The sequence below is a fragment of the Ignavibacteriales bacterium genome, from assembly GCA_026390815.1.
Taxonomy (GTDB): Bacteria; Bacteroidota; Ignavibacteria; order Ignavibacteriales; family SURF-24; genus JAPLFH01.
The window spans coordinates 1-57671 of the sequence record JAPLFH010000003.1 but is presented as its reverse complement, the minus strand read 5'-3'; the positions used below and the strand labels follow the sequence as shown (position 1 = coordinate 57671).

Below are 57671 nucleotides of genomic sequence, written 5' to 3'. Positions count from 1 at the left end.
TCATTAATTGATGATTTCGAAAAAGAAATTCAAAAAGAATTAACAATCATAGTTGTGAAAGATTGGGAAAGTAGTACATTTATTCAAAATAATAAAAACAGGCAAGTTTTATATGGTCGTGATTTATTGCGTACATTTGCAATAGAGATATATATTAATTCTATGGATCGAATAACTAAAATAAAACTTTTATAATAAAGTGTCGCTTTTCAAGCTTTGAAAGTGTTTATTTTGATTCTATAAAATAAATAAGAACAATAATTCTTAATTTATAATATTTAAAAGAGCTTTATTTCTTGTGATAATTTAGGTGGAATTAAATATTTGGTAACAATAAATAATTTAGGAAAAATTTTGAATAAAATACTATTGACGAAAAAAATTACATAATGATTTACAAAATTATCATTTGAGATTGATATCATCTCTTTTTCTATTTCCTTTCTTTCTAAATTCCTTTAAGTTTTATCCAGCTTTTTATTTCAATTAGATCAGATGAAAAGAATTTACCATTATATTATTTAGCATTTTTTTCAAGGCACGAACAAGGATATAATTTTTGGAAGAAAGTAAAGAAAAGGAATACTGAACCAGAATTTGAATTTTAAATATGGCACAAAAATCTTCTATAGAATGGACTGAATCAACCTGGAATCCAATAACAGGCTGCAATAAAATTAGTTCCGGCTGCAAGTTTTGTTATGCTGAGCGCATGGCAAAACGCTTGAAAGCTATGGGCTCTCCTAATTACGAAAAGGGATTTAAGTTAACTTTACAAGAACAGGTTTTAGAACTACCCTTATCCTGGAAAAAACCACAGACTATTTTTGTTAACTCAATGAGTGATCTTTTTCATAAAAATGTGCCAGTTGAATTTATACAAAAAATGTTTGATGTAATGAATAAAGCTTATTGGCATCGCTTCCAGATTCTAACAAAACGTTCCGATAGATTATGGGAATTAAATAAAAAATTAACCTGGGCAGAAAATATATGGATGGGAGTAAGTGTAGAAAACCAGGATTATACTTTTAGAATTGATGATTTAAGAAAGACAGAAGCACAAACGAAGTTTTTATCAATTGAACCATTGATTGGACCAATTACAAAATTAAATTTAAAAAATATCGATTGGGTAATTGTTGGAGGGGAATCAGGTCCCAGTGCGAGACCGATGGAAGAGGAATGGGTAGTAACTATAAAAGATAAATGCAATAGAGCCAATGTGCCTTTCTTCTTCAAGCAATGGGGCGGTGTAAATAAAAAGAAGAATGGACGATTGCTTGAAGGAAGAACCTGGGATGAAATGCCGGGAATAAAAAAAGCCGCTTAATAATTTCCTGCTGATCACTTGCTGGGAAGAAAAAATAGTTAATAGGTAACACATGATAAGAACTTGCATAGCAGTTTTTTAAATATTTTTAAATGATTGAATAGGAAGTTTTATATCAGTATTTTTGCTCTATGAGAGACGGGAATGATGTAACACCAATTTGGAAATCCATGCCTTCGGCAAAAGATGAAACACCTACAACTTATGCTGATAGATTAGGTTTATTATATACTTCACAGGTTACCTCAACTCATAAAAAAAATCTAGGACAGTTTTTTACTCCAGTTGAAATTGCCAATTATATGGCAAATCTTTTATTTAATCAAAAAGCAAAAAGTAAAATCTCAGATCCGGGGAGTAGTATCGGAGTAATAGCTTGTTCATTAATTGAAAATCTTGCTAAAACAAATAAATCAAAAGACATATTATTAATTAATTTATTAAACTGAGGATAATATGAAAGTTGGGATTGTTATTGATTTTAAAAAACGATTTATTAAAAAAGCGAAAAAGATTTTTCTACTGGATAAATCAATTAATGCATTTTGTAGGGAAGACACAATTTATATTATCTTTGCACAAAGTAAAAATGGAATTGTATCTGAAGAGCAGAAGGATAGAATTTTATCCTATTTAAAAAATTGGAAAGGTAAAGTTGTTTTTTTTACACTATTCAATGATAGGAATGAATTATCAAAAATTTCACAAAAAATATCTTGGGGAAGTTATATCTGGTTAAGAAATGATCCTGATCATACAATTCATTTTAATGGCGATAAATTTTTAGGGTAATAAAAAGTTATATAAAATAACCGGTTATGTGAATTAAAAAATTTTAGAATGATAAACTGTTAAAACAGTTAACGATCTAGTCTTTTCTTTAGCCAACCCACGAATTAATTCGTAGGTTACTTAATAAACCACGCAAATAAAAACCGTTTTAACGCCTGCCAGCCGGTAGGCGGGGTTTACAATTTAATTCACACAACTGGTATAGAATAATATGAATCAATCTGAGTTGCATTACTTCAAACCATTCCTTCACGTAATTTATCAATCTGTGTAGTGCTAACACAACGATAATAAAAAGGGTAATGTAAGCATACCAATGCGTGGAAGAATAAATTTAAATGATTGTAGTTCCTTTTTCGTAACTACAACTGTAGTTAGCTTTCTTAATATTAATGGGCAGCCGGTTAGCGGCAACATCGTTATACGCAATAAAAATATTAAGGTTTTCTGTTGATTAAGGTTAGCATTTAGGCTAACTTTACAAATGCGAGAAGTAAATTTTTATCAACTGGAATCTGGAAAATATCCAGCAAAAGAATTTCTTAATTCTCTTACGGGAAAACAAGCTAAAAAAGTTACTTGGATTTTAGAACTTTTTGAGGAAACTTCTTTAGTTCCTAAACAATACTTTGAGAAGTTAAGGAACACAGATGATATTTGGGCAATCAGAATAATTTATTCTGGGGATATTTTTAGGTTATTAGGTTTTTTTAAGCCAGATGGAAATTTTATGGTAACAAATGGATTTGCGAAGAAAACACAAAAAACACCGTTGAGTGAAATTAAGGTTGCAGAAGAAAGAAAAAGAAACTATTATAAAAGGAAGAAAAGAAATGAGTGATTTGAAAAAATATGTTGCACAAAGAAAAAAAGAAGATGCAGAGTTTGCAGAAAATTATGATATAGGTTATCAGAATTTTAAAATAGGTATATTACTTAAACAGTTGCGTGTAAAATCCGGATTAACTCAAGAAGAATTAGCAAAAAAGTTAAAAACAAAAAAGTCTGTCATATCAAGAATAGAAAATCATTCAGAGGATATTAAGCTTTCTACCCTTGGGCGTTACGCAAGAACATTAGGAAGAAGAGTCAGAATAGAAGTAGTTTAACACTAAAATGTGTATAACCAGCAACTACTAATGGACCTGTTTATAAAATGCATTTTTGTTCAAAAAACGAATTAGTTCATTTTATAAGTTAATTTTGATAAATGCAAAATTGTGGACTAAAATCGGCTACTTTAAACTGTTCGGCATTATACAGATACCAACTCGTCACAGATCATCCCATGCAGTGTTAACAACGATAAAAAAAAGGGTAATGTAAGCATACCAATGCGGGGAAGAAAAAAATAATTGCTTGTAGTGCCTTTCTCGGTCGGCAATGTCTAAACCTTGCCTTAGAAAACTAAAATTAACAACAATATCGCTGGATTTAAGAAATAGAATAAAATATAACTTAGCCATGAACGGATTTTCTAATGTTACTTCAGCAACAAAGATAGATGGAAATATTTATATACAATGGATATTGGGGTTAATACTAAAAACATGAAATTGAGAATTAAGAAATATCATTTTGCTAAAGCAACTAATGATAAGATCCAGGAATTTGCCAGGAGTATATTTGAATTAGATGCAGTACTTTGTTTTGATCTTGAAGATATTGTTAGAGACTTACCAGGTAAAAAAGCAGAAAAAAAAATGCACAGAGCAAAAGTGAAAAGTTCTATTGAATCTATAGTTAAATATTTTGTTAAACCAAAAGTTGGTATAAGGATAAATGTTTTTGGATCTAAAGAATTTTATAATGACATTGAAACACTGGAAAGCATTAAAAGTGGAATATCGCTGGATTGTATATTCCTTCCGAAAATTGAAAGCGGAGAAGAAATACAAAAATGTTCAGAAATATTAAAGAACAGAAAAATTGAATTTTTAGAAATAATACCAATTATAGAAAGCAAAAAAGCTTTTAATGATCTTGAAAAGATTATTATTTCATCAAAAAATTTTACAAATAAATTAGCTTTTGGTCATTGTGATTACAATTATAACAATGGATACTTTCCATTTTATCACCAGGATTCTGAGAAGTATTGGGAGTGGATCAATTTTATTATGAGTGTAAGTGAGGTTTACAATATCCTATTTATCAATTCCCCTTATTTGCGTCTGAATAATGATAGCAGTTTTTTATATATGTTAAACAGGTTAGGACAAAGAACAAATGGAATTTTTGGTCAAATTACACTATCATTAAATCAGGTTAGGTTATGCTCACTTCATGAATGTAATTCACTTATGAACACAACTTTTATTAATAAAAATGAATTCAAAATTATAAAAAAAGATATTGCAAAAAAGATAATTAAAGAATATGAAGCCAATATAACTAAGGATAGAAGCTTTGCTATGAATAAGGAGAATAGAATTATTATTTCACCACAAGAATATCTTGCAGCCGAAAAGTATTTAATAGAAACAAGCGCTTTAGATGCTTCAAAAAATTAAGCTGCTAATCGTTGGGGGATGCTTTCCAGTACAGGATAATATTGAACCAAGTAAATTATACCATCAACAGTTAAAAAATAAATTACAAGAATCTAATATTAATTTGGACATAAGAATAATTAGATATGAAAGTATCTCAAAAAGTTTTGAAAATATTAAAGAAGTTATTGATAAAGAGAAACCGGATTGTCTATTGTTCCATTTAAGGGTTGAACCAATTCTTCTTTCTTCTAAATTCTATTCCAAATATTATGATAAAGATGGGAACTTAATAAAGCATATTAATTTAGCCGTATTTAATTTGAACTATAGAAAAATAAAGAAGCGTACTTCGGAGAAAGTTATTAATAACGAATTGAGCAAAAAATCAAAATTTAGTACGAGTGTTCAGAATATATTTAGAGAAATAAACTATTTCTTTGGTTATATAATGGGTGATTGGTCTGCTGCTTTTTCTAAATATTTATCTTTATTGATTAAAATAATTGAACTATGTAAAACATACGGTATTACACTTGTAATTACTGGACCTGTTTCAAGACCTTACTCTAATCTTGAGAATCATCTATCAAAAAAATTACACAAATATATGAGTCAATATTCGTTTCTACATAATCAAATTTATGCAAACCTTTTTGGTGCAAAGGATGAACATGGTAATTTCCTTTTCTGTGCTGATTTAAAAAGGGTAAATGAAATCGGTCATAAAAGAATTTCCGAAATTATTTATAAGATATTTCGTACATCACTTAGCGGTTCGTGAAAGACAAATAAAATTTATAACATAATATTAAAAGTTATTTTTACTGCCTCAGACTATTCCGTGATGCGTTAACACATGGATACTAAAAAGAGAAATGCAAACATCGCAACGCGGGGAAGAAAAAATTCTAATAGATTGTTGTTTCTTATTCCTAACTACAACTGTAGTTAACAAATTATAGTGTTGCAAACAGGTTAATGTAATATTATTTTAAATGTAGAAAGATTAATTCCAATTGAATGAAATCCTGAACGATAAGTGAAATTGTAATTAAGGTGTAAAATTATTTTAAGTGGAGAAATAGTATGTCTATCTCTGAATTAAAGGAAAATTTGCATTCATTAGTTAATGATGTAAATGATCCTGGAATGCTTGAATTTGTTTATAAAATATTTAATGTTCTAAAACAACAAACAATTGTGGCGGATAATTATTGGAATGTAATAAGTGAATTGCAGAGGGCAGAAATACTTCAATCCTTTGAAGAAAGTGAAGACAATGCTAATCTTGATGAACATGAAACTGTAATGGCAAAATATAAAAATGTTAACTAAACTATACTGGACAAAATCTGCTCAACAAGACCTTGAAAAAATTCTTGATTATCTAAAAGTGGAATGGACTGAAACAACCGCATTTGATTTTTTAACTAAACTTGAAAACCAACTTAAAATTCTTAATCAATTTCCATTCATTGGTAAAATTATTTTCAAACCAAAACTAATAAGAGCATTTGTATTTTCGAAACAGGTTACCATTATTTATCGCTTAATCGACAATAAAATTGTTATACTAAAATTATTCGATAACAGACAATCACCTAAAAAACTTTTAATTTCTGAAAGGATTGAGGCTTATGGTGTCTGAAGGTTGTAATGCATTTAGGACGTAAAATATTTTTTATAAAATAGGTTCCCGTGAAAGTGGGAATGACATTAATGAAGTTAGACTTTTTAGATTAAACTTACAGATTATAACCCAAATATCGTTATACAGCTTTTAGCAAAATCCACAACCGGGGTAAAGTAAACTCCAAATACTACCACTGGTGCAAGCAAAATTAAAATAACAATAACGTTATATGCAGAAACTTTAAACGGGGCAACTTTGGTGGATGGTTTTGAAAGGAACATTTCTTTTAAAACTCTTATATAATAAAACAATGAAACTACTGTATTCAAAATTGCAATTACAGCAAGAACAATCATATTGGAATCGATCAATGCAACAAAGAGATATAGCTTTCCAATAAATCCTGCCGAAGGTGGAAGACCAATTAAAGAAACTAAGAACATTCCCAGCGTTACTCCAAGAAATGGGGTGGAGTAACCAAGTCCTTTATAATCTTCAATATCCTCGCTCCCTGTTTTGTTCGCAATCAACATTACAATAAAGAATGCTCCAAGATTCATAAAAGCATAAAAGGCAAAATAAATTAATATTGCAATCAATCCCTGGTTTGATAATACAACCAAGCCAAGCATTAAATATCCGGCGTGTGCAATGCTGGAATAGGCAAGCATTCTTTTAAGATTATTCTGCCAGAGTGCCGAGAAGTTTCCAAGCGTCATCGTTAAAATGGAAATTACTGTAAGCAATTCCTTCCAGGGGAAAACAGGAATCATCTGCCAGTGACCTGATGGATTTATGGATGATAGGAAAGTAGTTTTAACAAATCTTATCAACAAAGCAAAGCCAGCCGCTTTACTTGCAACGGATAGAAACGCTGTAATAGTTATCGGTGCACCTTCGTAAACATCAGGAGTCCAAAAGTGAAATGGAGCAGCAGAAATTTTATAACCAATTCCAACAAAAATTAATATGGAAGCCATTGCAAGCGTAAAAGTATTTATACTTGGTGCCTGCATTAAAGAATTTATAACATAAAGGTTAGTACTTCCGGTCATTCCAAAGAAAAGTGAAATACCAAAAAGCATTAATCCCGAAGAAACTGCGCCATAGATAATGTATTTAAGCGCGGCTTCACTGTTCCTGTCTCTTAACTTTGTAAATCCTGCCAACACGTAAGAAGATAAAGAAAGCAATTCGAGAGAAAGATAGATGAGGATTAAATCAGAAGCAGAAATCATCAGGAACATTCCGAGAACCATTCCAAATATCAAAGTATAATATTCGCCTGCTCTATCCAGGCTTTTATTTATTTCATCAGAAGAAAATGAAAACAGAATTACCAGTGTAGTAGCAACAAGCACAATCACCTTGAAAAATACGCCAAAGGAATCTACTGTAATCATTCCAAGAGTATCTGTTGTGTGCCATACTTTTCCAAACGCAAATCCGCTGAATGTAAGCTGGTTAAGAACAAAGAAAAACGTAACTGCAATTCCTGTTAATGCAATGTAAGGAATGATTTTTTTGTTCTTTCCAAAAATAAGATCGGTTAATAAAACCAGGATCAAAAAGAATGATATCGATACTTCTGGAAGCACGTAAGAGATACTGTTATATATTTTAGCAAATTCCATATTCATTTTTTTTTATTTAGTTGTAATATTTTTTTGATACTGGATACAATTATTAAATCCAGCAACCAGTATCTAAAATCAAGATCTATAATCCTCCAAGAGACATAAAACTGGCTGATGATTTTGCCATAAAACTTACTAACGAATTAACTGATGTATTCATTATGTTCAGCATCCCAGATGGATAAACACCAAGGAAAATTATAATGATTGTTAACGGAACAAACATAATATATTCCCGTGCATCAAGGTCTTTAAGTTGATTCCATTTTTCATTTAACTTTCCTAAGTAAACTCGCTGCATTGTCCAGAGCATATAACCAGCACCTAAAAGAATTCCAAGTGTAGAAACAATAGTAAGTGTTCTGATTCCTACTACACTAAAAGCACCAAGGAATACAAAAGATTCGGAAATAAATCCGCTTAAACTTGGTAATCCGATTGCTGCAAAGAATGCGACAGAAACAAATCCTGTATAAGCCGGCATTTGCAAAGCAATCCCACCAAAATCATCAAGACCTCTTGTATGTGTGCGATCGTAAAGAACTCCAACAATCAAGAAGAGCATTGCTGTAATCGTTCCGTGATTGAACATTTGGAATATTGCACCATTTATTCCGGTTGAAGTTAATGAAGCCATCCCTAACAGGACGTAACCCATATGAGAAATTGAAGAGTAGGCAATCAACTTTTTAAAATCCTTTTGCGCCATTGCCACAAGCGCGCCATAAACAATGTTGATCATTCCAAAGAGAGCAATATACCACATCAATTGCCGCGTTATTTCTGGAAAAATTGGAAAGCTGATTCTTAAAATTCCATACGTGCCCATTTTTAAAAGAACACCTGCAAGAATAACACTTATTGGTGTCGGCGCTTCTACGTGTGCGTCTGGCAGCCATGTATGGAAAGGGAACATAGGAATTTTAATAGCAAATCCTACGAATAGAGCAATGTATGCGATCAATCTTAAATTATTTGGATTAAGCGGAGAAAGAATTCCATTCGGTGTGAAATTCTTCATATCCATCATCGCAAGCATATTGAAAGTAAATACTTTTGAACCATCAGCTAAAAGTTCAGTAGAGCTGAAATATAATCCGATCATAACGAGCAGCATAAATACACTGCCGAACAAAGTATAAATGAAAAACTTAATTGCTGCATATTCTTTTCTTGGACCACCCCAAATACCGATAAGGAAGTACATCGGTAAAAGCATCAATTCCCAGAACACGTAGAACAAAAAGAAATCGAGTGAAACGAAAACGCCCATCATACCAGCATCAAGTAAAAGGAACATAGCAAAGTAGCCTTTAACTGATTTGGTAATTGTCCAGGATGAAATTGCCGCTATGAAAGAAACAAGTGCAGTTAATAAAATCATCGGAGCGCTTATTCCATCGATGCCGAGGAAATAATCGATCTTTACAGTTCCTATCCAGGATACACCGGTGATTTCAATCCATCTGAATTTTTCTATGAATTGAAATGAATTTTGATCGAATACACCGCCGAGAGAATAATTGTAACCAGCAAGTATAATTCCTGCAAGTACAACTTGCAACGCAGTTACACCAATGGAAAACCATTTTATAAATTTTTCCTGTTTGCCGGGGATAAAAAGAATGAGAAGCATTCCTAATATTGGCAAAAAGGTAATGAATGTTAAAATCGGAAATTGCACGTTTCAGCCTCTTAAATATTTTACTTTAACTTTTATCAGCCACTAAACTTAAAATGGTCTGAAAATAAACAACAAAATTATTACTGAAAAAACTACAAAGACAATATAAGTTTGCACTTTGCCGGTTTGCAGCTTTCTAAATGCGATTCCAAAGAATCCTGTTAGATAAGCAGTAAAGTTTACAAAACCATCTATCACAACATTATCAAAAACACCATTCGCTTTAGAGAACCATTTAGTAACAAAAGCAGTACCGTTTACTATTCCATCAACAATATAATTATCGAACCAGGCGAGAACCTTACTTATGCCAATTGTTCCCGCAATAAAAGTTGCATGGTAAAACTCATCGATATACCATTTGTTTAATGAGAAATTGTAAAGCGGTTTTATTTTTTCTGCGAGTTTGTCTGCATTAATTTTTTTCCATTGGTACATTGAAAATGCTAACAGAATTCCAAGTCCGCCAACAAGTAACGAAAGACCCATAGCTGGATAGTGTGCCTGGTGCATTGCATGCATATAAGATTCTGAATGAGAAACATATTCAGCCGATTCAACTTTTGGTACTTCAGCATTTACTTCAGTTTTCATAAAATCAAATCTTTGATTTTGCGGAACGACAGTTGCCGGCGTGTGAACCCATTTCTGTAAGAACCAACCGCTTCCACCATCAATTGGATTATAGCTGTACCAGAAGAAAACGGACAAAGCGCTCAAAACAACTAAAGGCATTACCATAACAAAAGGTGATTCTTTAGCGTGCTCGAATTTATGTTGATCTCTCGGTTCGCCATGAAATGTAAGGATTACCAGACGGAACATATAAAATGCAGTCATCAATGCAACAACAAATGCAACAACAGGAATTATCCAGTGACCTGTTAAACTTCCGAAAGCTATTGTTCCTGCCAGCAAGCCATCCTTGCTTAAAAATCCGGAGGTAAACGGAACTCCTGATATAGCCAATGTTGAAATGAGAAAAGTATAATAGGTAAGAGGAAGCTTTTTCCTCAATCCGCCCATATTTCTAATGTCCTGTTCGTGGTGCATCCCGTGAATTACAGATCCAGAACCAAGAAACAAGCAAGCTTTAAAAAATGCGTGAGTTACAAGATGGAAAAAAGCGTAAGCGTAAGCACCTACTCCAAGTGCCATTATCATATATCCAAGTTGACTAACAGTTGAGTAAGCGAGAACTTTCTTAATATCATTTTGAGTTAATGCAATTGTAGCCGCCACAAACGAAGTAACCATTCCAACTATAGCGATGGTTAGCATTGCATCCGCTGTTAGCATAACAAAAATTCTTGCAACCAAATAAACACCGGCGGCAACCATTGTTGCTGCATGGATTAACGCGCTAACCGGAGTCGGACCTTCCATTGCATCTGGCAGCCAAACGTGAAGAGGGAATTGAGCCGATTTACCAACAGCCCCCATAAAAAGTAAAATTCCTGTTGCAGTTAAAGTTGCGGGACTATTAAATGGAATATTACCTGCTGATATTTGAGCAAATATTGTATCAAGTGTGAATGTGCGGTAATGAGTGAACAAAATCATTATACCGATAAAGAAACCAATATCACCAATTCTGTTTACTAAAAATGCTTTTTTGCCTGCATCCGCAGCAGATTTTTTTTCGAACCAGTGACCAATCAGCAAGTAAGAAGAAATGCCGACCAGCTCCCAGAAAATGTACATCATCAGCAAATTGTGAGTTAATACAATTCCCAACATAGAAAAAGTGAATAAGCCAAGGTAAGCAAAGTATCTTCTGTATCTTATATCTCCATCCATATAAGCGATGGAGAAAGTATGAACCAGAAAACTGATAAGATTAACCACAACAAGCATTATTGCTGTAATGTTATCAATCTTAATTCCCAGATAGATATCAATGCTTCCAATCATCGGAACATTCCACAGGTAAATCCATCTTGTTTCAGCAATCAGATTTGTATTCAGGTAGAATGCTAACTTTCCAACAACAACAAAAACTGAGAGGGCAAGCGTTACGAACATAATGAACGTTTCCACAAGGTGAGCTTTTGGAATATGCTTATTAAATAATATTAGTAAAGCGAATCCAAACAGAGGCAAAAATAAAATTGCTATCGATGTATTAAGTAGTAATGCTTCAGACATAATTTATTCTTTTAGTTTATCTATTTCATCAACGTTTACAGTTGAAAATGTTTTGTAAATATTTAGTACAATTGCCAGCGCAATAGCGGCTTCGGCAGCAGCCAGTACAATTACGAATAGTGCCATAATCTGTCCACTGAATCCAAAATTGCCGAACTTGGCAAAAGCTATAAAGTTTATATTTGCAGAGTTAAGTACCAATTCAATTCCCATTAAAACCATTACAGCATTTTTTCTTGTTACAATTCCAAATATTCCAAGCGAGAATAGAATTGCACTAACAAATAAAAAATGATTTAAACCAACGTGAGCCAAGTGAAACTCCTTTAAAAAATATTAAAGTATTGAAAAACTGTATTCAATTAACTTTCCTTTCTTGCAATTGTTGCAGCACCAATAAGAGCCACTAAAAGTAAAATACCAAGTAGTTCAAAGATTAAAACGTAATCCGTTATAAGATATTTCCCTAAATCAAAAATGGTTGTGTTTAATGGAATTTCTGAATCTGAAAGTTTCCATTCTGTGTTTAGTAAAACGTTGGTTAATATTCCGGCAAACAAACCAACACCAACAATAGCAGGTACGATTTGAAGTGTACCGGTTTTAATCTGAACATTGGTAATTTTACTTGTAAGCATTACACCGAATAGCATCAAAATTAAAATTCCGCCAACATAAACCATTATCTGAACAACTGCGATAAAATCAGCACCAAGCAAAATGTAAAGACCTGCAACTCCCAAAAAAGTGAATAGCAGAGAGAAAGCTGAATAAACAATATTCCTGGTAGTAACAACTGCGAATCCGGAAATAAGTGTTATTGCAGCAAAAAAATAAAAAGTTACATCGTATAAAGTCATTTATTTAAATCACCAAATTTATTTTTAATTTGTTCCAGGTTCAGGCTTTGAATTATCTGCCTGAGCAGGAGGTTTTGGTTTTGCCGCTGCTGCAGCTTTCTGAGCCGCTTTTTCAGCTTCAAGCTTTGCATAATTTTGTTTTTTAATATCAGCTTCTTCTTTAGTTAAAGTAGAAAAATGATATATAAAATTATCTCTTTCGTATTCAGAAAATTCGTAAACATCCGTCATATAAATACAATCTGTTGGACAAGGATAAACACATAAAGCACAATAACAGCATTTTGCAATATCAATATCAAATTGTGTTACCCAAAGAGCCTTCTTTTTACCGTTAGAAGTTATACCAAGATCATCTCCGGGAACACTCTTTACAGTTTCGATGGTAATGCAATCAACCGGGCAAGCGCGGGAGCATTGATCGCAGCCAATACAATCATCCATATTAACATAAAGCCGATTGCGTGCTCGTTCCGGCATTTGAACTTTAACATCAGGATACTGGATTGTAACAGCAGGAACGAAGAGATGCTTGAAGGTTATCTTCATTCCAACAAATGCAGTCCAAAGCCCGAACCATGTATTTTTGAAATATTCTTTCATAATTAAATCAGTGTAATAAATCCTACAATTATCAAATTAACAAACGAATAAGGAATTAAATATTTCCAGCACATATTCATAAGTTGGTCTACACGTAATCTTGGAAGCGTCCATCTTAACCACATCTGAACGAACACAAATGATACTCCTTTAATTGTAAACCAAAAGAACTGTTCCCATGGAACCAGCCAGGTAATACCTAATGAGTTGCCTATATAACCAAAAGGTGATTGGTATCCACCAAGAAAAATTGCAGAAATGATTGCTGAAACAGCAAACATATTTCCGTATTCAGTTAGCATAAACATTGCCCATTTCATACCTGAATATTCCGTATGGAAACCTGCAACCAATTCAGATTCCGCTTCAGGAATATCAAACGGAGTACGATTTGTTTCTGCTAACGTACTTAAGAAGAAAATTATAAATCCAACAAACATAAAAGGAATTAAAAGCACCTTTGATAAGTTGAAAACTGGTCCCCCAAAAAGATTCCAATTCCAAAAGTATGAAGTCTGCATTTCGCTCATTGTTTTTAAATTAAGAGTTCCTAAAAGCATAACCATTGTTAGAACAACTAATGCCGAAGGAATTTCATAACTGATTACCTGGGCGGCAGACCTTATTGCACCGAGTAAAGAATATTTATTGTTCGAAGCCCAGCCAGCCATCAAAATTCCAACAACAACTAAACTAGTGATAGCGAGAATGTAAAATATTCCCATATCTATTCCAGAGCCAATGTAACCACTTGAAAACGGAATTGCTGCAAACGCTGCATAGCTGCCGGTAAAAACAATTACAGGAGCAAGATTGAAAAGTTTTTTATCTGTAAGCGTTGCAGTTATATCTTCTTTTTGCAGTAATTTAAAAATATCAGCAACAGTTTGGAAGATTCCGTGTGGTCCAACACGCATAGGTCCAAGTCTATCCTGCATATGTGCAGAAACTTTTCTTTCCATTAAAACGCCCAGCAAGGCAAATGTTAAAATGAAAGGAATTGGTAACAGGGCGCCAACTACCGCTGCAATATATTCATTTCCGATAAGGTTATTTAGAAACTGATACATTTAATTTCTCTGTTTTCTACAACTTTTAATTGAAATTAGAATTTGCTTTAATTCAATTTTCGTAATTCGTTATTCGAAATTTGTAATATTTTTTTACCTGTCAACTTCGCCAAGTACAATATCAATGCTTCCAAGTATAGCTATAACGTCTGCAACAAGATGTCCTTTGCACAATTCGCCAAGAACTTCCAGATTAACGAAAGATGGACCACGTAATTTAATTCTATATGGATTTACACTTCCATCACTGATGACAAAGAATCCAAGTTCGCCTTTAGGATTTTCTACTCTACAGTACATTGAACCAATCGGTGGTTTAATTCTTTTTGGAAGTGCTGCTTTTACATCACCTTCTGGAATTACATCAATCGCTTGTTCAACAATTTTTAAACTTTCTTCCATTTCGCGAACTCTTAAATAATATCTATCCCAGCAGTCGCCAACGGTTCCAACTTTTCCAGTACCAACCGGAATTTCAAAATCAAATCTATCGTAAATTGAATAAGGATCATCTCTTCTTAAATCGAATTTCAATCCGCTTGCACGAAGGCAGGGTCCTGTAATTCCGTAATTGACCGCAGTATCAAGCGGAAGTACGCCAACGTTTGCTGTTCTTTCTATAAAAATCTTATTGTAAGATAAAAGATTATTCAGCTCAACAATTTTCGGTTTGAAGTAAGTGATGAATTCTTTTGTCATCCTAATGAAGTCCGGATGCAGATCGTGCGAGAGTCCGCCAACCCACATATAATTATAAAGCATGCGTGCGCCGCAGGTCATTTCAAACAGAGTAAGAATTTTCTCTCGATCTCTGAAGCAATAAAGAAATGGAGTCATAGCACCGATATCATTTCCATAGGTTCCAAGAGCTACAAGATGAGAAGCAATTCTTTGCAGCTCTGCCATAATTACTCTTATGTATTCAACTCTTTCCGGCACCTGGATGCCAAGGAATCTTTCCATTGTAACAACGTAACCAAAATTATTAGACATCGCGGCAAGATAATCTAATCTATCAGTGTAAGGAATAACCTGGGGATAAGTCATTGCTTCACAATGTTTTTCGAAGCAGCGGTGAAGGTAACCAATGTGCGGTCTAAGGTTTACAATCAGTTCACCTTCAAGTTCAAGTTCAAGCCGCAGCACACCGTGTGTTGACGGGTGCTGAGGTCCCAGATTCAAAACCATTTCTTCAGTTTTTAAAGCCATAAAAATCTACTAATTATTTTACAACCAACATCTTTTTTGTTGTATAAAATTATTTGTTTTTAGTTGATAGAAATATATTCCGCTTGAAAGATTGCTTGCATCAAATTCCACTTCATATGTTCCTTCATCTTTTCTTTCATTCACTAATATTGGTACTTCTTTTCCAAATGGATCAAATACTTGTAACTGCACTAAAGTAGGTTCTGGAAGTGAGTATTTGATTTGTGTTATTGGATTAAAAGGATTGGGATAGTTTTGTGTTAAAAAATTTACTTTTTCATTGCTCTTTTCACGGTCTGAATTTATTTTATATACACCACCTTGAACATTGACAATGTTTGTGGGTGATGAATATGTATTTTGTCTATTTTTAAATCCTTTTATATAATAATATTGATAATAACTTTCGATCTCGTTACTAATTAAAACATCAAAATCAGTATAATGAAGTATATTTGATTCAACAGTAGCGATTAAAGAATAATTAAGATTTATGGGATTACCAACTTGGCCGTTTGATTCTGCCCTATATATTTTAAAATGAGTAGCACTAAACGATGGATTAGGTCCCCAAATTAATGCAGGATGATTATTCTGATTTACTAAGACTAAGCAATTTGCCCAATAATTTAAATTAGCCATACAATCGGTATTATAAGTACCAAAATTATTCAACAAACCAATTCTAAAGATTTGTCCAAGACTAATGGTGGAAAAACCACAGGTTGTAGGTGATTGCCCATTACTTGGAATACTTGTATTTAACATTGCTGAAATAAAATAGCCCCAATTATCATCATACCTTATTGTTATATCATTCCAATTATTGCCATAACCACAATCCCGATAATCAATATAAAAATAAAATGACGTTTCACCTTTTGATATTGTTATTTTATTTACTGTTAGCCAAAATTTAGGATAACCACTAGTGCTATAGCAAACATCAAAACCATAGTCAATCCACTCATTTTGTGGGTTAAGATGTGGTTGTAAATAATTACCAATTATTGTTGTATCACAACTATTTGCTCCATTAACATACCATTGTGAACCACTTATACAATATGCAACTGTATTTTGTGGTTCAATTGTGAAAGTAATACTTTCTAAATCAAAATTTTGCGTTTGAGGCAAAATCTCCATATCGTAAGGAACGAGTAAATTTTGAGGAGATATAATTTTGAATAAAACAATTACTAGTAATAATATTTTTTTCATAATTATCTTCTATTTTATCGAAAAAACTTTAGCGGATTTAAAAGTTGGAATATAAATATTTTTATTTGTTCCGATTGCCGGTGAATATCCACCGAATTGATTACCTAGCTCGGTTGTCCACATTAAATTACCTTTGTTATCCACCTTATAATATTTTAACGGATAAGAGAAATCTACTGTAAAATAAATATCTCCTTCAAAATCATTTATTAAAAAACCAATATAATAACCCCCTATGTTTAATTTCCAATTAATATTTCCATTAAAGTTAAATGAGTATACTGTGTCTAAAGCAAAATAATAATTCCCATTTTTATCTATTGTTCCTTCTGAAATAAAATGAAATGGAACCGCTGTGAATGCAAGTTTATAAGACCATTTTATTTTACCATCAGGCTTTATGCAAAAGACAGAAGCATTTCCGGAATTAACTGAATCTAATTTACTTACTAAATAAATATTACCATAGGAATCCACAATTGGTGTGGTTTGATATCTTGAATTACCAAAGCTCCATTTTAATTGATGTGTTTCTAAATCAATAGCAAAAATAGATGGTCCAATTCCCGGGACATAGATAGTATTACCGTCCGGGGAAATTGCCGTACCGGAAGAAGAACCATAATCAATATTTGGATTTTCAAAATACCAATCTATTTTTCCAGTTGGTTTAATGGCAACTAATTTTGCAATTGATGTAGGATCCCCATTTAATAAATAAATTGTTCCGTCTTTTCCTATATTTAATCCAACATGGTAAATAAATCCAAGTGTTTTTAATTCCCATTTTATTTTACCATCTGGACTAATCGCATAAAGTTTACCATTAAGACCACCTCCAATATAAATGGTACCATCACTTGCTATTAAGGGGGTTGTATATACCCATCCATTTTCTACAACATCTTTCAGTATCCATTTAATTTTTCCATCAGGTCTTACCGCAAATAATCCTTTTCTTTCAATAGATACAAAATAAATTGTAGAGTCGGGTCCGACAGAAACACCGGATCTCATATATATACTGTCAATCTCCCAATTAATTAATCCTAATTTTGGTCCGGCAAATTTACTTCTACCTGTCGATTGTGGATCGTGATGATTCATGGGCCAGGGAGAATCTGCCAGGCTGGGCCAGGGAATATCCTGCTGGTAACCTGGAGGTAATTCCTCCTTTGGATTTGTAGATTTGTCCTTACATCCAATTAAACCAAACAAAACAATTAAAAATATATTAAAGAATTTTTTCATTTATTTCTTATTCATTTCTATTGTTAAATTGTTTTCAAGAAAAAACAATTTATCAATTTGACAATGCAGCAATTTAATACGGTACTTTCATTCCCTGGTAAAACTCAGGATTCTTATAATCTTTTCTTAAAGGATAACCAGCTTCCCAATCATCTGGAATAAGTATTCTTCTTAAATCGGGATGATTGAGAAATTTAATTCCAAACATATCAAAGGCTTCGCGCTCGTGCCAGTCGGCAGTTCTCCAAACGCTCTCAACCGATTCTACTTCCGGTTCTTCGCGTGGAGTTGATACTTTAAGAGTTACTTTATGGTTTTTCAATATTGAATGAAGATGATAATAAACGCTCAACGTTCCGCCAATAATAGTAGTTGAACCATCTTCGTCAGTTTTCTTTTCACCGTTTGCATCATCAACTCCGGAAAGGCACATCATCGAATCGAAATCTAATTCAGCTTCATCCCGCAAGAATAAACCAATCTCTTTAATTGATTTAGGGTCTACAATAATATGCGGTTCAAATTGTACATTCTTGAATTCAATTACTTTATCCTGGAATTTTTCTTTAATTATTGTGTAAATTTCTTCTGGAGTTTTCATACAAAATTTTTAACCAAATGATTCGTTTCTTATTTTTTCCTGTAATTTTAATAAGCCTTCAAGCAGCGCTTCCGGACGTGGAGGGCAGCCTGGAACATATACATCAACCGGAATTACTCTATCAACACCCTTTAGAACATGATATCCGTGTTCCCAATACGGTCCGCCACAGTTTGCACAGCTTCCCATGGAAATAATATATTTTGGCTCAGGCATTTGCTCGAATAATCTTTTAGTTCGTAACGCCATCTTTAAAGTCAGCGTTCCGGAAATTATAATTACATCTGCCTGCCGGGGGGAAGCACGCGGTATAACACCAAACCTATCAAAATCGTAATGTGAAGCAGAGGTAGCCATCATTTCGATAGCACAGCAGGCTAATCCAAATCCTAACTGCCAGATTGAATTTAGTCTTGCCCAATTGAATAAATCTTCAGCGGTTGTTATTACTATATTACCATCTGAAAATTCTGTATCTAATAAACTTTTCATTTTTTCTTTCAGTGAACTGTGTTTGGAATTTCGTTCCCTTCAACTGCTTTAGCATTCGGGATTTTGTTTAAAGATTTGGTTTCGTATTTATTAACACTTTTATTTTGAATAACGGGAGGTTTAATTACAGGGCGCGACCATTCAAGATCTCCTTTGCGCCATTCGTAAGCCATACCTAAACCAAGTACCACAAGGAATATCAATCCAACTAAAAATCCAGCTAAACCATAATCTTTGTAAGCAACTGCCCACGGAAATAATAGAACAACTTCAACATCAAATATTAAAAATATTAAGGCTACAACGTAAAAGCGGATGTTAAACTTTACCCAAGGTGATCCTAATGCATCTTCACCACACTCATAGGTAAGAAGTTTTTCTCTGGTGGGACGTGCGGGGCGGAGTAATTTTGCAACAAATAGAGCAACCGGGACAAATATTGCCGCTAATAAAATAAATATTAGAACTTTACCGAATTCTGTTATCATAATTTTATGAAAAATTTTCACCAAAAATAGTATAAGGTGCAACTAATGTCAAGGAATGAGATTGACTAATTTATTCGCTGTATTAACTCAATGGAAATGTCAGTATATAAGAGTCAGTTATTATAACCTATTGATTAAGTGTTTTCATAAATGTATCTTGCATTTGAGATCTCAAAGAGGGTTTCATAGGAATTGTAATAGATCTTAAACAACGCTTATCGTTGATATCCAGACACTTGATTTCGATGGTGAAACTATTGAAGAAATTATTTAGCCAAAATATTTTTTAATGAGTTTGGTAGAATGTCAGCAATGAAAAATTCTATCCTAAAAGAACGACGAACCAAATTTATCTTTCTCCTTTTATTCATCTTCCTCTCTGCCGGAATTGTTACTACCGGTAAACTCTTTTACAAAAATTTTAAACAGAACTACCGACTTCGCTCTGGATGAGTGATTAACAAGTTATGCAACAGCCTGCATTGTTAGATAGGTTGATATTATGAAAACAAATGAACAAAACGAAAAACGAATCACTTTTTATTCTTATTTTTTTTTAGGATAGTTTATGAAAAAAAAATCTAAACAGAGGGTAATTAAAAAATGGCACTTTGTTGTTTTAGTAAGCGCCATAAGCACACTGCTTATATTCGGCGGTATTCTCTATTATTCATCTGAAGAAAATTCCATCAGCAAAGCAAAGCACCAAGAAATTAAAGCAATTGCTGAATTAAAAATTAGTCAGATTACACAATGGCGAAAAGAAAGATTTGGCGATGCAGCCAGTGCAACGCAAGCACCGCCCTTTATTAGAGAAATTGAACAATGGTTTGGCAATAGAAAAGATCTTTCGATTAAAAAAAATATATTAAAACAATTCGCTCGATTTCAATTACATTTTGGTTATGAAGATATTTTTCTTGCATCACCACAAGGAGAATTTCTGCTTTCTCTCAATCCTAAAGAGAAAATCTTTAATAAGGTTACATCATCCAAAATTCGGGAAGCAATTAAAAAACAGCAAATAACATTTACAGATTTTTATTATTGCACTATACACAAAAAAATTCACTTTGATATTATTGCACCGATTATTGATAATAAAAATATTTCAATTGGAGCAATGCTGTTCCGTATTGACCCGAATGATTATTTATACCCTTTAATACAAAAATGGCCCATTCCAAGCAAAACAGCCGAAACATTACTACTTCGCAGAGAAGGGGACAGCGTTTTCTATCTTAATGAATTACGGCACCAGAAAAATACTGCACTAAAACTCCGGATTCCTTTAACCAAAAAAGAAATCCCCGCAGTGCAAGCTGTTTTAGGTTATAAAGGAATTTGGGAAGGGAAAGACTACCGGGGCGTACGGGTGCTATCGGATATTCAAGCAATCCCCGGCACACCTTGGTTTATGGTTGCCAAAATTGATAAAAGTGAAATCTACTCTGAACTTACTTTTAGATCAATCTTAATAAGCGTATTTACATTAGTTTTAATTCTTTTATCAGGTACCGGTTTGGCTTGGATTTATTATTCACGTCAAAGAAATATTTACAGAGAACTTTTTGTTAAAGAAAAAGAATTGCGTGAAGCGCATGAAGAATTTAAAACAACATTATTCAGCATTGGCGATGGCGTAATGACTTCCGATAACAATGGTGTTGTTAAACATATGAATCGAACCGCAGAAGAGTTAACCGGCTGGAGTGAAGCCGATGCTAAAGGCAAACTACTTGAAGATATTTTTCAAATTGTAAATGAAGAAACGCGGAATAAAGTTGAAAATCCCGCAGGAAGAGTTATAAGAGAAGGAATGATTGTAGGGCTTGCAAATCATACACTCTTGATTTCCAAAGACGGAAAAGAAATACCCATTGCCGATAGCGGTGCGCCTATCCGCAATGAGCAAGGTAAAATTGATGGTGTCGTTTTAGTTTTCCGTGATAAAACAGAAGAACGCAAAGCAGAAAAACTTATCCGCTATAGCGAAGCAAACTTAAAAAGAGCTGAGTCTGTTTCTAAAACCGGTAACTGGGAATTGCATCTCGATTCCAAAATTATAATTGCTTCAGAAGGCGCCTCCAAAATCTATGGACTTCATGGAGTCCAATTTGACTATTCTGCAATTAAAGAAATGCCACTGCCGGAATATCGCCTAATTCTCGAAAATGCTTTACGCAAATTAATTGAAAACGGCGAGCCGTATAATCTTGAATTCAAACTTAAAAACGACGCGGGCGAAATAATTGATATCCATTCCATTGCCGAATTTGATAAAGAGAACAATATTATCTTCGGCGTTATCCAGGATATTACCGAGCGCAAGCAGATGGAGGAGGCGCTGCGGGAAAGTGAGGAACACTATCGGGAGGTCGTTAATGTATCACCAGATACTATTGCTATCCATTGTGAAGGTAAAATTGTTTTTGTAAATCCCGCAGCGGTAAAGTTACTTTGCACATCTAGCCCAAAAGACTTGATTGGTAAAGCAGCCATGGAATTTGTTCATCCCGATGACCGTGAAGTGGCAAGAAGCCGAATTGCTGAAATGTTTAAAAGTGGAAAACCTGCTTCATTAATCGAAGAACGATTTATAAAAATGGATGGCACTGTTATTTATGTTGAAGTAGCTGGTGTACTTACTACTTACCAGGGCAAAATAGCTTCACAAGTTATTCTACGCGACGTAACTGACCGCAAACGCGCGGCAGAAGCGTTGCAGAAGAGCGAAGAAAAATTTCGATGTATCGCTTCTAATACCCCCGATCATATCATTATGCAAGATAACAATCTTCGGTATACGTTAGTTATTAATCCTCAGCTTGGTTTAACAGAAGCGGATATGATTGGGAAAACAGATTTAGACTTACTCCAAAAAGAAGAAGCAGAAAATCTCATAGTCTTAAAAAGAAAAGTTTTGGAAAAAGGCGAATCTATTCATTTGGAAACATCAATCCTGAACTTGAAAAATGAACCGGAGTTTTTCGAAGGAACTTATATTCCTAAATTTGATTCAACCGGCAAGGTTAACGGATTAATTGGATATTTCAGAAATGTAACCGAGCGCAAGAAATCAGAAGAAGCATTGCACGAGAGTGAAGAAAAATATCGTGCATTATTTGAAACAGCAGCCGATGCCGTCCTTTTAGTTAATCAATTGACAGGAAATATTTTAGATGTCAATTCAGCAACTACCATCCTATATGGTTATACACATGATGAGATATGTAAAATGAATGTTATGGATCTTTCAACTCAACCAAATGTTACGTTAAAAGCTGTCCAAACAGGAGAGGCACAAATACCTATTCGTTATCATAAGAATAAGAATGGTTCAATATTCCCTGTAGAAATTAGAAACAGTTTATTTTCTTATAATAATCAAAAAATTAATGTTGGTTTCATTCGTGATATTACCGGACGCAAGCAGGCAGAGGAATCGCTGCGCGAAAGTGAGAAACGTTATCGTGAACTTTTCGACAATATAAGCAGCGGAGTTGCCATTTATGAAGTAACAGGCAACGGCAACGATTTTATCTTCAAGGATTGCAATCGGGCTGGCGAGCGGATAGATGGTAACCGGAAAGAGGATATCATCGGAAAGAGCATCTATCAAGTCCGGAAGGGCATCACTGAATTTGGAATATTGGAAGTGTTCAAGCGGGTTTTTGAGACCGGTATTTCCGAGCATTACCCAGCCAAGTTTTACATGGATGAAAAATTGCATGGTTGGTACAGCAACTTTGTATATCGACTTCCCTCCGGCGAGATCGTTGCCGTATATGATGAAATATCCGAGCGCAAGCGGGCTGAAGAAAAAATTACAATGCTTGCTTATGCTCTCAAAAGTATTAATGAATGTGTGAGTATTACTGACCTGGAAGATAAACTTATTTTTGTTAACCAATCCTTTTTGGAGACTTATGGTTATTCTGAAGAAGAATTAATCGGAAAGGATATACATATTGTACGGTCATCAAACAATCCACCGGAAATCGTACGGGAAATTCTTCCTGCTACAATACGTGGAGGATGGAATGGTGAATTGTGGAATAAAAGAAAGGATGGAAGTGAATTTCCTATTTATCTTTCTACAACAACTATTAATGATAATGATGGTAAACCTTTAGGACTAATTGGAGTTGCGATCGACATTACCGAACGCAAACGTGCTGAAGAAATATTGAATGTTTCGGAAACCAGGTACCGCCGCCTCTTTGAAGCGGCAAGAGATGGAATTGTTATCCTCGATGCAGAAACGGGAAAGATCGTAGATATAAATCCATTTATGATTGAGAAGTTGGGCTATTCAAAAGAACAATTTATCGAAAAATCAATCTGGGAAATAGGATTCTTTAAAGATGTAATTGATAATGAAGATAAATTTTTTGAATTACAGCAGAAGCATTATGTTCGTTATGAAAATTTAGCTCTTAAAGCTTCAGATGGAAAGAAACTTTATGTTGAGTTTGTAAGCAATGTTTATTTCGTTGATCATAAGAAAGTGATCCAGTGTAATATTCGTGATATCACAGAACGCAAAAAGGCAGAAGAAATGCTGCGCCACAGTGAAGAAAATATGCGATATATTATCAAACACGATCCCAATGCCATGGCTGTGTACGACCGCGAACTTTATTACATCGCAGTAAGTGATCGTTACCTTCAGGATTATAATGTTAAGGAAGAGGACATAATTGGAAAACATCATTACGAAGTGTTTCCGGAGATGCCGCAAAGATGGAAAGAAGTGCATCAGCGATGTCTATCCGGTGCGATTGAACGAAATGATGACGATTATTTCGAACGGTCCGATGGTTCAATTACTTATAATCGTTGGGAATGCCGTCCATGGTACAATTCCGATGGTTCTATCGGGGGAATGATAACGTACACCGAAGTCACCACCGAAAGAAAGCGTGCGGAAATGGAAATAAAAAAATCACATGAACAATTAGAGCAACTTTATAAAAATTTAAACGATATTAGAGAAAATGAACGCGCCGAAATATCCCGCGAAATACATGATGAGCTGGGTCAATCTCTAACTGCTCTTAAAATGGATTTGAATTGGACAAAAGAAAATACTACGGACAAAATGCTCATCGATAAGAAAATAAACGGTATGGTAGATATTGTGAACGAGACTATAACAAAAGTACAAAAAATTTCATCATCCTTGCGTCCCGGTATGTTAGATGATTTGGGTTTGATACCCACCTTAGAATGGTACTGTCAGGAATTTGAAGAACGCACCGGCTTACCATGCCATTTAGAATTGAAAGAAATTCCTGATCTTGACCCAAAAATAATTCTAACTTTGTTCAGGATATTTCAAGGAGGGATGACCAATATTATCAGACATGCAAAAGCAAAGGGTGTAGTAATAAAACTATATCCATCATCAGGCAATATTTATTTAAATATTAGCGATGATGGAGTTGGCATCAGCAAAGAGAAAATAAATTCTAAAGATTCATTTGGTCTTATTGGAATGAAAGAGAGGCTTAAACAATTTAATGGAAGCTTAAAAATAATTTCTTCTAAAAATAAAGGCACAAGTCTTACCATTCGTATCCCTAATATTCAATAAGGAACTGATATGAAAGTATTAATTGCAGACGACCACACCATAGTTAGAGAAGGACTGAAACAAATTGTTATGAGTATGGATGAAAAATATTCAGTTGAAGAAGCAGGAGATGGACACGAAACATTAACTAAAATAGAGAAGAACAGATATGATTTAATAATACTCGATATATCAATGCCCGGTTTGAGTGGACTGGATATTCTTAAGATGATGAAGGATAGAAAAGAAAAGGCGCACATATTAATTCTTAGCATGCATCCACAGGAACAATATGCAATACGTGCATTAAGATTAGGTGCTTCAGGATATTTATGTAAAAACAGTATATATGAAGAACTTACGTTGGCAGTAAAAAAAATTGCTGCAGGCGGCAAATATATTTCCGCAGCTTTGGCAGAAAAAATTATCTTCGAAAAAGAAGATGAGCTTAATAAATTGCCTCACGAGAAACTTTCTGAACGTGAATTCCAAATAATGTATATGATTGCTAATGGAAGATCGCTTAAAGAAATTGCATGCGAGCTTTTTATCAGCGATAAAACTGTTAGTACATATAGGATGCGTATTCTTGAAAAAATGGGTTTGAATAAAAATGCTGAGCTTACCCAATATGCCATCAGGAATAATTTGATAGAATAAATAGGCAAATGTAAGTCGAGATTTATCTCGACAAAAGCATACATCACGACATAAATGTCATAGTACAAATTCTCGAATTGGCAATTCGAGCTACAAGCTGTAAATCGAGATTTATCTCGATAAACATAAAGTGTTCTAAATGTTAGTATCTTCACGTCATAAATGTCGAGTTACAAAATGTAAATCGAGATTTATCTCGATAAACATAAAGTGTTACCAATGTTATTCTTTTGACAACATAAAGAGTCAGTGTGAAAATACTAATTGTAAAGCGAGATTCATCTCGATTATTGCGAAGAACTAATATTCTCAAGGTTTTTATGAGCGAAATAAATTTCACTCTACAATTATCACACAGCTTCTAAATGTCGTGGTACAAATACTCGAATTGGCAATTCGAGCTACAAGCTGTAAATCGAGATTTATCTCGATAAACATAAAGTGTTCTAAATGTTAGTATCTTCACGACATAAATGTCGAGTTACAAACTGTAAATCGAGATTTATCTCGATAAACATAAAGTGTTACCAATGTTAGTATTTTCACAACATACAAAAATTGTAATGCAAATTGCAAAAGTGTATTGAATATGAAACAACAAGAAAATAAAACATACTATAAACGGAATTTACCACATTATCAGCCTGCAGGATATACTTTTTTCGTTACATTTAGATTAGTTGGATCATTACCGATAGCAGTAATTAAAAAGCTTAAAGAAGATAGAGAGAAGGAATTAAAAATAATATCCGGTATTATTGAACAAAAACAAAAAACAGAAAAATATTATGAATATCAGCGAAAATATTTTGGAATATTTGACAGCATATTGGATAAAAACAAGAGTGGACCAATGTGGCTAAAAGAAGAAAAAGTTGCAGAACTAGTAAAAGAAGCGATTCATTACAGAGATGAAAAAGAATACGAATTAATTGCATATACAATTATGTCAAACCATGTACATTTAGCTTTCACACCAATACCTATCGGCATAAATGTCGATTTACAAACTGTAAGTCGAGATTTATCTCGACAAAATAAAAACACAAAAGAAGACCTAATAAACAACGACATGAATGTCGTTCTACAAAAACAAAATTATATTGTAACTGAAATATTAAGGAAACTCAAAGGATCGACTTCGAGGGAATGTAATAAAATTCTAAATCGCCAAGGTGCATTTTGGCAGCATGAGAGTTACGACCATGTTGTTAGAAGTATTGATGAATTGAGAAGAATAGTAAACTACGTTTTGCAGAATCCCGTAAAAGCTGGTTTGGTTGATGAATGGGGGAAATGGATTTGGAGTTATTATAACCCAAAATATTTGATTTAAATACAAGATAGTTTTGTAAGTCGAGATTCATCTCGATAAACATAAAGTGTTCTAAATGTTAGTACCTTCACGACATAAATGTCGTGTTACAAACTGTAAGTCCAGATTCATCTCGATAAACATAAAGTGTTCTAAATGTTAGTACCTTCACGACATAAATGTCGTGTTACAAACTGTAAGTCGAGATTCATCTCGATAAACATAAAGTGTTCTAAATGTTAGTACCTTCACAACATAAATGTCGTGTTACAAACTGTAAGTCGAGATTTATCTCGACAACCCAATAAAGCATCAACTAATAAAACCGGTAACGACATAAATATCGCTCTACGAACCTGTCAGGTAATCCCTACACAAGAATCAGTATAGCGCTGATACCAATTACACATTCCCTTATTTAACTTACAATCAAAAACAATAAAAAGAACAAAGGTAATAAAATGAAGATAGTGATTGCTGATGATTCAGTACTGCTGCGCGATAGAATAAAAGAATCTCTGAAAGATACAAAAAACATAGAAATTGTAGGTGAAGCAGGTAATGGAATTGAAGCCATTGAGATCATCAAAGAGAAAAATCCTGATTTTGTCTTACTCGATATTAGAATGCCTGAGTTGAACGGTATTGGTGTTCTAAAAAAGATGAAAGAGATAGGAAGTAAAGCTAAAGTATGCATCTTTACAAACTATCCATATTCTCAATATAAAGAGAAGTGCAAAGAAGAAGGTGCAGATTACATCTTTGATAAAAATAAAGATTTCAAAGAAGTAACTGACCTGATAGTACAACTTGCACAGAAGTGAGCAGGTTGAACAATTATTATTTTTGATTTAAGGAAAATTAGAGTATGAAAAAACATGACAAAAAAGTAAATGAAGTTTTAAATAATAATTCTTCCACTGCAAAAAACAAATTGAAGGCGGCAGATGAAGTAAATGAACTCGCCGAAAACGAAATGTTTGTTCAAATCGGCAAAGCGCTTGATTTTCAAAAAGAAGAGGAGAAGAAGCGGGCAGATGAGTTAATCATTGCTGACAAAGAGCTTGCTTTTCAAAAAGAAGAGAAAGGAAAGCGAGCCGCAGAATTAGTCATTGCTAATAAAGAAAAAGAAAAACGTGCAAATGAGTTGATCATTGCTGACAAAGAGCTTGCTTTTCAAAAAGAAGAGAAAGGAAAGCGAGCCGCAGAATTAATTGTTGCTAATAAAGAAAAAGGAAAGCGGGCAGATGAGTTGATCATTGCTGACAAAGAACTTGCTTTTCAAAAAGAAGAGAAAGGAAAGCGAGCAGATGAGTTAATCATTGCTGACAAAGAGCTTGCCTTTCAAAAAGAAGAAAAAGGAAAGCGGGCAACAGAATTAATTGTTGCTAATAAAGAAAAAGGAAAGCGGGCAGATGAGTTGATCATTGCTGACAAAGAGCTTGCTTTTCAAAAAGAAGAGAAAGAAAAACGAGCCACAGAATTAATCATTGCAAACGACGAAAGACGGGAGACGAACGAGTATCTGGAAAATTTACTTGATTACGCGAATGCTCCGATCATTGTCTGGAATACGCAATATGAAATCACACGATTTAACAAAGCCTTCGAAACACTAACCGGAAAAACTGAAAAAGATGTAATGGGCAAATCTCTAAAAATTCTGTTTCCGCCTACCGAGAGAGATAGTTCGATGGAACTTATCAGAAAAACCCTTGAGGGTGAACGGATGGAAGTTGTAGAAATTAATATCCTTCAAATCAATGGTTTTGTACGGACACTTTTGTGGAATTCAGCAAATATTTTTGATAAAGAAAGGAAAAATATTATTGCAACAATTGCACAAGGATATGATATCACCGAACGCAAACGGGCGGAAGATGCATTGCGGGAAATTGAGAAAAAATACCGCACCATCGTTGACAGAGCAAGTGATGGCTTTATGATCGGTCAGGATGGAACCATGAAGTTTTCGAATGCCGGCTTTGCGGCTATGTTGGGTTACGAGGTGAATGAAGTGGAAGGAGCCGAATTCAGCAAGACGATTCCGCCGGAGAATTTAGAATTTTTGCAGGAACGACATCAGAGAAGACTGGCCGGTGAGCAAGTCCCTGCATTATATGAAACTACGTTGCTTCATAAAAATGGAGAGAGGATACTCGTTGAGATTAATGCCAGCGTTGTCCAGTATGAAGGAAAACCAGCCGACCTGGTGATCGTGCGTAACATCACTGAGCGCAAGCGTGTTGAAGAAGTAATTAGAGATAATGAAAAACGCTTTAGAGAACTGATTGAATCGTTACCTCAACTATTTTGGACTTGCCGGGTAGATGGACCATGCGATTATTTAAGCAAACAATGGGTGGAATTTACCGGAATACCGGAAGTAGAACAATTGGGTTACGGCTGGCTTGAACAGCTTCATCCCGATGATAAGGACAGAACGGTTTCTGAGTGGATGGAAAAAGTAAAAACCGGATTTAGCTTTGATATTGAATTCAGGATAAGAAGAGCCGACGGTATCTATCGATGGTTCAAAACAAGAGCCGTACCGATGCGGGACACAAATAATAATATTATTAAGTGGTTCGGTTCCAATACTGAGTTTGATGACCTGAAAAGAAGTTTGGAAACGCAGGAAAGATTAGTATCAACTATTGAATCATCAACAGATATGATTTCTTATGCCGACTTAAATGCCAACATTATTTATATGAATTTAGCGGGCAAAAAAATGCTCGGGCTAAATGCTGATGATGATATTACAAAGTACAAAATAGAAAATTTCATAAGCGATGACGCAAAGCATGATATGTTCAATATAACCCTGCCGGCAATATTTAGGGTTGGCAGTTGGATTGGAGACAGTGTATTTAAGGATATTATCGGGAAGAAAATTCCGGCAGCATTATCATGCACACTACTAAAAAATAAAAATGGCGAACCTGAATTTATGGCTGTAAATGCCAGAGACATTACTGAACGCAAACATGCGGAGGAAGAACTCGGACGGTTTTATGAAGTTTCGGTAGATATGATGAGTATTATCGGTTTCGACGGATGTTTCAAGCGGCTTAATCCTGCCTGGGAAAAAACCCTCGGTTTTTCATTAAACAAAATGTTGTTTGAGCCATTCATAAATTTTGTGCATCCTGAAGATAAGGATGCAACATTAGCTGAAGCCGCAAAACTTGCTGCAGGCACCAGAACAATTAGCTTTGAAAATCGTTATCGTTGTACTGATGGGTCTTACCGGTGGTTATCCTGGTCTGTGATTCCTGCTGTCAATGAGGAACTCCTCTATTGTGTAGCCCGTGATGTAACTGAACACAAGTTGGCGGAGGAAACCTCCATCCGTCTGGCGGCGTTAGTCGAAGCATCAGATGATGCTATCATCGGAAAAGATTTTAACGGTATCATCACCAGTTGGAACTCAGGTGCGGAAAAGCTCTTTGGATATTCCGCAAATGAATCGGTGGGGCGCTCAATAATGCAAATAGTGCCGCAAGACCGCTGGAACGAGGAAGAGCAATTATTAGTTAATATACGGCGCACCGGACACGCTCACCGTTTTGAGACCGTTCGACTAACAAGAGACGGACAACTGATTGATGTTGCAGTGACCTCTTCACCAATCAAGGATGCTGCTGGCAATCTCTTTGGTGTCTCCAAGGTAGTGCGCGATATAACCGAACGCAAGAGGGCAGAGGAAGAAATACGTCAACTCAACGCCGACCTTGAACATCGCGTGGTAATGCGAACAGCTCAGTTGGAAGCCTCTAATAAGGAACTCGAAGCGTTCACTTATTCAGTGTCTCACGATCTGCGCGCTCCGTTACGGCATATTAGCGGATACGTGCAGTTGCTCATCAGCCGGTTCCATCCCGCTTTGTCAGATAAAGGTCAGCACTATTTAGACTCTATTGCAGATTCCGTGCATCAGATGGGATTGCTCATAGACAATCTGCTGCAATTCTCCAGAACAGGGCGGGCGGAGATGCGTAGAATTGATTCTGATATGAATGGAATCATTAATGAAGTAATAGAATCACTTGACAAAGATAATCCTGATCGCTCTATAAAATGGAAGGTAGCCAAATTACCATCAGTTTTTTGTGATAGTGCAATGATGCGGCTCGTGTGGATGAATCTCCTGAGTAATGCGGTTAAATTCACGCGAACAAGGGAGAAAGCTTTGATTGAGATCGGAGCGAAGGTTGAAAAGAATGAAGTAATCTTTTTTGTCCGGGACAATGGAGTAGGGTTTGATATGCAATATGCACAAAAGCTCTTTGGAGTTTTCCAACGCTTGCATCCAACGGAAGAATTTGAAGGAACCGGGATCGGTCTGGCAAATGTGCAGCGGATAATAATGCGTCACGGCGGGCGTACGTGGGCAGAAGCTGAACTAGATAACCTGCCTGCCGGCAAGGCAGGAGGAGCGACATTTTATTTTTCTATACAACATAATTAAGGAGAAAATATTATGGTAGAACTAAGGACGATACTTTTAGCAGAAGACAATCCCAAGGATGTTGAATTGACTCTTGAGGCTCTGTCTGAACATAACCTTGCCAACCACGTTACTGTCGTTAAAGATGGAGTGGAAGCAATGGAATTTCTGCGATGCGAAGGCAAGTATAAATTACGCAAATCAGGACTTCCCGCAGTATTGCTTCTGGATATTAAAATGCCCCGCATGGATGGAATTGAAGTTCTTCGAACTGTACGAAGCGATCCGGCACTGAAGCTATTACCTGTGGTGGTACTTACATCCTCCCGTGAAGAGAAGGATTTGATAAATAGTTATGAACTTGGAGTTAATGCTTATGTTGTAAAGCCGGTAGATTTCAAAGATTTTATACAAGCAGTGAAAGAGATTGGTGTCTTCTGGGCTATAATTAATGAAGTACCGCCAGAGAGTAAGCTATCCGCATAAACCAAAAGCTAATAGGAGTTACTATGTTAAGAGTACTCATACTGGAGGATTCGCCTCAAGATGTTGAGATCATCCGCGAGTTATTGATAGACGCGGGATTTGACCTGGATATGGATTGTACTGCGTTAGAAAAGGAATTCGTCTCTTTGCTCCGCAGCAATACTTATGATGTTATTCTCGCTGATTTCAAACTACCCGGATTCGATGGGTTCAGCGCGCTTAGATGGGCTAAAGAAATTTGCCCGAATGTTCCTTTCATCTGCGTCTCAGGAGCGATAGGCGAGGAAACCGCAGTAGAATTTTTAAAGCTGGGAGCTGTCGATTATGTCTTAAAGGATAGACCAAAAAGACTTCCCTTTGCTATTAAACGGGCGCTTGTTGAAGCTAAGGAAAAAGAAACTAAACGGCAAGCGGAACAGCAAGTAAAAAAATTAAATCGCGTCTATTCAGTACTTAGTAATATCAATCAAGCTATTGTCCGAATTCATGATACAAATCAATTGATTAAAGATGCTTGCATGATTACTGTTGATGAAGGAAAATTTCAAAGTGCTTGGATTGGTATCGTAAATAACGAAACAAAGAAAATTGAGACCTCTGCAACTGCCGGATTAGCAAACAATTTAATAGAAGTGAGTCCAAAACAAAATCCGATTGTAAATGCATTAAAATCTGGAAAACATTTTGTTTCAAATAACATTAATGGCGATGAAAACATAACCGATATTTGGAAACAGAATTCTGTGTCTTTGGGATTTAGATCTTTCACAGTATTTCCACTTATAGTTCTTGGAAAAGTAATTGGTGTTTTTTGTATCTATTCAAATGAGATTGATTTTTTCGATTCTCAAGAAATTAGTTTGCTTGATGAAATGGCAACCGATATTTCTTTTGCATTTGAATTCATTCAGAAGGAGGCAGACCGTAAACGTGTGGAAGAAGCTTTGATTGAGAAAGAAGAACGTTACCAAAGCTTGATCCAAACATCCCTTGATGGTTTTTGGGTTGCTGATGCCCAAGGACATCTTTTAGAAGTGAACGATGCTTATTGTTTAATGACAGGATATTCGAAAGAAAAATTACTCACAATGAACATTAGTGATTTGGAATGTGCAGAAACACAAGAAAATACGCGTGAACATATAAAAAAAATTATTTCAACTGGTCATGATCGATTTGAAAGCAAACATATACGTGCCGATGGAAAAATAATAGATGTGGAGATAAATACAGTTTACCTTAACTCTAAAAGTATATTTCTTGTTTTTACAAACGACATCACTGAACGCAAACGTGCTGAAGAAGTATTGAAAATGGAGAGACAGCGGCTATTTGATGTGCTTGAATCTATACCGGTAATGGTATGTCTATTGACGCCTGATTACCATGTCATATTTTCCAATAGCGCTTTCCGGACTATGTTTGGCGAGGGCAACGGCCGATTCTGCTATGATTATATTTTTGGGAATGAAAAACCTTGCGTGTTTTGCGAAACATTCAATGTCCTGAAGACAGGCAAACCTCATCATTGGTGCTGTAAAAATCGGGATGGATCGAGGATTATTGATGTCTTCGACTTTCCCTTTACAGACACAGATGGTTCACCTCTCGTTCTTGAGATGGACATTGACATTACAGATCGCATACGGGCAGAGAATGAATTAATTACTACGAACAAAGAGCTTACTTTCCAAAACGAAGAGAAAGAAAAACGCGCAGAAGAATTGGTCATAGCCAATAAAGTGCTTGACTTTGAAAACAAAGAAAAAGAAAAACAGGCGGATGAATTAATCGTTGCCAAAGAAAAAGCAGAAGAACTGAACCGGCTGAAATCCTGCTTTTTAGCCAATATGAGCCACGAACTGCGTACACCGTTAATTGGAATACTTGGCTTTGCAGAAATCCTTAAAGAAGAATTAACTGATGAAAATTTTAGAGAACAAGCAGAATTAATTTTTGATGGCGGAACAAGGCTAAAGAAAACTTTAAATCTAATTCTTGACTTATCCAAAATTGAAGCAGAATCTTTAACTGTGAATCTTGAAGAGATTGAACTGACTTCTTACATTCCAAATCTGGTTAAAGTATTTGAAAAATCTGCGGAGTCTAAAGGAATAGAACTAAAATTGATTACTGGAGAAGAATTATTATTTTCTAATTTGGATAAAGCACTATTAGATTCCATCAACAATAACCTTGTGAATAATGCAATTAAGTATACACACCAAGGTAAAGTAACAGTTGAAATTAATAAAATAATTGACAATGAAAAATTGTATGCAGAACTGTTGGTAGCAGATTCCGGTATAGGAATAGCGGAAGAAAATCTGGCAATTATTTTCGAACCTTTCAGGCAGGCAAGTGAAGGCTGGAGCAGAAATTATGAAGGTACAGGGTTGGGTCTTACGCTGGTAAAGAAATATGTTGCGAGTATGAAAGGAACTATAAGCGTGGAAAGTAAAGTTGGCGTCGGTTCAACATTTAAAGTCAGGTTACCAATTACAAAATCAGTATTTAAGGAAAGTGAAAAAGCCGATAATGGAACAAAAGAAGAAACTTACGTAATTGAAACAGAAAGAATTAATAAACCATTAATTTTATATGTCGAAGACGACATTGTTAGCCAACAAGTTATTAAAGCAATGGTTAGTAATTATTATAGAATTGAACATATTGCCGAAGGTGAAGGAGCAATTGAATTAGTAAAGCAAAAAAAATACGATATAATTTTAATGGATATTAATCTAAAAGGTAAGCTAAATGGTCTGGAAACTGCCAAAGAAATAAAAAAAATAGAAGGATACGAAAGAACTTCAATAATAGCAGTAACGGCATACGCTATGGCAGGTGAAAAAGAAAAATTATTAAGCGGAGGTTGTACCTATTATATATCCAAACCATTTTTAAAAGATGAGTTTCTTTCTTTATTAAGCGAATCTCTTAATCGTTAGAATATAAATTGGAATTGAACAAGTTTAACTTTAAAAAACTAAAACACGGAATAGAATAGTTCGCAGTGATTGGAAGAAGATGGAATAAATTCTGCATAAGAAAAGAGCCAAAAAGTTCTTGGTATTTAGTAGTGTGAATTAAATTGTAAACGCCGCCTACCGGCTGGCAGGCGTTAAAACGGTTTTTATTTGCGTGGTTTATTAAGTAACCCACGAATTAATTCGTGGGTTGGCTAAAGAAAAGACTAGATCATTAACTGTTTTAACAGTTTATCATTCTAAATTTTTTTAATTCACACAACCGGTTGTTTAAGTATTTATATAAACGTAATTTGCTTTTTAGATTCCAATGAGGGTTTCACCTGGATTAAAATTGTCTTCCCAAAACGCCTATCTTAGGTATCCAGTCAATTTATTTCGCTGATGAAACTATTGAAGAAATTATTTAGCCAAAATATTTTTTAATGAGTTTGGTAGATATTGCCTCAATAAAAAATTTTACCAAAGATGTAGAGTGTTTTTGAAGCAGTAGATTTTTAGAGTATTGACTTGATGGATGAAGCTACCGTAAGGATGTCCAAGTGAGTTGTCATTTACTGAAATGATACTACACAATAAAAAGTAATGGGATGGATTTTATGAAATCTAAAATTATCATAATCGTTACAACTCTTATTTTAATTGTAATAGGGTTTTTACTCTTCGAGCTAAGTAATGCAAGTAAAAAGGAAGTCTTCGAGAAATTCTGCTTTGAACGGAATGTAGCTACGCGACAACTAACTAATGCTGTTGAAACTTATTTAAAGGACCAGGCTCAAACAGTTGATTTACTCACATCCTTTTCTTCACTTCAAAATAGTGATATGCAGCAGATGGCAATAGACATATCAAAATTTTACGATCATGTAAAAACAGAAAATGTAAAATCGATTAGTATATATAACGAAAAAGGTACAATCATCTTTTCAACTATAAAAGAATATGTTGGACAAAATTATGCAGTGAGTGATTTTTTTCAGTGGGCATTAAAAAAGGAAAATAAGGGAAAGCAGTTATTTTACTCACTAATACAAAAACCAGACAACCAGAAAGAAAATAATGTTAATTTCCGCTTTTTAATTGTTGCTCCTATTTATAAGGAAGTTAAGCAACCTACCTTAATGTATAAATACGTAGGCGTTGTTGCTACAACTATTGACTTAGAAGAAACTATTTCCGCATTTCGTCCAAATGTCAGGCCTAATTCTATCAGAGAGCATGTAATGGTTTTAGATCAGAATGAAACTATACTTTTCCACTCCGAACACCCGGAAATGGTGATGAATAATATCCGGCATCAAGATGAAACATGTATGCAATGCCACATCTCGTTCAAACATGTGGAAACTATTGTTACCCAAAAGGACGGAACAACTGAATATAGACTTAAGGAAGGACCAAAGAAGCTGGCAAGTTTTTCTTCATTCGAATATAAGAATATCGCATGGACGATTGTTCTCATTGTTCCATTAGAAGAAGCAGCGGGTTTCTTTGAAAAAAATCTTTCCATGATATTACTCCTCGTTGGTGTATTGATCGTTACTCTTTTAGGAAGTTCCTCACTAATTTACTCCTTTAACAACCGTTTAAAAGTTAAAGCAGAAGAAGAAGCAAAGTATTGGAGGGAAAAACGAGAGTTAGAGGATCAAATAAGAGAAAGCGAAGAAAAATTCCGCTCAGTAGCGCAATCAGCAAACGATGCAATTATTTCAACAAATAATAAAGGAATAATATTCGGTTGGAATAAGGGTGCAGAAAAAATGTTTGGTTATTTGGAAGCAGAAATAACTGGGGAAAAATTGGATATTATAATTCCTAAAGGTTATCGTGAGAGGCACATTAACGGTATTAACCGTATAGAACAAGGCGGTCAACACAATATAATGGGCAGAACTGTAGAATTATGCGGATTGCATAAAAATAGTAAAGAATTCCCGTTGGAATTATCAATAGCAGAATGGGAAACACCTTCTGGCAAATTTTTCACCGGAATTATTCGTGATATAACCGAACGCAAACAAGCTGAAAAAGAGCTTCTAAAATTATCACACGCAGTTGAACAAAGTCCGGTTTCAATTATTATTACTGATACTATTGGCAACATAGAATATTCAAACCCAAAAGTAATAGAAATTACCGGCTATAAACCTGAAGAGTTATTAGGAAAAAATCCGAGAATTTTAAGTTCAGGAGAAAAACCAAAAAGCGAATACAAAACTCTGTGGGATACTATTTCGTCTGGTAAGGAATGGCGCGGAGAACTTCATAATAAAAAGAAAAATGGTGAACTTTACTGGGAATCCGTATCAATCTCACCAATCTTAAATACAAAAGGAGAGATCACACATTTTCTTGCGGTTAAGGAAGATATAACTGAACGAAAGATTTCTGAAGATAGACAAATGTTAATAACAAAAATTTTATTAATCCTTAACAGACCAAATGAGTGGCAACAAATTATTAATGATATTCTTAACGAGATAAAAACATTTACAAATTTAGAAGCAATAGCCATTCGCTTGAAAGAAGGTGAAGATTATCCATACTTTGTTGTTAACGGATTTCCATCAACTTTTGCAGAAGCTGGAAGATTTTTATGTTCAAGAAATCCTGAAACTGAAATTATTTTGGACTCCGAAGGTAAATTACACATGGAATGTATATGTAATAATATAATTTCCGGTCATACCAATCCTTCATTTCCGTTTTTTACAAATGAAGGCAGCTTTTGGACTAACTGCACATCAAGTCTGCTTGCGGCTAAAACAGAAAAAGAGGTTCAAGTAAGTACAAGGAATTGTTTGGGAGGCGAAGATTATGAATCTTTAGCTTTAATTCCTTTAAAATCCGGAGAAAAAGTTATTGGATTGCTACAGTTTAATGATAAACGCAAGGATAGGTTTACTCTTGGTATGATTCAGTTCTTTGAAAAGATTGGATCCACAATAGGAATTGCTTATAAGAGAATGCTGGCTGAAAAACAAACAAGAGAAAGTGAAGAACGTTATCGGTTTATTGTAGAAGCTACCAACGATGTTATCTACCGGCTAAGATATAATTCAATGAAGTATGATTATATAAATCATGCAATAGAAAAACTAACTGGCTATTCACCGGATGAAATCAACCAAATCGGATTTAAAAACATAGTAGTAAAGATTAGTAAATACCATATTGAAAACATCAATACAGAATTAATTGTGTCTGACAGGGAACATGGAAATACCAGTGAGTGGCAAGCCGATTACAAAGTTAGAACTAAGGATGGTAAGTTTATCTGGTTAGCCGATCATTCATATCCTTGGAACGATGATGCTGGTAATTTGATAGGAAGTATTGGCATTCTGGGTGATATTACAGAACGTAAAAATGCGGAAGAGGAAGTAATTAAAGCAAAAGAAAAAGCCGAAGAAATGAACCGGCTGAAATCCTGTTTCTTAGCAAATATGAGTCACGAGCTGCGCACACCTTTAATTGGTATCCTTGGTTTTGCCGAAATTTTAAAAGATGAACTAACTGATCAAAATTTTAAAGGACCAGCAGAATTAATTTTTGACAGCGGAACCAGGTTAAAGGAAACTTTAAATCTAATTCTTGACTTATCAAAAATTGAATCTGAGGCATTTGAATTAAATTTAGAAGAATTAGAGATAACAGATTATGTGTCATCATTAATAAAAGTTTTCAAAAAATCTGCCGAAAGTAAAGGATTAGAATTAAAAATAATTACTGCTGAGGAATTATTATATTCCAAACTGGATAAAGTACTGTTAGATTCCATAATAAATAATTTGTTAAACAACGCCATAAAGTATACACAAAAAGGTAGTGTAACTGTTGATATAAAAAAAATAAATGATAACAATAGTTCTTCAGATGTGGAAATTCTGGTAAAGGATACAGGAATAGGTATAGCCAAAGAGAACCAGTTAGTTATTTTTGAACCTTTCAGGCAGGCAAGCGAAGGATGGAATAGAAATTTTGAAGGTACAGGTTTGGGATTAACACTTGTTAAAAAATATGTTGAGCGTATGCATGGTACTATAACTGTTGAGAGTAAAATCGGAGTTGGTTCGGCATTTAAAGTAACCTTCCCAATTATAAAAACAGAATTTAAGAAGATTGAAAAATCAATTATTATAGAGAGGGAGTTAAGTAAAATAATTGAAATAGAAAAAATTAGTAAACCATTAATTTTATATGTGGAAGATGATATTGTTAGTCAACAAGTAATTAGAGCAATGGTTATTAATTATTATGGAATTGATTGCGTTGAAGATGGCATAGAAGCTATTGAATCTGTAAAAAAGAAAAAATATGATATTATTCTTATGGATATAAATCTTGGAGGCAGCTTAAACGGTTTGGAAATAGCCAGGGAAATTGGAAAAATACCCAATTACAAAACAGTTCCAATAATTGCTGTAACAGCATACGCAATGGTTGGTGATAAAGAAAAAATGATTGAGGGTGGATGTACTCACTATTTATCTAAACCTTTTTCAAGGAGTGAAATGCTTGCTTTATTAAAAGGAGCAATAAATACTAGAAACTTCTGAAAAATTATTAATAGGTTGAGCGTCATTCCCAATCCCGCCTACCGATGCAGGTTATTGCAAAAAGCTAAATTATATTGTGGTAAGCTTAGTTGAACTACGGAAATAACGCAAAATCATCCCTCGACTTCACTCGGGATGAGTGATTAACAAGTTATGCAACAGCCTGCTATTGTAGAGGCAGGTTTGTGGGAAAGGCAATAATGAAATTTGACTTTTTAGATTAAACCAAACCTTATAATAATTAGTAGCAAGATCAATCCAGAAATTTCCAATTGAAATCTGTGTTTTACTCATTATAGCAAAACACCTATCAGCAATTCCATTTAACAAAAAAACTTAAAAAAGACTAAAATATTTGTTTACTATAAAACAAAATATATATATATTCACTTCGTAAAATAAAAGATAGATTACTTTTTGTTGTAGATTGTCTTTCGTTCTTATTCTTTTAGACTGGAAATTATTTTTTTATAGAATTAAAAATAGAACAAAAAATGGAGTTGCTCATGAAAAAGATTCTACTGATAATCTGTTTTACTTTAATAACTAACTCGTGGCTATTTGCACAATTTTTATCGGGGACATATTATGTTGGCGTTGCTGGTACCAGACCAGGAGGTGGTGATCCTGAATATCTTACATTATTTGCTGCCTGTACTGCTTTAAATACTAATATAATTATTGGGGATTGTACATTTCTTATTTGTAGTGATATACCCGAACCAGCGAATGTTGGATTAGGATTAAATACAAATGGATTTACAATTACTTTTAAGCCTGCCGAGGGAATACAGCCTACTATCACTTTTACCAAAACTACAGATAATGCTGGACGCACAGGGAACCTGGTAATAGGTTGCCCCAATTTAGCAGTTACTTCAGCTAATAATTATGGTATGGTTAAAACAGAAAATATAGTAATAGATGGTTCTAATATAGTTGGAGGAACGAGTAGAGATTTAACTTTCCTTTCTCCTTCTACATCCTTTTCAGGCGCCCACACTATTACATTAATGGGCGATGTAAATCATTGTATCATTAAAAATTGCATTGTAAGAACTTTAGGAGCAACTGGAAGCAGTATATATGGTGTAACATTTGTAAACAGATATGGTGGTACACCAGCCGTATTTTCTACACCAGACTCAATCCTTGTGGATAATTGCGATATACTTTGTAATAATGGTAATGCTGCTCAGGCGTTTTCCATAACAAATAGCTTTTCAGGTAGCCCTACTTGGACATCATTCTCACAAGGTTGTGTTATAAGAAATTGTAAAATAACTGGTAGAACAAGAGGCATTATGATAAATACAGGTGGAAATACTGATATTTATAATAATGAAATTTTGGTAAATCAAACTACTACTGGGTTTTCGAGTTCCGCGGTATTGTCTTTAACTATTGATCCATCTGCGGTTATAAATATTTATAATAATAAATTTTCCCTACTCTCAACAGGGAATAAAGATGCAGGTGATTACGGTATAAATGCTATTAATGTTAGTTCAGGGGGTACTTATAATATTTATAATAATATGATTTATGGTTTTGCCACAACCACTGTAGCCGCAAATCCTAACTGCCAATTATATGGTATTCGAACAGAGTCTGCTGCTGCGACAGTAAATGCTTACTTCAATAGCATATTATTACCAGAAATAGCAATAATCCGTGGTACTGGAGTTTTGGGTTATAGAGGAATTTATGTTAGTAATGGGACTGTTGCTCTAAAAAATAATATAATTTTCTCTCAGGAAGCTACCGATAGTGTATACGGAGTTTATCGTAGAGGAGTTGCTGGTACTTTAGTTTCTGATTACAATGATTTTGGTACATCATCTGCTACAGGTTATGCAGGATATTGGCAAAATGCACCAACACCATTGCTTTCAGATTGGACAACAGCTTCACAATTAGATTCCCATAGTATTAGTGTTGATCCACAATTTGTTTCTACTACTGATTTACACTTAGCAGTAAATACTTCTCTTGTTATGGGAAAGGGAACACCGATTTCTACAATTACAAAAGATATTGATGGACAGGATCGGGATACACCTCCAGAACTTGGTGCAGATGAAATTCCAGGATTAGTTCCAGTTGAGCTTGTTGCATTTAATGCACAATTCTCTAATTCCATTGTTACATTAAACTGGAAAACTGCAACAGAAACTAACAACCAGGGCTTCCAGGTTGAAAGAAAAGCAAACGGAAACTGGGAAAAAGTTGGTTATGTTAAAGGTGCAGGTACTTCATCAAATATAAATCAGTATTCTTATGTTGATAATAATGTTCCCCAGGTTGAAAAAGTTTCTTATCGTTTGAAACAAATTGATCTGAATGGTTCATACAATTATTCTTCAGAAGTTGAAGTTGCAACACAACAGCCAAATAAATTTGAGTTGAGTCAGAATTATCCTAATCCATTTAACCCAACAACAAAGATCAATTATACAATACCAGTTGATAGCAAAGTAACATTAGCTGTTTACTCAATCACTGGCGAACTTGTAATTGAGTTAGTTAATGAATTACAGACAGCTGGAACATATACAGTAGATTTCAATGCAAGCAATCTTGCAAATGGAACATACTTCTATAAGATTTCCGCTGGTAATTTTATTCAAGCAAAGAAGATGATGTTGGTTAAATAAAATTGCAGATAACAGATTGGTGATTGCGGATTGAAATAATCCAAAATCTTTTCAAAACAAAACCCGGTTCATTTGAACCGGGTTTTTATTTTACATCCCAATTACCAGATTAATTATGATAATTCAACGCATCATATTATTTGAATACAGAAATAATTCTAATCCTTTTACAGAATAAATTGTTGATAACGTAATATATTCATCTCCCACCTAAATATTAACATCCAAACCAAAATTAGTTTGAGATATATGTTTACAATAAAAATTTATATTTATATATTCACTTCGTAAAAAGGAAAGATTGTAAAAGTGGTTACTTTTCGTTTTAAATTGCAGTCTCTAAATTAATTTTTTATAGAATAATAAAATGGAGCTACCTATGAAAAAAATCGTACTTCTCTTAGTAATTCTTGTCTCTAGTCAATTCTTCGCTCAAGCTCTTCTAGAAGAAAGTTTCGCTTATGATGCAGGTACACTTATTACTGCAACACCAACCCCAGGTTGGGTGCTCAGTGGAACAAATACTTCAAATCCTTTAACAGTTGTAAGTCCAGGACTTACTTTCCCTAATTATCCTGGTGTAAAAGGAAATGCTCTTGCAATGACAACAAGTGGTGAAGATGATTATAAAGCATTTACACCTGAAGATTCAGGGAGTGTTTATCTATTCTTTTTAGTTAATTTCTCTGCATCACAAACAGGTGATTATTTTATTGCACTATCACAATCAACTGCTCAAACAAATTATTATGCACGTTTACATTCAAAAGCATCTGGAGCCGGATTTGTATTAGGTATAAGCAAAAATAATGAAGTTTCTGGTGGTGCATTATATGGAAGCACTGTATTAAATTTTAACCAAACATATCCAGTTTGCGTAAAATATACTTTTAATACAGTTGATGCTACAGATGATGCCGTTAGCGTTTATGTAATAACCGAAGCTTCTTTTCCAACTACGGAACCTGTAACTCCGGAGGTAGGTCCTTACACTTTTCCAGGTAAAACCGATGCAACAGATCTTGGTTATATAACACTTCGCCAGGGAAATGCTACTGCTGCACCTACATTTACTATTGACGAGTTTAGAATCCAAACAACTTGGCTAAAAAATGTTCTTAGTGGCAATTATTATATTCCTCAAGGTTCAAATCCGCAAGGATTTGCAACCCTTAATGATGCTGTTACTTCATTAAATTTAATTGGGGTTACCGGAACAGTAAACTTTCTATTAGATGCAGACACATTAAGGGAAAATAGCTTTACTTTTAATGCACCTTTGTCGGCTGCTAATAATGTTGTTATTAAACCAGCACCCGGAAGAAATGTTTGCTTAATTGTAGCACCCGGTACGTCAATGGGTAATGGCATCCAGATGATTGGTTTCGACAAAGGTTATGTAACATTTGATGGAAGTAATAATGGATCAACAAGCCGTAACCTTATCGTTACAACAGAAACTGATGCCGTCGCAGTTCCTTTTGGTTTGAATACCTCAAATGCAGATACCGTTGTTCTTAAAAACCTCATTATCAAGAATCTTGATAATGTAACTACAAATTTCAGATACGGTGCAGTTATTAATGACAAAGACGGTGTTTGGGGTTTACGGGTTGAGAATTGCCAAATCGGTACAGCAACGCGGCCAGTACGACGTGATGGACTTGCTCCTTGGGGTACTACTGCACCAAACCAATTTAGCTTCGTGAATAATGAGATTTATTGTGGAACACGCGGTGTTACTTCTCTTTACCTCACCGAAAGTGAAATAATTGGCAATACGATAAACCTGCTTCCTACCACTGCCGGAGCTACGGATTCCTATAATCATGGAATTTATATTACTGGTGCTTCAGGTAGTATAGTCATTAAGGAAAATACAATCAACTGTCTTGAAAAAACTATTAATGCCAGTGCCTATCTTGTCGGTATTGCCTTTGCCGGAAATAGTTTTGATGCAACGGATAGTATAAGTGTCGTCAATAACATTATCAATGTAGGCGCCTCGAATGAAACACGTTCTACGTATGGCATCGGATTACGTTCAGCAGGTAATATGGGTAATCTTAAAGTTTATTTTAATACAATAGTGATCAATGATAATGCATCTACGCTTGTGAGCTATGGTATCGGAAACCACACAAATGGTACAGGTCCGGTTAATATTGATCTGAAAAACAATATTATCATAAACAATCACTCAGGTAATGTTGGCTCCTCCGCCATTGGTATGATTCCGGCTACCTCAGTGCTGACTTCAGATTATAATGATTTACTCTCCAATCAGAATTTTGTCAATTATCAAGGTACATCGTATGCTAACTTAGCAGCTTGGCAAGTAGCAGCCCAGGATGCACATAGTTTGGCAGTTAATCCAGGATTTACTTCAGCTACCGATTTACATTTATCTTCAAATTTATCACCAGTTGTTGGTAAGGGAATTGCTATTCCTGGCATTACAACAGATATTGATAATGAATTAAGAAAAGCAACACCAGACATTGGTGCAGATGAAAATTTAGATGTAGTTCCTGTGGAACTAGTAGCATTCAATGCACAGTACTCTAATTCTGTTGTTACATTAAATTGGAAAACTGCAACAGAAACTAACAACCAGGGCTTCCAGGTTGAAAGAAAAGCAAATGGAGACTGGGAAAAAGTTGGTTATGTTAAAGGTGCAGGTACTTCATCAAATATAAATCAATATTCTTTTGTTGATAATAATGTTCGCCAGATTGAAAAAGTTTCTTATCGTTTGAAACAAATTGATCTGAATGGTTCATACAATTATTCTTCAGAAGTTGAAGTTGCTACTAAACAGCCAAATAAATTTGAGTTGAGCCAGAATTATCCAAATCCATTTAACCCAACAACAAAAATCAATTATACAATACCAGTTGATAGCAAAGTAACATTAGATGTTTACTCAATCACTGGCGAACTTGTAATTGAGTTGGTAAATGAAGTTCAATCAGCTGGAACATATACAGTAGATTTCAATGCAAGCAATCTTGCAAATGGAACATACTTCTATAAGATTACTGCAGGTAGTTTTGTTCAAGCAAAGAAGATGATGTTGGTTAAATAAAATTGCAGATAACAGATTGGTGATTGCGGATTGAAATAATCTACAATTAATAATCCTTCCAAAATTAAAACCCGGTTCAAATGAGCCGGGTTTTGTTTATAATACCAAATTATAATTTCCAAATCCCAAATAAGCACCAAATTCTTAATCCAAAATTCCAATTGTTAAAAGAAATTATTGATTTTCCTTTGATCTCAGTTTCATTCTACATTCCGCAATCCGCACTCATAAATCAAAAATCTTCTTCCAGCAGCCATTCTTCAGCAAGTTCTTCATTAATGCCGGCAATAAACCGTGAAGGTTTAGAAAAAGTAACACCTCTTTCTCTATCAAAAATATTCATCGGGTAAGAAATGTAAAGATTTTGTTTTGCCCTTGTGGATGCAACATACATTAATCTTCGTTCTTCTTCTAATGCTTCAATATTATCAAACGCCTGACTAATGGGAAAGAATCCTTCCATCGCGTGAATTATAAAAACGGAATGCCACTCCAATCCCTTTGCCGAATGAATTGTTGACAATGTAACAAATTCATCTTCTTTATCACCAGCATCAACATCGGTAACACTATCCAATGGTGGATCTAAAGCCATATCAGCAAGCAGCGAATCAAGGTTTTTATAATTTTGGGTGATGTTAAGGAAAATATCCAAATCTTTTTTCCGTTTATTAAAATCATCATACTTTGCATTAAAGAATGGTTGATAATACTCCATAACCATTTCAGCTTTTTCAGTTGGAGTCATTTCCCTGGTGTGAATTGTATTAAGCAAAACAAACAGCTTAACTATTTTATCATTATACTTTGAGGAAACAAGCGCTTCCGGATTTGCTTTTATTGTAAGGCGGGAGGATGAAATTTCGTCCAGGATTTTTTGTGCTGTTTTTGGTCCAACACCTTCGTGCAATAGTAAAATTCTAAACCAGCTTACAACATCACTTGGATTTGCTGCAATGCGAAGGAATGCAAGAACATCTTTTACATGCGCAGTTTCTATAAATTTCATTCCGCCAAATTTCTGGAAAGGAATGTTCGCCTTATTCAATTCAATTTCTAGATCGAAAGAGGAATAAGAAGAGCGGAAAAGAACAGCAACATCTTTTAACGGAACTCCTTCTTCTCGCAACTCAAGGATTCTATCAACAATAAATTTGGACTGCATATTCTCAGTTGTTGCAGAAATAATTGCCGGCAGTTCACCGCTTCCTTTTCTTGTGAATAGATATTTCTGATACTTCTCAATTGCTCCATCAATAATATGATTTGTAAAATTCAAAATCTCCTGTGTACTTCTGTAATTCTCTTCAAGCTTAATAATTTTTACATCCTTGTAAAGTAAAGGGAATTCCATAATGTTCTTGAAATTGGCTCCGCGAAAAGAATAAATTGATTGTGAATCATCGCCGACTACCATTACGTTATCATTGTAGCGTGTTAATCCTTTCACAATTTCTGCTTGCAGTTTGTTTGTATCCTGGTATTCATCAACCATTACATATTTAATTGATGCAAGAAAAGTTTTAGAGGCGGAATTGGATTCTGATAAAAAACGATTTAAGTAAACAAGCAAATCATCATAATCAAGCAAACTATTTTTACTTTTATAAGAAGCATAAATTTTTTGAATTTCCAGAATCAATACTAAGAATTCATAAAAATGCTGGTATTCATCTTCTAGTATCTTTTCAACTGGAATTCCTGTATTTACACTAAAGCTTAATATTTTGTTAATTGTTTGTTTCTTTGGAAATCTTTTCTTGATGTCGGTTAGATTAAGCTGAGAACGAATTAAATTAATTACATCTTCGCTGTCGGATTGATCCAGAATAGTAAACCCGGAATCCAGACCAACTATTTTAGCGTATTTTCTTAAAGTAAGATTAGCAAAAGAATGAAAAGTTCCTCCATTTATTTTAGAACAACGGTTATCCAGCAGGATTGCTGCACGGTTCATCATTTCGTTTGCGGCTTTCCTGGTAAAAGTTAAAAGCAAAATGGATTTGGGATCAATACCCATTTCAACCAATCTTGCTACGCGATAGACGAGTGTTCTTGTCTTTCCGGTTCCTGCACCAGCAATAACTAAGTAAGCGCCTTCTGTAGATGTTACAGCTTCATACTGTGCAGGATTTAATTCCAGCTTATAATTTATTTGAAACTTAGATTCATCTGCCTGAAGCTTAATTAAACCAGAAGGTTCAATTTTTTTTATATGATATTTTTTTACCATAACCCAACTGTTTTTATTCAAATACCAAATTCATTTTTTACTTTGTATGGTTCTAAAAACCATCTTTTTGAAATCTTAAACTCAAAGAGCGCAGAGATTTCGCAAAGAGTATTGAACTTTTTAGAACTACCCTTTATCAATATAACGATTTGAATTGTAATTTTAATTTGGCTTACTATAAAAATGTTTTAATTGGGCGATAATTGAAGAAGAATAAATATTTTAAAATCATTTCATATCACATTAAAATGAAACTTAAATACAAATATTTTGTTCTAAATGAAAGAAAGGTTATAAATGAGAAGAAATCTATAGCCTTGATTGATGTGGAATCATTGGTTATATTTATCTCAGGATAAATATCCCATTAAACTTCAAAACAGAGGAAAATATGGACGGTAATTTTTCGGAAAGAGTACAAGATGTTATTCGTTTAAGTCGCGAAGAAGCTTTAAGACTTGGTCATGATTATATTGGGACTGAACATTTATTACTCGGCATTATCCGCGAAGGACAGGGAATGGCTGTTAGGATTTTGCGAAACTTAGATGTTGATCTTGTAAAATTAAAAAAAGCTATTGAAGATACAGTAAGAGCTTCCGGCGGAACTCTAACTATTGGTAATATTCCGCTAACAAAGCAGGCAGAAAAAGTATTAAAGATTACACAGATAGAATCGAAAATTTATAAATCGGATGTAATTGGTACCGAACATATACTTCTTTCTTTGTTAAGGGATGAAGACAATATTGCCACGCAGATTTTGCATCAATTCAATGTTACTTATGAGAATGCCCGTGCCGAATTGAACAATATTTTAAGCAGTAAAAATCCGCGCGAGTCTGGATCAATCACTCCTCCTCCATCATCAGAAAAGAAGTTTGAAAGAACTAAAACTCCTGTTCTGGATAATTTTGGCAGGGATTTAACAAAGCTTGCTATTGAAGATAAGCTTGATCCTGTTATTGGCAGAGAAAAAGAAATTGAAAGAGTTGCGCAGGTTCTTAGCAGACGTAAGAAAAATAATCCGGTTTTAATCGGAGAACCCGGCGTTGGTAAAACAGCTATAGCTGAAGGATTAGCTTTAAGAATCATTCAAAGAAAAGTACCGCGAATTTTACAGGACAAACGAGTAGTAACTTTGGATATTGCCGGTTTAGTTGCAGGTACAAAATACCGCGGACAATTTGAAGAGCGAATGAAAGCGTTGATGAACGAATTAGAAAAGGCAAGCGATGTTATTCTTTTTATTGATGAACTGCACACAATAGTTGGTGCTGGCGGCGCTTCAGGATCACTTGATGCTTCAAATATGTTTAAGCCAGCTTTAGCACGTGGAGATATTCAATGTATTGGTGCAACAACATTGAATGAATATCGGAAATATATAGAAACAGATGGAGCATTGGATAGAAGATTCCAGAAAGTTATGGTTGATCCGCCAACAGTCGATGAAACTATTCAAATTCTTACCAACATAAAATTTAAATATGAAGAACATCATCACGTAAAATATTCTGATAAGGCAATTGATTATGCTGTTAGGTTAAGCGACAGATATATTACAGATCGATACCTTCCAGATAAAGCAATTGATGTACTTGATGAAGCAGGTTCAAGAGTTCATATGGGGCACTTTTCTGTATCAGAAGAAATCCTTGTGCTTGAAGAAGAAATTGAAAAAGTTAGACAGGATAAAGTTAAAGTTGTTAAACGACAGGATTATGAAGAAGCCGCACGATTAAGAGATAGAGAACGAAATCTGCAATCCGATTTAGAAATTGCTAAGCGTGAGTGGGAAGCAAAAACCCAGGATCTTGTTTTTGATGTTAGTGAAGATGACATCGGTACAGTTGTTTCCATGATGACTGGCATTCCGGTTACAAGAGTTGTACAAGCTGAATCTGAAAAGCTAATGAAGATGGAAGATGCGTTAAAAGCTTCTATTGTTGGGCAGGATGAAGCTGTTATAAAATTAACAAAAGCAATCAGAAGAACCCGCGCTGGATTAAAAAATCCGCATAAGCCAATTGGCAGTTTTATTTTTCTCGGTCCTACTGGAGTTGGTAAAACAGAATTAGCAAAAGTTCTTGCAAAATATCTTTTTGATACTGAAGATGCGCTGATTAGAATTGATATGAGTGAGTACATGGAAAAATTTGCTGTATCGCGCTTAGTTGGAGCGCCTCCGGGATATGTTGGTTATGAAGAAGGCGGGCAGCTTACAGAAAAGGTTAGAAGAAAACCTTATTCAGTTGTGCTTCTTGATGAAATAGAAAAAGCTCATCCCGATGTATTCAATATTTTGCTTCAGGTGCTTGATGATGGAATTCTTACGGATAGTTTGGGCAGAAGAGTTGATTTTAAAAATGCAATCATAATAATGACTTCCAATGTGGGAACGCGGGATATTAAAGCTGCCGGTGCAATGGGTTTTGGCGGTGCAACAGAAAGCACCAAATATGATTCGATGAAATCCACAATTGATGATGCAATTAAAAGATTGTTTAATCCGGAATTTCTAAACAGGATTGATGAAACTATCGTTTTCAGAAATCTTGAAAAAGAAGATATAATTAAAATTATTGATATCGAGATAAAGGATTTACTCGATAACATAAAAGAAAACAAAATGGAATTAACCTTAGAGCAAACAGCAAAAGAATTTTTGTTGGCTAAAGGTTACGATCCAAAGTATGGCGCGCGCCCATTAAGGAGATCAATCCAAAAATATGTAGAAGATCCAATGGCTGAAGAAATTCTTAAAGGCACATTTAAGCAGGGGAGTAAGATTCTTGTAAAAGGTATAGAAGGTGCTGAGGAATTAATTTTTATTGAAGAAGCAATAGAAACCGGAGAATCAGATCACCAGGAAGAAAAGACCGGAGCTGCGGAAGCGTAATTGAATGAATGTGTGAAACGGAGAACCTGTCTGCCGATAGGCAAGATGAGTTCGCCGATTCACCGATTCGCCGGTTCGCCGAAACTCTGGTTCCTAAAACGAGAGGAGAAAATGGATTTACTTACCAAAGATGAAATCCAGCACCGAATTAATTTATTAAATGGCTGGGTTTACAAAAACAATTCCATTACCAAGGAATTTAAAACAAAAAACTTTGTAGATGCTGTTTCCTTTTTGTTAAAGATAACTGTCCAAGCCGAAAAAATGGACCATCACCCGGATGTACTTATCCATTCCTACAATAAAATTAAAATTACATTATCCACACATAGCGATGGTGGTGTAACAGAAAATGATATAAAACTTGCAAAAATTATAAACGAATTATAGTTAGTCAGCCTGCCAACCATTGTTTATATTGAAAAATAAGAATAGAACCCGCTTAAGGTGACTGTTGCACAACGCGGATATGGCATTCTTAGCGAATCTGCCTTTGTCGCCTGCCTGCGGTAGGCACATAGGCGTCAACCTAAGGTAAAATATTTAGTTTATGATGAAAATAGCCCCGACCCTGCTTACCGTAGGCAGGTTTTCAAGTCGGGGAAAGAATATTCTCCAAGAATTTAGGGCTTTAGCCCAACATTAGGATTGTACTTGCCTACTGCAAGTGGGTTGGACTAAAGTCCAGGATATTTTTAGGATTCCGATACTCCGGCATAAATGCCTGAGCTATTCAAGTACAAAATTTCCTTGGGTTGACGCCTATGTGCGGTAGGCAGGGCAGACAGGCCTGCGCCTTTGTCGCCTGCCTGCGGTAGGCAGGGCAGACAGGCCTGCCTGACCGGTAGGCAGGGTTATGAGCAAAGAATCTAAAGCCCAGATAAGAGTAAGTACCATTATTAGCATTGAGATTCTTCATTTCGCTTTGCTACATTCAGAATGACAAGTTCTGTAACAGACACGGCAGGCAGGTGCAATCATCAATCAGTAATTAAAAATCCCTTGCACATAGAAACATTAACCTTTAGATTTGCCTTTAAAAAAGCAGCAAACGATTGAAGTTACTTTCTTCCAAAATCTTTTTAATAATCTGCGTATGTTATTTTTTTTCTGAAGGCTATGCTCAGAATAATTTTTCTGTATTAACAAGAACCGATACTCTTCTTATCAACTTTAATAATATCTATGAGTTAAAATCCATTTCCATCATTCCTTTCAGCGAATCAATTATGCTTAGAGGAAAACTACTTACAAAAAATGATTATAAAATATTTTATGATAAAGCATATTTTACCCTTGCGGATACTCTTGCTTACTCAATCTTTGATACACTATTCATAACTTATCGCTCATATAATATTCCTCTTAAAAAGGAATATTTCCACCGCAGTCTTGTAGTAAAATATGATGACCGGTTTGCGGATACAATTAGAATTGCGCAGCAAGTATCATCCGGATTTACATCTGAATCTATATTCGGAAAAGATGTTCAGAAAAGCGGTTCTATTATTCGTGGTTTTACTGTTGGCACCACCAGGGATTTTACGTTAACCAGCGGACTTCGACTTCAACTATCCGGCAAACTTTCTAATGACATTGAAATAGTTGCAGCACTAACAGATGAGAATACTCCAATTCAACCGGAAGGGAATACTGAAAGATTAGAAGAACTTGATAAAGTTTTTATTGAAGTTCGTCATCCAAATGCGGTTGGTACTTTTGGCGATTATGATTTTAATACAAAAACAAGTGAGTTCAGCAATATTCAACGCAAGCTGCAAGGCTTGAAAGGGGAATTTACTTACGATAATTATTCCGGTAAAATATCATTGGCAAGTTCAAAGGGAAAGTTCAATACAAATCAGCTTAATGGAATTGATGGTGTTCAGGGACCTTACCGGGTTTATGGAATTAACAACGAACGTGATATTATAATTATTGCCGGCAGTGAAAGAGTTTATCTAAATGGCGAAGAGATGAGACGTGGTGAAGGAAACGATTATGTGATTGAATATTCAAATGCAGAAGTTACCTTTACACCAAAACGGTTGATTACATCCACAAGCAGGATTACCATCGATTTTGAATATACTGATAGAAGATTTACCAGGAATTTCTTTGGAGCAAGCTTTGCATCCAACCTATTAAATAATAAGTTGAATGTGAAAGTAAATTACTTTAGAGAAGGTGACGACCAGGATTCACCAATTGATATTTCTCTTACAGAAAGTGATAAAAGAATTTTAGCAGCTTCCGGGGATAATAAATTTTTAGCAGCAAAATCCGGTATAATAGAAGCAGTCCCGGATTCAACGGGGAAAATCAAGGGAACATATTCACGTGTTGATACAATTATAAACGGAAATTCATTTCAATATTATGTTTACAATCCGGGCAATGGGTTGTTCGATGTATCTTTCAGCTATGTTGGAGATGGAAAAGGCGATTATTTAAAAGAGAGTCTTGGCAATTATAGTTTTGTTGGTGTTGGCGGAGGATCTTACCTGCCAATTGTATTTCTTTTTTTGCCAGAATTAAAGCAGATCGGAAATATATCTATTGAAGCAATTCCTTTTACTGATGTTAATCTTAATGTTGATATTGCCGGAAGCCTTTGGGATAAAAATCGTTTCTCTACAATTGATGATAAGGATAATTTTGGATCGGCAAGAAATATTTTTCTTAATATAAAACCACGGCAAATAGAAGTTGCCGGCATTAACTTCGGACAGATCGGATTAAGTTATAAAGATAGGTTCATTCAAAATAAATTTACAACACTGGACCGGGTAAATGAAATTGAGTTTAGCAGAAATTACAATGTGCTTCAATCTGATAAAACTGAAAATGAACAGCTAAGAGAAGCATCATTAAGTTTAATTCCATTCGAAAAATTGAATCTCACATCAACATATGGATTTTTGAGCAGGGGAAATGATTTTAAATCAAATCGGTTCCTAAGTAATCTTTTATTCAGCGATAAGGATATATATAATGTTGAGTACAAAATCGATTATGTTAGTTCAAAAACAAGTTTTCTGAATACAAACTGGAACAGGCAAACAGCAAACGCTTATTATCTTTGGAACAAAATTAAACCTGGGATCGGATTCCTTTATGAAGATAAAAAAGACAAATTAACCAACACGGATTCGTTATTGACTGGCAGTTTGAAATATGTGGAAGTTATTCCTTCACTGGAATTACTGGATCTTTATGGATTTACATTAAAAGCACAATATTCTTTAAGAGAAGAATCATTCCCAATCAATGGAGTGATGCAAAAGGAATCTAATGCTTATATGCAATCCTACGACATGAATTTTAGAGGAATCCAGGAAGTAAATTCCTCATTCAGCCTGGTAATCAGAGATAAAAAATATACTCCATTTTATAAACAGTTAGGTTCGTTAGATAACCAAACTATTCTTATCAGGTCACAATCAAGATTTAATTTTTGGCAAAGAATTGTTAATGGAGATATTTATTATGAAGCATCTACCCAGCGCTCTGCAAAGCTGGAAAGAGTTTTTGTAAGAGTTACACAGGGTACAGGTAATTACAAATATCTTGGAGATCTTAACAACAATGGAATTGCTGATGAGAATGAGTTTGAACCAACAGTGTATGATGGAGATTATATTATCGCTTCAATTCCAACAGATAAATTGTTTCCAGTTGTGGATTTAAAGGTAAACACACGCTGGAAAATTGAATTGGAAAAAGTTTTTGATAAAAGTAGTATTACCGGAAAAATATTATCTCCAATTTCATCAGAAACTTCTTTCCGCGTTGAGGAGAATAGTAAGGAGACTAAAACCGAAAAAATATATTTACTTAACTTTTCATCCTTCTTAAATGATTCCACAACTATCAGGGGTTTTAATCAATTCCAGCAGGATTTATTTTTTTGGGAAAACAGCAGCGATCTTTCATTCCGCTTCCGTTTTACACAAAGGAAAAATTTAAATCAATATAGCGGTGGTTTGGAAAAAGGTTATAACAAAGAAAGAAGTATAAGAATCCGCTTTAAGATGGTTGAGGAAATTGGTAACCAAACTGAATTTGTGAACCAGGTGGATAATGTAATTGCTCCAATTAATTCTAACCGTGCAAGGATGCTAACTTCCAATACAATTACTTCTGATTTTTCTTACAGACCAGAAAGAAATATTGAAGTTGGATTTAAAATTGGAGTTGGTAGAAGTCAGGATGATTTTCCTAAAACTCCAACAATTATTGATCAGAATTCTCTTCAGTTACGATTAAACATTTCCTTTGCCGGTACTGGGAGATTAAGAATTGAAATTGAACGAAATGAATTAACGGCGAACACAGATAAAAATTATCTTCCGTTTGAATTAACAAAAGGGAATTTACTTGGTAAGAATTATTTCTGGCGGCTTAATTTTGATTATAGGCTTACTGGCAATCTGCAATCATCAATTAATTATGATGGAAGATTGCAAGGGAGTGGTAAAGTAGTTCATACAGCAAGAGCCGAAGTAAGAGCTTATTTTTAAATGAAAATTATTATGGATAAGTACACACAAAGTACTAATCCCATCTTCTGTATTCTAATAATTTTTTCAGGTATATTGGTATAAAAATTTGGAGCAACTTTGAAAATTTTTTCATATATGATAGAGGCACATATAGTTAAAAGAAAAGGAAATGGAATTGAATTTCTGTTACTCAAAAGATCAAAAGAAGACATTTATCCTGGTGTATGGCAAATGGTAACCGGCTCAATTCTAAGTGGAGAAAAAGCCTACGAAGCAGCAATTAGAGAAATAAGTGAGGAAACCGGATTAATACCAAAAAAAATGTGGGTTGTTCCAAATGTAAATTCATTTTACTCACGCAGAAGAGATCATATTTGCATGGTCCCGGTTTTTGCTGCTTTAGTTGATGATGATGCAGAAGTAAAAATATCAACTGAGCATACTGAATATCAATGGGTGGATAAATCTGCCGCAGTTAAATTATTAGCATGGATCGGTCAGCGGAATTCGGTTGAAATTATTCTTGAATATTTTATGAATGAAATTAATTTCCTAAATTTTGAAGAAATAAATCTTAACAATGTAAATCGCATTAACTAAAATAAATTCTGTTGAATTAAAAATTTTCGTATTTTACTCACCAAATTATTACTAAAGGATTAAAATGAGTTTATTGGTTGTTGGTTCAATCGCTTTGGATTCGGTAATCACTCCGTTTGCAAAAATCGATAATGCACTTGGTGGTTCTACAGTTTATGTTTCACTTGCTGCAAGTTATTTCTCCACTCCAATTTATATTGTTGGTGTTGTTGGAGAAGATTTTGGAAAAGAGCACATAAAATTATTAGAGGATCACCATATTGATCTTGAAGGATTGCAGATAGTTAAAGGAGAAAAGACATTCAGGTGGGGCGGCAAATATCATTACGATTTAAATGTACGCGATACATTGTACACAGATTTAAACGTATTTGAAAAATTTAATCCCATTATTCCAGTTAACTATAGGAAGGCTCAATATGTTCTACTCGGAAATATCGACCCTGTTCTTCAGTTAAGAGTATTAGATCAAATGGACAAGCCAAAATTAGTTGTTTGTGATACTATGAATTTTTGGATTGAAGGAAAAAATGCTGAACTGCTTGAAGTTCTGAAACGTGTTGATGTTTTAATTATTAATGATTCAGAAGCCCGGCTTCTTACCCATGAACCGAATATAATTAAAGCCGCCAGATTGATTAAAGAACTTGGTCCAAAATATTTAATAATTAAAAAAGGTGAACATGGTGCGTTGATCTTTGGAGAGGAAGGAATATTTTCTGCTCCAGCTTATCCATTGGAAAATATTTTCGATCCAACTGGTGCTGGTGATGTTTTTGCTGGTGGATTTATTGGTTACTTACATAAAAAAGACGATCTGAACTTTGAAATTATGAAGCGCGCTGTTATTTATGGTAGCACAATGGCATCATTTTGCGTTGAACAATTTAGTACAAAGGGATTGGAAAACTTAGATTACAAGCTCATCCAAAATAGATTCAGGGAATTTCTTAAACTATCCAAATTTGAAGATGACCAGGAATAGTTTTACTGTTTTAGATTTTGTTAATGATAAATTAGTTTTTATTGATCAAACAAAATTACCTTTAGTTGAAGAATACATTGAGACTGATTCCTACGAAAGAATTGCAGATGCAATTGAAAAGCTGGAAATTAGGGGAGCACCAGCAATTGGAGTTGCTGCAGCTTACGCATTAGCTTTATCAATTAAGAAAGTTAAAACCAGTCAGCAGGAAGAATTTGAAAAAGCATATCAAAGATTAGCTTCCACACGACCAACAGCGGTAAATTTATTTTGGGCACTGAATGAAATTAAAGGATCATTCCAGGAATTGAATCAACAAGAGAATTCTTACAACGTACTGGTGAAACGAGCAAAAGAAATTCATCAGCATGATATTGAAATGTGTGAACGTATTGGATTGAATGGATTAAAGATTTTTAAAAAGAGATGTAATGTGCTTACCCATTGCAACGCGGGAAAACTTGCAACTTCTGGGGAGGGAACTGCACTTAATGTAATTAAGAAAGGTTTTGAAAATAATTTTGTGAAGCATGTTTATGCGGATGAAACACGTCCATTGCTTCAAGGTTCAAGGTTAACTGCATTTGAATTGGATAAAGAAGGAATTCCATTTTCAATAATTACCGATTCTACTGCAGCGTTTTTAATGCAACAAGGGAAAATAGATCTTGTAGTGGTTGGTGCTGATAGAATTGCCAGGAATGGAGATACAGCAAATAAAGTTGGAACATATAACCTGGCTGTTGCTTGTTCATTTCATAAAATTCCATTTTATATTGCAGCACCTGTTACTACTGTAGATAAACATTGCAACGATGGTAGTGAAATTTTGATTGAAGAAAGGAATAAAAAAGAATTAACTCATTTTGGCGATAAGCAAATTACTAATGAAGATTATCCTGTTTATTCTCCTGCTTTTGATGTTACTCCTGCATCATTAATTACTGGAATTATCACTGACAAGGAAATCTTCTGCTATCCATATCATTTCTGATTATATAATTTTTTATTGTCCCTTACTGGGATTGGCGGGCAAAAACCCTCGCCTTTAGGCGAAGACTTTAGTAAATTCGCTCAATGGAAAATTACAGAAAGTCATCACATACAGTATACGATATAAAATATCATCTAGTTTGGATAACC

The 57671-nt window shown here is 34.6% G+C and carries 41 protein-coding genes (1 of these 41 running past the window's edge); 26 read left to right on the top strand and 15 right to left on the bottom strand.

Annotated elements, in window-relative coordinates; translation table 11 throughout:
* The 6 genes from NTX22_00270 to NTX22_00245 all read left to right on the top strand — a co-directional run.
* Positions 1-195, top strand: partial view of a hypothetical protein gene (locus tag NTX22_00270; GenBank protein MCX6148938.1) — the end only. Its footprint begins 951 nt before the window's first position; 195 of the gene's 1146 nt are visible here — the last part of the coding sequence; its start codon lies off the left edge, out of view; its stop codon occupies positions 193-195.
* 415 nt (positions 196-610) lie between these two features.
* Entirely contained in the window at positions 611-1333 is a 723-nt protein-coding gene (locus NTX22_00265) for a phage Gp37/Gp68 family protein (GenBank protein MCX6148937.1), read from the top strand.
* 131 nt (positions 1334-1464) lie between these two features.
* Positions 1465-1782: an N-6 DNA methylase gene (locus NTX22_00260; GenBank protein ID MCX6148936.1), complete on the top strand. Its 318-nt coding sequence runs from the start codon at positions 1465-1467 to the stop codon at positions 1780-1782.
* Positions 1783-1789: 7 nt separating this feature from the next.
* A complete protein-coding gene (locus tag NTX22_00255) occupies positions 1790-2125 on the top strand; it encodes a BsuBI/PstI family type II restriction endonuclease (GenBank protein MCX6148935.1) in 336 nt (111 codons plus the stop codon).
* 484 nt (positions 2126-2609) lie between these two features.
* Entirely contained in the window at positions 2610-2966 is a 357-nt protein-coding gene (locus NTX22_00250; protein ID MCX6148934.1) for a type II toxin-antitoxin system RelE/ParE family toxin, read from the top strand.
* Entirely contained in the window at positions 2959-3234 is a 276-nt protein-coding gene (locus NTX22_00245; protein ID MCX6148933.1) for a helix-turn-helix transcriptional regulator, read from the top strand. Before NTX22_00250 ends, NTX22_00245 begins: the two co-directional genes overlap by 8 nt.
* Positions 3235-3399: 165 nt before the next feature.
* Here NTX22_00245 and NTX22_00240 read toward each other — a convergent pair whose 3' ends face one another.
* Positions 3400-3591 (bottom strand): hypothetical protein, encoded by a 192-nt coding sequence (locus NTX22_00240; protein ID MCX6148932.1) that lies wholly within the window; start codon positions 3589-3591, stop codon positions 3400-3402.
* 84 nt (positions 3592-3675) lie between these two features.
* Here NTX22_00240 and NTX22_00235 point away from each other — a divergent pair, with 84 nt between their 5' ends.
* From NTX22_00235 to NTX22_00220, 4 genes are all read left to right on the top strand, one after another.
* On the top strand, positions 3676-4638 hold the full coding sequence (locus NTX22_00235; protein ID MCX6148931.1) for an aldolase/citrate lyase family protein: 963 nt from the start codon (positions 3676-3678) through the stop codon (positions 4636-4638).
* Positions 4622-5401 (top strand): hypothetical protein, encoded by a 780-nt coding sequence (locus NTX22_00230; protein ID MCX6148930.1) that lies wholly within the window; start codon positions 4622-4624, stop codon positions 5399-5401. Before NTX22_00235 ends, NTX22_00230 begins: the two co-directional genes overlap by 17 nt.
* Positions 5402-5706: 305 nt before the next feature.
* Positions 5707-5955 carry a hypothetical protein gene (locus tag NTX22_00225; GenBank protein ID MCX6148929.1) on the top strand — a complete coding sequence of 83 codons (249 nt, stop codon included), beginning with the start codon at positions 5707-5709 and terminating at the stop codon, positions 5953-5955.
* Entirely contained in the window at positions 5945-6268 is a 324-nt protein-coding gene (locus NTX22_00220) for a type II toxin-antitoxin system RelE/ParE family toxin (GenBank protein ID MCX6148928.1), read from the top strand. Before NTX22_00225 ends, NTX22_00220 begins: the two co-directional genes overlap by 11 nt.
* Before the next feature lie 104 nt (positions 6269-6372).
* On the opposite strand, the gene NTX22_00215 is transcribed toward NTX22_00220, so the two are convergent.
* From NTX22_00215 to NTX22_00155, 13 genes are all read right to left on the bottom strand, one after another.
* A complete protein-coding gene (locus tag NTX22_00215; protein ID MCX6148927.1) occupies positions 6373-7893 on the bottom strand; it encodes an NADH-quinone oxidoreductase subunit N in 1521 nt (506 codons plus the stop codon).
* A gap of 79 nt (positions 7894-7972) precedes the next feature.
* Positions 7973-9574 (bottom strand): NADH-quinone oxidoreductase subunit M, encoded by a 1602-nt coding sequence (locus NTX22_00210; protein MCX6148926.1) that lies wholly within the window; start codon positions 9572-9574, stop codon positions 7973-7975.
* Positions 9575-9622: 48 nt separating this feature from the next.
* Positions 9623-11722, bottom strand: a complete 2100-nt coding sequence (gene nuoL, locus NTX22_00205; GenBank protein ID MCX6148925.1) for an NADH-quinone oxidoreductase subunit L — start codon at positions 11720-11722, stop codon at positions 9623-9625.
* Positions 11723-11725: 3 nt separating this feature from the next.
* Entirely contained in the window at positions 11726-12037 is a 312-nt protein-coding gene (nuoK, locus tag NTX22_00200) for an NADH-quinone oxidoreductase subunit NuoK (GenBank protein MCX6148924.1), read from the bottom strand.
* Between the two features lie 47 nt (positions 12038-12084).
* Positions 12085-12582: an NADH-quinone oxidoreductase subunit J gene (locus NTX22_00195; protein ID MCX6148923.1), complete on the bottom strand. Its 498-nt coding sequence runs from the start codon at positions 12580-12582 to the stop codon at positions 12085-12087.
* A gap of 24 nt (positions 12583-12606) precedes the next feature.
* Positions 12607-13185 carry an NADH-quinone oxidoreductase subunit I gene (locus tag NTX22_00190; protein ID MCX6148922.1) on the bottom strand — a complete coding sequence of 193 codons (579 nt, stop codon included), beginning with the start codon at positions 13183-13185 and terminating at the stop codon, positions 12607-12609.
* A 2-nt stretch (positions 13186-13187) separates the two neighbouring features.
* Positions 13188-14255, bottom strand: a complete 1068-nt coding sequence (gene nuoH, locus NTX22_00185; protein ID MCX6148921.1) for an NADH-quinone oxidoreductase subunit NuoH — start codon at positions 14253-14255, stop codon at positions 13188-13190.
* Between the two features lie 93 nt (positions 14256-14348).
* Positions 14349-15464, bottom strand: a complete 1116-nt coding sequence (locus NTX22_00180; protein MCX6148920.1) for an NADH-quinone oxidoreductase subunit D — start codon at positions 15462-15464, stop codon at positions 14349-14351.
* An 18-nt stretch (positions 15465-15482) separates the two neighbouring features.
* Entirely contained in the window at positions 15483-16685 is a 1203-nt protein-coding gene (locus NTX22_00175; GenBank protein ID MCX6148919.1) for a T9SS type A sorting domain-containing protein, read from the bottom strand.
* A gap of 9 nt (positions 16686-16694) precedes the next feature.
* Positions 16695-17936, bottom strand: coding sequence for a PQQ-binding-like beta-propeller repeat protein (locus NTX22_00170; GenBank protein ID MCX6148918.1), 1242 nt, complete (start codon positions 17934-17936; stop codon positions 16695-16697).
* A gap of 73 nt (positions 17937-18009) precedes the next feature.
* On the bottom strand, positions 18010-18537 hold the full coding sequence (locus NTX22_00165; GenBank protein ID MCX6148917.1) for an NADH-quinone oxidoreductase subunit C: 528 nt from the start codon (positions 18535-18537) through the stop codon (positions 18010-18012).
* A gap of 9 nt (positions 18538-18546) precedes the next feature.
* Complete coding sequence (locus NTX22_00160) at positions 18547-19029, bottom strand: NADH-quinone oxidoreductase subunit B (protein MCX6148916.1); 483 nt, start codon at positions 19027-19029, stop codon at positions 18547-18549.
* 8 nt (positions 19030-19037) lie between these two features.
* On the bottom strand, positions 19038-19517 hold the full coding sequence (locus tag NTX22_00155; protein MCX6148915.1) for an NADH-quinone oxidoreductase subunit A: 480 nt from the start codon (positions 19515-19517) through the stop codon (positions 19038-19040).
* Between the two features lie 568 nt (positions 19518-20085).
* Between NTX22_00155 and NTX22_00150 the strand changes: the two genes are divergently transcribed.
* The 10 genes from NTX22_00150 (at position 20086) to NTX22_00105 (ending at position 45303) form a co-directional block, all read left to right on the top strand.
* Positions 20086-25116 (top strand): PAS domain S-box protein, encoded by a 5031-nt coding sequence (locus NTX22_00150; protein MCX6148914.1) that lies wholly within the window; start codon positions 20086-20088, stop codon positions 25114-25116.
* A 9-nt stretch (positions 25117-25125) separates the two neighbouring features.
* Positions 25126-25755 (top strand): response regulator transcription factor, encoded by a 630-nt coding sequence (locus NTX22_00145; GenBank protein MCX6148913.1) that lies wholly within the window; start codon positions 25126-25128, stop codon positions 25753-25755.
* Between the two features lie 589 nt (positions 25756-26344).
* The gene (locus NTX22_00140; GenBank protein MCX6148912.1) at positions 26345-27091 is read left to right on the top strand and encodes a hypothetical protein; all 747 of its coding nucleotides are present in this window, start codon (positions 26345-26347) and stop codon (positions 27089-27091) included.
* Positions 27092-27531: 440 nt separating this feature from the next.
* The gene (locus NTX22_00135; protein ID MCX6148911.1) at positions 27532-27894 is read left to right on the top strand and encodes a response regulator transcription factor; all 363 of its coding nucleotides are present in this window, start codon (positions 27532-27534) and stop codon (positions 27892-27894) included.
* Positions 27895-27938: 44 nt separating this feature from the next.
* On the top strand, positions 27939-31544 hold the full coding sequence (locus NTX22_00130; GenBank protein MCX6148910.1) for a PAS domain S-box protein: 3606 nt from the start codon (positions 27939-27941) through the stop codon (positions 31542-31544).
* A 12-nt stretch (positions 31545-31556) separates the two neighbouring features.
* Positions 31557-32009: a response regulator gene (locus NTX22_00125; protein MCX6148909.1), complete on the top strand. Its 453-nt coding sequence runs from the start codon at positions 31557-31559 to the stop codon at positions 32007-32009.
* A 23-nt stretch (positions 32010-32032) separates the two neighbouring features.
* Positions 32033-34960 carry a response regulator gene (locus NTX22_00120; protein ID MCX6148908.1) on the top strand — a complete coding sequence of 976 codons (2928 nt, stop codon included), beginning with the start codon at positions 32033-32035 and terminating at the stop codon, positions 34958-34960.
* A gap of 638 nt (positions 34961-35598) precedes the next feature.
* The gene (locus tag NTX22_00115; GenBank protein ID MCX6148907.1) at positions 35599-39558 is read left to right on the top strand and encodes a PAS domain S-box protein; all 3960 of its coding nucleotides are present in this window, start codon (positions 35599-35601) and stop codon (positions 39556-39558) included.
* Positions 39559-40064: 506 nt separating this feature from the next.
* Entirely contained in the window at positions 40065-42215 is a 2151-nt protein-coding gene (locus NTX22_00110; protein ID MCX6148906.1) for a T9SS type A sorting domain-containing protein, read from the top strand.
* A gap of 379 nt (positions 42216-42594) precedes the next feature.
* The gene (locus NTX22_00105; protein ID MCX6148905.1) at positions 42595-45303 is read left to right on the top strand and encodes a T9SS type A sorting domain-containing protein; all 2709 of its coding nucleotides are present in this window, start codon (positions 42595-42597) and stop codon (positions 45301-45303) included.
* 232 nt (positions 45304-45535) lie between these two features.
* On the opposite strand, the gene NTX22_00100 is transcribed toward NTX22_00105, so the two are convergent.
* Positions 45536-47536 carry an ATP-dependent helicase gene (locus tag NTX22_00100; protein MCX6148904.1) on the bottom strand — a complete coding sequence of 667 codons (2001 nt, stop codon included), beginning with the start codon at positions 47534-47536 and terminating at the stop codon, positions 45536-45538.
* A gap of 391 nt (positions 47537-47927) precedes the next feature.
* Here NTX22_00100 and NTX22_00095 point away from each other — a divergent pair, with 391 nt between their 5' ends.
* The 6 genes from NTX22_00095 (at position 47928) to mtnA (ending at position 57522) form a co-directional block, all read left to right on the top strand.
* Entirely contained in the window at positions 47928-50438 is a 2511-nt protein-coding gene (locus NTX22_00095) for an ATP-dependent Clp protease ATP-binding subunit (GenBank protein MCX6148903.1), read from the top strand.
* 111 nt (positions 50439-50549) lie between these two features.
* A complete protein-coding gene (locus NTX22_00090; protein MCX6148902.1) occupies positions 50550-50828 on the top strand; it encodes a 4a-hydroxytetrahydrobiopterin dehydratase in 279 nt (92 codons plus the stop codon).
* A 665-nt stretch (positions 50829-51493) separates the two neighbouring features.
* Complete coding sequence (locus NTX22_00085; protein ID MCX6148901.1) at positions 51494-54961, top strand: hypothetical protein; 3468 nt, start codon at positions 51494-51496, stop codon at positions 54959-54961.
* Between the two features lie 99 nt (positions 54962-55060).
* Complete coding sequence (locus NTX22_00080; GenBank protein MCX6148900.1) at positions 55061-55543, top strand: NUDIX pyrophosphatase; 483 nt, start codon at positions 55061-55063, stop codon at positions 55541-55543.
* A gap of 64 nt (positions 55544-55607) precedes the next feature.
* Complete coding sequence (locus tag NTX22_00075; GenBank protein ID MCX6148899.1) at positions 55608-56528, top strand: PfkB family carbohydrate kinase; 921 nt, start codon at positions 55608-55610, stop codon at positions 56526-56528.
* Positions 56515-57522 (top strand): S-methyl-5-thioribose-1-phosphate isomerase, encoded by a 1008-nt coding sequence (mtnA, locus tag NTX22_00070; protein MCX6148898.1) that lies wholly within the window; start codon positions 56515-56517, stop codon positions 57520-57522. The genes NTX22_00075 and mtnA overlap by 14 nt, the downstream gene beginning before the upstream one ends.
* Positions 57523-57671: the final 149 nt, after the last annotated feature.

What these genes read in the sequence shown, in the direction of transcription:
- NTX22_00115 (MCX6148907.1), top strand. Translation starts at nt 35,599, where the DNA reads ATGAAATCTAAAATTATCATAATCGTTACAACTCTTATTTTAATTGTA.
- NTX22_00110 (MCX6148906.1), top strand. Translation starts at nt 40,065, where the DNA reads ATGAAAAAGATTCTACTGATAATCTGTTTTACTTTAATAACTAACTCG.
- NTX22_00165 (MCX6148917.1), bottom strand. Translation starts at nt 18,537, where the DNA reads ATGAAAACTCCAGAAGAAATTTACACAATAATTAAAGAAAAATTCCAG.
- NTX22_00160 (MCX6148916.1), bottom strand. Translation starts at nt 19,029, where the DNA reads ATGAAAAGTTTATTAGATACAGAATTTTCAGATGGTAATATAGTAATA.
- NTX22_00150 (MCX6148914.1), top strand. Translation starts at nt 20,086, where the DNA reads ATGAAAAAAAAATCTAAACAGAGGGTAATTAAAAAATGGCACTTTGTT.
- NTX22_00250 (MCX6148934.1), top strand. Translation starts at nt 2,610, where the DNA reads ATGCGAGAAGTAAATTTTTATCAACTGGAATCTGGAAAATATCCAGCA.
- NTX22_00105 (MCX6148905.1), top strand. Translation starts at nt 42,595, where the DNA reads ATGAAAAAAATCGTACTTCTCTTAGTAATTCTTGTCTCTAGTCAATTC.
- NTX22_00155 (MCX6148915.1), bottom strand. Translation starts at nt 19,517, where the DNA reads ATGATAACAGAATTCGGTAAAGTTCTAATATTTATTTTATTAGCGGCA.
- NTX22_00095 (MCX6148903.1), top strand. Translation starts at nt 47,928, where the DNA reads ATGGACGGTAATTTTTCGGAAAGAGTACAAGATGTTATTCGTTTAAGT.
- NTX22_00075 (MCX6148899.1), top strand. Translation starts at nt 55,608, where the DNA reads ATGAGTTTATTGGTTGTTGGTTCAATCGCTTTGGATTCGGTAATCACT.
- NTX22_00140 (MCX6148912.1), top strand. Translation starts at nt 26,345, where the DNA reads ATGAAACAACAAGAAAATAAAACATACTATAAACGGAATTTACCACAT.
- NTX22_00255 (MCX6148935.1), top strand. Translation starts at nt 1,790, where the DNA reads ATGAAAGTTGGGATTGTTATTGATTTTAAAAAACGATTTATTAAAAAA.
- NTX22_00130 (MCX6148910.1), top strand. Translation starts at nt 27,939, where the DNA reads ATGAAAAAACATGACAAAAAAGTAAATGAAGTTTTAAATAATAATTCT.
- NTX22_00135 (MCX6148911.1), top strand. Translation starts at nt 27,532, where the DNA reads ATGAAGATAGTGATTGCTGATGATTCAGTACTGCTGCGCGATAGAATA.
- NTX22_00225 (MCX6148929.1), top strand. Translation starts at nt 5,707, where the DNA reads ATGTCTATCTCTGAATTAAAGGAAAATTTGCATTCATTAGTTAATGAT.
- NTX22_00235 (MCX6148931.1), top strand. Translation starts at nt 3,676, where the DNA reads ATGAAATTGAGAATTAAGAAATATCATTTTGCTAAAGCAACTAATGAT.
- NTX22_00190 (MCX6148922.1), bottom strand. Translation starts at nt 13,185, where the DNA reads ATGAAAGAATATTTCAAAAATACATGGTTCGGGCTTTGGACTGCATTT.
- NTX22_00120 (MCX6148908.1), top strand. Translation starts at nt 32,033, where the DNA reads ATGTTAAGAGTACTCATACTGGAGGATTCGCCTCAAGATGTTGAGATC.
- nuoL (MCX6148925.1), bottom strand. Translation starts at nt 11,722, where the DNA reads ATGTCTGAAGCATTACTACTTAATACATCGATAGCAATTTTATTTTTG.
- NTX22_00145 (MCX6148913.1), top strand. Translation starts at nt 25,126, where the DNA reads ATGAAAGTATTAATTGCAGACGACCACACCATAGTTAGAGAAGGACTG.
- NTX22_00230 (MCX6148930.1), top strand. Translation starts at nt 4,622, where the DNA reads ATGCTTCAAAAAATTAAGCTGCTAATCGTTGGGGGATGCTTTCCAGTA.
- NTX22_00100 (MCX6148904.1), bottom strand. Translation starts at nt 47,536, where the DNA reads ATGGTAAAAAAATATCATATAAAAAAAATTGAACCTTCTGGTTTAATT.
- NTX22_00195 (MCX6148923.1), bottom strand. Translation starts at nt 12,582, where the DNA reads ATGACTTTATACGATGTAACTTTTTATTTTTTTGCTGCAATAACACTT.
- NTX22_00240 (MCX6148932.1), bottom strand. Translation starts at nt 3,591, where the DNA reads ATGGCTAAGTTATATTTTATTCTATTTCTTAAATCCAGCGATATTGTT.
- NTX22_00215 (MCX6148927.1), bottom strand. Translation starts at nt 7,893, where the DNA reads ATGAATATGGAATTTGCTAAAATATATAACAGTATCTCTTACGTGCTT.
- NTX22_00265 (MCX6148937.1), top strand. Translation starts at nt 611, where the DNA reads ATGGCACAAAAATCTTCTATAGAATGGACTGAATCAACCTGGAATCCA.
- NTX22_00170 (MCX6148918.1), bottom strand. Translation starts at nt 17,936, where the DNA reads ATGAAAAAATTCTTTAATATATTTTTAATTGTTTTGTTTGGTTTAATT.
- mtnA (MCX6148898.1), top strand. Translation starts at nt 56,515, where the DNA reads ATGACCAGGAATAGTTTTACTGTTTTAGATTTTGTTAATGATAAATTA.
- NTX22_00220 (MCX6148928.1), top strand. Translation starts at nt 5,945, where the DNA reads ATGTTAACTAAACTATACTGGACAAAATCTGCTCAACAAGACCTTGAA.
- NTX22_00090 (MCX6148902.1), top strand. Translation starts at nt 50,550, where the DNA reads ATGGATTTACTTACCAAAGATGAAATCCAGCACCGAATTAATTTATTA.
- NTX22_00175 (MCX6148919.1), bottom strand. Translation starts at nt 16,685, where the DNA reads ATGAAAAAAATATTATTACTAGTAATTGTTTTATTCAAAATTATATCT.
- NTX22_00245 (MCX6148933.1), top strand. Translation starts at nt 2,959, where the DNA reads ATGAGTGATTTGAAAAAATATGTTGCACAAAGAAAAAAAGAAGATGCA.
- nuoH (MCX6148921.1), bottom strand. Translation starts at nt 14,255, where the DNA reads ATGTATCAGTTTCTAAATAACCTTATCGGAAATGAATATATTGCAGCG.
- NTX22_00125 (MCX6148909.1), top strand. Translation starts at nt 31,557, where the DNA reads ATGGTAGAACTAAGGACGATACTTTTAGCAGAAGACAATCCCAAGGAT.
- NTX22_00260 (MCX6148936.1), top strand. Translation starts at nt 1,465, where the DNA reads ATGAGAGACGGGAATGATGTAACACCAATTTGGAAATCCATGCCTTCG.
- NTX22_00180 (MCX6148920.1), bottom strand. Translation starts at nt 15,464, where the DNA reads ATGGCTTTAAAAACTGAAGAAATGGTTTTGAATCTGGGACCTCAGCAC.